Source organism: SAR86 cluster bacterium (genome assembly GCA_023703535.1).
GTDB lineage: Bacteria > Pseudomonadota > Gammaproteobacteria > Magnimaribacterales > TMED112 > TMED112.
The window spans coordinates 921,722-979,392 of record CP097967.1; the positions used below are offsets into that span (position 1 = coordinate 921,722).

Below are 57,671 nucleotides of genomic sequence, written 5' to 3' on the forward strand. Positions count from 1 at the left end.
ATAATTTTTTTATTAAGAAAATTTTTGAAATAGGTCTTAAAAAAAGAAGAAAAATTATTTCCGCAAATATTAACCACTGTTTCAGCGATAAAGACTCTAAATGGAGAGATAAATTAGTAAAGGATACTTGCGATGAGTCTATTGGTGCTATTTTTGATAATAATCTTGCATGGAATGCTACAACTAAGAAAATTAAATCTCTCGATTATAAAATCAGAGGAATTGAGCTCTTGGATGAAGCCAAAAAAAATAATATGGGTGTATTGCTTTTATTTAGACACAATCTTTATATCGAACTATCAGCAAGAATCTTGAGCCTGCATCATGAACTTCATGCAATGGAAAGACCTAATAATTCAAAAATAATTCAAAAGGTACAAGAAAAGGGACGATTAAAATCTGTGGAGAATTTAATACCAAATTCTGATATTAATAATTTAATAGAACTCCTTAGAAACGGAAAAATAATTCTTTACGGACCAGACCAAGATTACAGGAATAAAAGATCCATAGTATCTACTTTTTTTGGTCAGAAGTGCTTAACCACAACTGTCCCCTTCTCTATTACAAAGATAACTAATTGTAATTTGTTTTATTTTGATTTTTTTAGAAATGAAGGCTGCTATGAATTAATAATTAGTGATATTTCATCTACTCTTGATTCAAAAGAATTTTTTGCAAAGAAATTAAATGAAAAAATTGAAGAAAGTATTCTGAAAAAACCTCAACAATACCTTTGGCATCACAGAAGATTTAAATCACAGAAACCAGAAATATATGATTAAAAAATTTGATTCAATAAAAGGGTTTCTTGACCTTAATGAAGGAATTGCACTTTACGAGGAGGTAAAAAGAATATCTGAGAATAACTTTTGTGTAGAAATAGGTTCATATTGTGGAAAATCTACCTGCTTTATAGGTCAAGCATGTAAAGAGAATAAATCGAAATTAATAACTATCGATCATCATAAAGGCTCTGAGGAACAACAATTAGGTGAGTTATATTTTGATGCTGAGGTTTATGATGAAAAATTAGGAAGAGTTAATACTCTTCCGTTGTTAGAGAAGAATCTTGCTAAGTTTGATTTAGAGGATGTTGTAAAGCCACTTGTAATGGATTCAATTTCTGCTTCAAAAATTGTCGAAAACAATGCGGATTTAATATTTATCGACGGAAGTCATACTTTTGAATCTGCAGAATCAGATTATGAATTATGGAAAAATAAAATTAAAAAAGGTGGCACATTAGCTATTCATGATGTTTATGATTCTGAGGATGAGGGCGGCCAAGCTCCTAATAAAATTTTTAAACAATCTTTAAATGAAGGTTTTAATTTTATGAAACGTGTAAAAAGTCTTGTCCTTTTGCAGAAATCAAACTAGTAAGGCCTTCTTTTTTTTGGTCACATCATATAAACAATCTTTAGCAATAATATAAGCTGCATTTGTCCAAGTTGACCTTTCATCTGGCCAAAATATTTTTTCTGAGTATTGGTAACCAGTTGGGAAAATTCCGTCTTCATTTTTGAAGTTTTCTATTTCACTCATTATTTTTCTTGCAAATTTAATTTCACCGACCCTAATTAAGGAAATTATTGCTTCCGAGGACTCGGCGAAAGTAACCCAAGGCTCCTCTTTAACACATTTTATTCCCATTCCTGGAACGTAAAAATCTGATAGCAAATCGAGAAGTTTTGAACTATCTAAATTTATACCAGCTAAATATGGATAATAAGCATCCATGGAGAAACGAGAACGTTCTATCCCATCCCTATTAAATCTAGACATGTCACCAATAAACTGCTGCTCTATACTTTTTGTTATAACTTCAAGGTTTTTAGTATCTTCATTAAGAAATTTATAGATTTCTATTGCAGCTTTTAGTGAGAGATATATTGATGAGGTTGCAGAGATTAGAGAATTATCTTGAAACTCACCATTTTTTTCCGCCCAGTAAAAAAAACCATAGTCATCTCTAGAGTTAATTGTTTTTTCCACAATTTTTTTGAGAGTTTCAAAGTTTTTCTTTAAGAGATCTATTTCTTCAAAAATATAAAAGCCTTGAAGTAAAGGAACTGAAAAATATATTGCATGATGAATTTCATAATATTTTTGAGTTATCTTTTCACCCTTATACAAAGAGAAGATTTGGCTATCTTTTGATAAATTATCTACAAACCAATCTAAACCCTTAAGAAAACTTTTTTTTCTTCCCAGAATTGCTAAAGCAGTTAAACACTCAAAATGATCCCAAGCATCAAATTTTTTCTTATCATCCCAGAAGATCATTCCACCAGAAGATTGATTGCTCTCAATCCAATCAATCATTGGTTGAAATTCTTTTATTTTCGGAGATAAAAACATTTTGATTTTCCAAAGATAGGATCAAGCAATTTTTCAATAAATGCTGAAATTTTTGCTTGGCCAAACATCTGTTTCACCAACAAAGAGTGAAACTTTTTTAAAAATGGTGTCTCTTCCATGTCATTTCTCGCTCGAAGAATCCAATATAAAGAATGAAAAGAATGCATTCTATTTTTTTTAAATATTTTTAGATTAAGTTTTTCAAAATTTTCTATAAGAAGTTTATTTGAGAAAATTCTTATATGGCCACCAGGTGTTTGTTTATATTTTTTTGAGTACTTCCAGCAAAGCATCTCAGGAATAAATGATGGCACGCTTATGAGTAAGACTCCTCCAGGTTTTAAAATTCTGTAACACTCTTTAATTACTTTTTCAAAATTTGGAACATGTTCTAGAACTTCAGAACAAATAACCATATCAAAAGAATTGTCCTCAAAACTTATGGCTCTTATATCTTGCACACTAAAAGAATAACTATTTCCATTTTTGCAAACATGTTTATCAAATTCATTATTTAGTTTATGGATCTCATGTTCAAGCTGATCAACACCAAATATCTCTGCTTTCTTTAACCTAAAACCAAGAGATTTTAAATGTCTTCCATTACCACAACCTATATCAATAGCTTTTTTTACTTTTTTAAGATTTAAAGATTCGAAATTAAAAGTGTCCACTTAAGATTTTTTGATATAAGGGTTCAAGTTTCATAGCATACTCGTCCCAATCAAAAAAATCATCCATTCTATTAAGACTATTTAATGCAAACTTTTCTCTAAGTTTTGTATTTTCTAACATCTGTTTAATCTTGACTGTTAACTCATCCTTGTCAAAAGGATTGAATGTAAGACCAGCATCAGATAATAGTTCTGGCAATGAGCCTCTGTTAGAAGCTATTACAGGAAGACCCCTTGACATCATTTCTACAAGTGGAAATCCAAATCCCTCATATATTGAAGGGCATATACCTATATCTGCATCATCTAAATTTTGAATTAATTGATCCTTTGAAAGCTTTGGAAGAAATTCAATTTTATCTGCTATTTCAAGCTGTTTAATGAGATTATTATTTTTCTCTCGAAGATCTCCAATTATTTTTAATTTGATATTGATACCCTGATCGCTAAGATCTTTTAAAGATTTAAGAACTATCTCTAAATTTTTCATTGGCACATCAGAGCTTATTATTGATACAAGTCTTGAGGTAAATTTTTTGGGTTTAAAAGGTTCAACTTTTTTTATATTAATTCCGTTCCATATAACTTCTATTCTCTTTTTTTCAAATGAAAATAAATTAGCGATATCATTTTTTGAAGACTGGGTTGGTGTAATTAAAATTTTTGATTTTTTAAGACTATTTTTTTGGTTTGTTAAAAATGAATACCATCTCTTTATTGAAATTTTTTTCAAAAATTTTCTTTCAAATTGAATGTCGATATCTCGGTCGATATGTACTGGATGGTGAACAGTGGTGATCAGCCGATTTGAAATTAGATTTGAAAAGTTGCTTATAGATTGATTGTCATGAAAAATGTCAAAAGAATTTGCTCTTTTAATAAATTCTTTATTGTTCTCCAGTCTTTTCGCAAAATAAATTGGCTCTGAAAAAACTCCAGTGATTGAATCAAAAAAGTCTTGGTAATCAAATATTTTCTTTTCAGGATATTTTTTGAAAAGATCTATTCTTTTTTTAAATTCAAAAGTTTCAAAAAAACCAGGTGTCTTTATTTCAATTAAATCAACATTCTTATTTACGTCAGGTAAAGGATTGCCTGAAAAAATTGTTATTTTATGACCGCGTCTAATTAGAGCATCGGATAAATTTTTTAGATATATGCCTTGCCCACCAGAAAAAGGATCACTTCTATAACTAAGTAAGGCTATTTTTAGTTTTAGCATTAAACTCTAGAGAGCCAGCTATTATATTTTTCTATTTTTCCTTTAACACAGTCAAAGTACGTAGATTGAATTAGGTTAGTAACTTCTCCCCTAGTTCCTTTACCTATTGAAGTTTTATCAACTGACTTAACTGGAGCAATTTCAACTGCAGTCCCACATAAAAATATCTCATCTGCAGTATAAAGTTCGTCTCTTGTAATTAATCTTTCTTTTATCTCAATATCATTATCTTTAGCAATTTGCATTACAGTCTTTCTAGTTATCCCATTTAGACAACAAGTCAATTCAGGGGTAAGTAAAACACCATCTTTGACCAGGAATATATTTTGACCACTACCCTCAGCAACAAATCCAGTAGTATCCATAAGAATTGCTTCTTGATAACCATTTTTCTTTGCTTGATCGTGAGCTAATATTCCGTTTACATAACCTCCACAAATTTTAGATTTGGTCATTAAACTATTCGGGTGTGCTCTTGTATATGATGAAACCATTACATCAATACCTTTTTCAATTGCATCTTTTCCAAAATATGATGGCCATTCTTGACATACCACCATTACATGAACATCCATCCCAACTATGTCTAGACCAAGCCTATCACTCCCAAGAAAAACGATTGGTCTAAGATATGCATTTTTCAAGTTTGATTTTTTTATGACTTGTTTTTGAACCTCAACCAATTCATCAAAGGAATAACTTACCTCTAAACCTAAAATTTTAACTGACTCAAGAAGCCTATTAGTGTGATCTTGCAGTCTAAATATATTTACCTCACCTTCATCTGAGCAGTAACACCTTACTCCCTCAAAAGCACCTAAACCATAGTGAAGTGTATGCGTTAAAGCACTTATATTTGACTGTTCTTTCTTGATATACTCTCCATCAAGCCAATATGTATTCGACATAGGGGTTAGTATAATTAATTGAGAATTTAATTAAAACAAATGATTAATGAAAATATTTTTCGTGCTTACGATATAAGAGGTAAAGCAGATGAAGATTTAAATGATGAAATCATTAGAAAAATTGGAATAGTGCTTAGTGAGAAAATTCTTAAAACTGGTCAAAATAAAGTATACCTAGGGACTGATTGTAGATTGTCTGCAAATAGAATAAAAAAATCACTTATATCTGGCCTATGTTCAAATGATTTAGAGGTTCTTGACCTTGGCATGGTACCTACGCCTTTAGTTTATTTTGCAACAAAAATTGGAAAAACCAATTGTGGAATAATGATAACTGGCAGCCACAATCCTAAAGAAGATAATGGTTTAAAAATGGTAATTAATGATGGTGCAGTTTCTGGTTTTGAAATTAAAAATGATGTGATTAATTTAAAAAATAAAACGACAAATATAGTTAATATTTCAGATGCGAGAGATTTAATTAAACAATATGAAAATGAAATTTTTTCTAATTGTAAATTAGCGAAAAAAATAAAAGTTGTTTTGGATTCTGGTAATGGAGCTGCTGGACCGTATGCAAAAAAAGTATTTGAAAAAATTGGTGCTGAAGTTATTTCATTGAATACTGAACCAGATGGAAATTTTCCAAATCATCACCCCGACCCAAGCAAAGAAAAGAATTTAAAAGATTTAATTGAGTCTGTCTCAGTAAATAAGGCTGATCTAGGTTTCGCATTTGATGGTGATGGAGATAGAGTTGGCATGGTGGATAACAACTCAAATATAGTTTCGCCTGATCACATCATAATGCTCTTATCCGAATATTTTTTGCAAAAAAAGAAGGGGCCTGTGATCTATGATGTTAAATGCTCTAATCAGGTATCAAAAATAATTGAAGACAATGGAGGTGATCCCGTAATAGAAAAGACTGGCCACTTCAACATAAAAAACAAAATTAGAGAGACAAATGCAATTCTAGGTGCAGAAATGTCTGGTCATATTTTCATAAATTATGATTGGTATGGTTTTGATGATGGTATTTATTCTGCAGTTATTCTTGCAAAAATAATTTCTGAACTTGAAATAGATTTATCAACAAAAATTTCAGATTTTCCGAAAGTTTTTTCTACTCCAGAATTAACTTTAGATGTAGAGGATTCTCAGAAATTTGAAATGGTTGATAAATTTAAAAATGAAGTAGACTTTTCAGGATATGAGATTCTTGATATTGATGGTGTTAGATTTTCTAGTTCCAAAGCATGGGGTCTGCTAAGAGCATCAAATACTTCACCAAAACTTGTCATGAGATTTGAGGGTGATACAGATCAAGAATTACTAAACATAATGGCTTTTTTTAAAGATAACTTTAAAAAAATATATCCAAATTTAAATTTTGAAGATCATAGCTAATTTAGAATATCTTTAAGATCATCATCTAAAAAATATTCGAAAATAGCATTATCAAAAGTGCTTGCAACTTTTCCTGTGTTCTTGTCAATTCTTACAAGAGTAATATCTTCTGGAATTACAAAAGTTGTTTCATCTAATAAATCAATTGAATCATTCATGAAATCCAACCATATAGGCAAAGCATTTGAACTTCCAAATTGTTCATCTCCCAATGTACTTCCATCATCTTTACCAACCCAAGAAGAAGCTATGATATTTTCAGCATAACCAACAAACCAAGTGTCTCTTGCATCATTCGTTGTGCCTGTTTTACCTCCAGCATTTTCAATAACAAGATTTAGATTTCTAAATTTAAGAAACCTATCTAATCCCTCTTTTAAAATTTCTCTGGTAATAAATGCTATTTCTTTACCTAATCTTTCCTTATTTCCTTTCGAGGTATTTTGAAAATATACTTCACCTTTCCTATTAGTAATTTTTTCAATCATGAAAAAATCAACTGATGTGCCGCTATTTGGGAATATTGAAAAAGTCTGTGCTAATTCATAAGGTGAAATTAATCCATTTCCTAATGCTCCAGATAGGTCTTTAATGTCCATTGAACTACTAAAGCCATATCTATCAAAACAGCTGTTCATTTTTTCAAATCCAAGCATGTCGGTCAGTTTTATAGATACAGAATTTAGAGATTCAATTAAAGATTCTCTCAATCTTACTGGTCCATGAAAATTACCAGAATTATTCTTTGGTCTCCAATAGTCCTCTAATAATTCATCTTTAACAATGATTGGCCCATCTACCACAACTGTTGCTGGCCTTAAGCCATTTTCAAATGCACAAGAATAGATGAATGGCTTGATTGTTGAGCCAGGCATCAGCTTAGCTGTTACCCTATCAAACTTTGAATCTTGAAAATTATTACCTCCTACATAGGCCTTTATTTCTCCAGATGTGTAATCCATAGCGATGAAAGCTGCCTCTACAGGGGTACCATTTTCATTTAAGTTATTTTCTTTAGCATTTTTCTGATATCTAAAAAGATTTTCGTTCACAGAATTTATTGCATTTATCTGCATTTCTGAATCTAAAGTTGTGTATACATTTAAACCTAATTTGAATGCATCACTCCCATAAATTTGTAAGACTTTTTTTCTAATACTCTCAGAAAAATGTGGGGCTTCTAACTCCAAGATGGGAGGGTAAGTTTTTGAGTCTATATTTTCTAAAATTGATTGTTGATATTGATTTGAAGATATTAGGTCTTCTTCAAACATTCTCTTTAAAATTAAATTTCTTCTCTTCTTTGTCTTTGCTGGATCTTTTTTGGGATTTATAGCTGATGGCCTCTGTAAAATTGCAGCAAGTGTCGCTGAGTCAGCTATAGATATTTCATTAAAATTTTTACCGAAATAATAATCATAGGCTGCCTTAAACCCATAATTTCTATTTCCTAAAAATGTCTTGTTGAAGTAAAGCTGAAGAATTTCTTCCTTGGACATAAATTCTTCTAATCTCCAAGCTAAATAAATTTCTTTTAATTTTCTTTCATAAGTTCTCTCTGTAGACAGCAAATAACTCCTCACTACTTGCATTGATATGGTGCCTCCACCTCCAGATGGTGAGCCTGTTAATTCTCCTAACAGAGCCCTCACTAAGCTTGAGATTTTTACACCTGAATGATTGAAATAATCTTTATCCTCTGCTGCTAATACAGCATTCTTAAGATTTTCTGGAATTTGTTCAAAACTTATTAATTCTCTTCTTTCAATGCCAAAAAATCCAATTAACTTTCCGTCTTTAGAATAAATTCTAATGGGTTGTTGAAGTTCACTTTCAGAAATTAAGTCTAGGTTTGGAGTATTTTTATCAACATATAAAAAAATACAACCAATGAATATAAACATTATTTGAAAAAATAAAGCTAATGATTTTATGACTGTAAGCATTTATATATTATTATTCACATTCACAAAATAATGTAAAAATGAGAATTTTTTTAGTAGGCATGATGGGATCTGGTAAAAGCACAGTTGGTAAAAAACTAGCTGAAAGTCTTTTAGTTGATTTCTACGATTTAGATAAAATTATTGAAGCTAAATTAAAGAAAAATATTAAAGATATCTTTGAAGAAGATGGTGAAGGCTTTTTTAGAGATATTGAAAATAAATCTTTAATTGATTTTCAAAATAAAACAAAATTTGTTCTAGCTACAGGGGGTGGCATCATTACTAATGAAGGCTCTAGAAATTTCTTATCTAAAGAAAGAACTTATTTTCTAGATGGTGGTGAAGAAATTCTCTATGAACGGTCTACAAGAAGAAGAGAGTTTCGTCCATTAATGAAAGATATGGACATTAAAGGGTTTAGTCAATTACTCAAAAAAAGAAGGCAATATTATATTGAGTCATCTATTGCTACTATTGATATTGATAAAAAAAATATTGATGAAGTTGTAGACTGGATAAAAAATAATGAAAAAAATCATTTTTAAGAATCAAGAACAAGAGGTAGAAATTCTTTATCAGAAAGAAATTTCTAAAATTTCAGAAAGTTTCCCTGAGCACGGAAAGATGTTTTTTGTATGTGATGAAAGAGTTTTGGAAAAGAATCCACAAATGAATAAATTGTTAAACGAAAATGTTTATCTTGTTAAAAGTCCTGAAAAAGAGAAAGATTTACAGTCAACTATTAGAATTCTTAAATTCCTGAAAGACAATGGGTGCAACAGAAATGATCATCTTATTGCAATAGGTGGTGGAGCTACGACAGATTTAGGTGGATTTGCCTCATCAATATATATGAGAGGAATAAATTTAATAATAATTCCAACATCGTTACTAGGACAGGTTGATGCTTCGGTAGGAGGGAAAACAGGAGTAAATTTTGAAAGTTATAAAAATTTAGTTGGCTCTTTTTTTAATCCCAAAAAAATTATTGTCTGTACAAATTTTTTAGAATCACTAGACGAGCAAGAGTATCTCAATGGGCTTGCTGAGATATTAAAACACGCGATTATAACTTCAGATAACGATGTCGATACTTTATTAAAGAATATTGAAAAAATTACTAGCCGTGATAATGATTTTCTAGAAGAACAAACAAAAAGATCTATAGAGATAAAAACAAAAATTGTCACAGAAGACTTTCTGGAAGCTGGGCAAAGAAAATTCTTAAATTTTGGACATACATTTGCCCATGGAATCGAATCTATAAATCAAAATAATCCAATACTTCATGGTCATGCGGTAATAATTGGAATGAAAATGGCTTTAGAATTTTCCTATCAAGAGAAATTTTTAGATGAAGAAAGTTTTACAAAATCTAAAAATCTTCTAAATAGTTTTAAATATAATCTAAGTGATATAGAGCTAGATGCAGATAAAATTCTAAGTGCAATGGAATTAGACAAGAAAAATGATGGAAACGGAATAAATTTAGTTTTGCTAAAAAAAATTGGCGTTCCTTTTTTAAGCAAATCAAATGAACCAAATAAAATTCTAAAATTTTTAATTAACTTTATAGATAACTTTGAATATAGATAACTTTGAATAATTATTTTTTAAAAGCACTCAACCAAGAAAATGAAGCTCCATATATTCCTGTATGGCTCTTGAGACAGGCCGGCAGATATATGCCAGAGTACAGAGAGGTAAGATCTCAATATAAAGATTTTTTTGAGATGATTAAAAAACCTGAAATTTGTAAAGAGCTTACTTTGCAGCCTTTAAATGCATTTGATCTTGATGCGGCAATAACTTTTACAGATATTCTTACAATTCCGGATGCTTTAGGTTTAAAAGTAAATTTTGTAAAAGGGAAGGGTCCAATATTTGAGAAGTCACTTTCATCAATGGACAAATTAGATTTAAATACCAATGAATTTCATGACAAAATCCAATATGTTTACAGTGCAACTTCTCTAATAAAAGAAAATGTAAATGTTCCTCTTATAGGATTTACCGGAAGTCCTTGGACACTATTTGTTTATATGTTTTATGGACAATCGCCAAAAGATTTTAAAAGCATTCAATCATATATATCTGAAAACTCTAGAGATGCGGAAAGATATTTACAAATACTTACAGATTGCTGTATTGAATATGCAAAAAGACAAGTGCAACATGGCGCAGACTGTATTCAAATTTTTGATTCTTGGGCAGGGATTCTTGAAAATAATTATGTAGATTTTTCTCTGAAGTATGTAAATCAAATTTATGAAGCTCTAAATGGGGAAGTTCCCTTAATTCTTTATAACCGCGGCAAGCTTCTTTCTACTTTTATTCATGAATCGTCTTTCAAAGCATATAGCATAAATTCTTCTGATCAAATCGAAAATTATATAGATGAAGATATAACAATACAGGGAAACCTTAATCCAGATTTTTTCAAAAAAAATGAGGAAGAAATCAAATTAAAGGTACATGAAATTTTTACAAAATTTAAAGATAGGAAAAATTATATTTTTAATGTTGGTGAGGGACTTACTCCTGATTTAGATCCAGAAAAGATTAAAATTTTCCTTAAAACATTAAGAGGTCTTAATTCTCAATAAACCTTCTTGAGTTACAGAAGAAACAACATCTCCTTCTCTAGTAAAAAAAGTGCCTCTGCCCAGCCCTCGTGCATTACCAGTATATGGGCTATCTGTTGAGTAGAGAATCCAATCATCCCATCTAAAGTTTTGTTTATGAAACCACATTGTATGGTCTAGGCTAGCCATCATTAAATTAGGTGACATATAACTTAATCCATGTGGATACAAACAAGGAGCAAGTAAACCCGAGTCAGAAACATATGATAAAAATGCATGATGTATCTCATTTTTATCAGGTAATTTTCCATTTGGCTTCATCCAAAGATTTCTTACCGGAGGTAGTTTTTGAGGGTCAAAAACATCATTCCATTCAACAATTTTTAATGATATCTCTCTCTCCTTTAAGAAAAATGGTCTTAAATCTTCAGGGATTAAATCTATGTTTTCCTCTCGCATTTCAATTTCTGTTTTTAACTCGTCAGGTCCAGGTATATCTGGCATATCTATGCTATGTGAAAAACCTTCTTCGTGTTTATGAAATGAGACTGACATTGTAAAAATAACTTCATTATTTTGTATTGCTTTTACTGTTCGAGTAAAAAAACTTCTACCATCTCTTATAGGGTCGACACTAAATAATACTGGTTGTTTAATAACACCTGGACGAAGAAAATAGGCATGCAGTGAATGGAGATGAACATCTTCATCAAGTGTTGAGTTAGCAGCTATGTATGCTTGCGCTATGACTTGGCCACCATATATTCTTTGTATACCAGCATTTTTACCTTTGAATCTGTATAAATAGGTATCAAGTTTTTCAAGAGAGAGTCTATCAAGAACGCTTTGGAATCGATTGTCTATTTTCTTTAATTTTTCTTGATCCATTATTGAGCTGATAAACCTCCGTCGATAACAAGCTCTGTACCTGTAATCATCTTTGATTCATCAGATGCCAGAAATAAAATTCCATTAGCAACATCTATTGATTCTGCAAATTTTCTTATAGGAATTTGTTTTTCTAACTTTCCCAATAACTCTTCGCTAGCATTTTCAAAAAAAGCTTGCATCATTTCTGTTTTAGCAAATACAGGGTGTATGCTGTTACACCTCACTAGATCAGTTGTTCTTGCGCAATGCAAAGCCACGGACTTTGATAAATGTCTTACACCTGCTTTAGCACTGTTATAAGCAGCAAAATTATGTCCGGCAACTATACCAGATATAGAAGAAATATTTATGATCGAGCCATTTCCTGATTTTCTCATTAATGGCAAGGCATATTTACATCCTAAAAATACTGAATCTAAGTCTACTTTATGAACAAGCTCCCAATCTTCTTCAGTAGTTGACTCAACATCAGATATAAAACCTATACCGGCATTATTTACTAAAATATTTAAACTACCAGCTTTAGCTTCAATTTCATTTATGACCTCCTCCCACCTTTTCGAATCAGTTACATCATGCTCAAAAAAATCTATATCTAATTCCTTAGCTACAGTCTTTCCACGTTCAGAATTTATATCACTTATAAAAACAGTTGCGCCTTGCTCTTTAAATAAACGAGCTGTTTCTTTACCAAATCCAGAGGCTCCTCCCGTGATAAGTGCTACTTTATCTTTTAATCTCATTTCCATTATTCAACTATTGAAGCTTTTAAAATTAAGATAGGCTCTACTGGCACATCTGTGTGTGGTGGAAAAACTCCTGTCTCAGTCATTGCTATTTTATCAACAACATCCATTCCCTCTGAAACTTTTCCAAAAACTGCATACCCCCATCCCCTAGATGTTTCAGAAGTATGATTTAAAGTGAAATTATTTTGTAAGTTTATGAAAAATTGTGATGAAGCTGAATGAGGTTCTGCAGTTCTAGCCATTGCAATAGAACCTCTTTCATTTTTTAAGCCATTATTTGCTTCATTTTGAATAGGCTCAAGATCTCTATCTTTCATTGACATATCCTCATTATGTCCACCGCCTTGAATTACAAAATTTTCTATTACTCTGTGAAAAATAGTTTGATCGTAAAAACCAGATTCAACATATTTAACAAAATTTTGAGTTGTAATAGGTGCTAACTCTTTGTTTAGTTCTATTTTTATTTCTCCAAGAGAAGTAGTTAAAAGAACCGTAACAATTCCCTCTTTAATCATCTTTGTTGCTCCTTCGTTTTTTTAAATAAATATAAATTGCTTCTGGAATTCCAAGAAGATTCACCAGTATAAAAAATACAAACCAAAATTTTTCGCCTCTCCTAGCTGATATCCACAGTGCAAAAGCTTTTAATATTCCAGCTACAATTATTATTGGAATATAGAAGTATAAAAAATTTGGCATCTCAAATAATGTCTCTAGATTTTGTATTGGACTATATCCCATCATTTGTACATTTTACCATTTATTGTTTTTTTATAACTAAAAATAAATCTCGCCTTGTAAATAAAGTTTTGCCTTACCAGTAATTTCTACATTATTTTCTAGAACTTCGCAGACTAACTCGCCGCCTCTTTTAGATGCTTGTCTCGCTTTCATTTTTTGTAAATTTAGAACATCGCCCCAATAAGTTGCCAGTAAAGCATGTGCTGATCCAGTAACTGGGTCTTCATCAACACCTACATTTGGACCAAATACTCTTGAGGTAAAATCAGTAGTTTCTCCTTTAGCAGAAACAATTAGGCCTCTCGAATCTAATTCTGCAATTTTTTCTATATTCGGATCAATCGTTTCAACAATGCTTTCATCTTTTACAATCGCAAGAAAATCATCAATACCTCTAAAAACTTCAATAACCTGACAATTTAGTGCATCCGAAATTTTCTCTATATCATCTATCTTTCTTGGATAATCTTTAGGAAGTGACATTACTAATGAATCCTCTTTTTTGGTAACTTTTAGTTCGCCTCTATTCGATTTAAAAATGGTGTCTGTTGCTTTTTTATCTATGAAGTTGAAAAAAATAAATGCTGAAGCTAACGTTGCATGTCCACATAAATCCACTTCTATTGTCGGACTATAAAATTTAATTTCATTTTCTTTGGCAGTATTTATAAAAGCTGTTTCTGAAAGATTATTTTCAAACGCTATATTTTGCATTGTGTTTCCATCTATTTCGCCTTTATGGAAAACAACACCAGCAGCATTCCCTGAAAAAGTTTTTTCAGTAAATGTATCAACAAAATATATTTTTTGATTCATTTTAAATTGGTGGAGCTGAGGAGAATCGAACTCCTGACCCCCTGCGTGCAAAGCAGGTGCTCTCCCAGCTGAGCTACAGCCCCACAAGAACACAAATAATATATAGCATTCTTGTTAATTACAACATCCTAGAGTTAAAATGCTTTATCTGTTATGTCTAAATTACTTGAAATAAAAAACTTATCTGTAGATTTTAAGTTAAGAGAAAATATCTTTAGAGCAGTAGATAATATTTCGTTTGAGATTGATAAGAATCAAACTTTAGCGTTAGTTGGTGAATCAGGTTCTGGAAAATCTGTAACAGCAATGTCGATTCTAAAACTTCTTCCTTATCCAAAGGCAATGCATCCAAAGAATTCAAAAATAATATTTGAGGGAGAAAATATTTTAGAATTCGATAACAAAAGCTTGAGGCAAGTAAGGGGAAATATTGTATCAATGATTTTTCAAGAGCCTATGACATCATTGAATCCATTTCATCGAGTTGGTGATCAAATTATTGAAGCTATTATTACTCATAGCAAAACCTCTAAAAAAGAAGCAAAGAATAAAGCATTTGAATTATTAGATCTTGTTGAAATACCTGATCTCTCAAGAAGGTTTAAATCTTTTCCTCATGAACTTTCAGGAGGTCAAAGACAAAGAGTTATGATTGCTATGGCTTTAGTAAATAATCCAAAACTACTTATTGCAGATGAGCCTACAACTGCTTTAGATGTAACAATTCAAGCACAAATACTAGATTTAATGTCTAAACTTCAAAAAGAGCTTGGTATGTCTATTCTTTTCATTACTCATGACCTTGGTCTTGTCGATAAATTTTCTGACAAAGTAGCAGTAATGAAAGAGGGAAAAATTGTTGAAATTGGTGAAACAAAAAAAGTCTTTACTAATCCTAAAGAGGAATACACTAAACTTCTACTTGCATCAATTCCAAAAGAAAAAACTAAAATTAAATCAGAACCCAAACCTCTGGTTGAAATAAGTGATCTTGATGTTTTTTATAGAATCGAGTCTCAAAATATTTTTAAAGAAAATTATTTTCATGCAGTGAAAAATGTAAATCTAAAAATAAATAAAAAAACCACTATTGGTCTTGTTGGGGAGTCAGGTTCGGGTAAATCTACCCTTGGAAGAGCTATTGCCAATTTACTTCCTTATAAGGGTTCAGTTATTTTTGATGGAAAGGAAATTTCATCTATTAAAGACCGCAGCGTCAGGAAAGATATCCAAATTATTTTTCAAGATCCTTATGGATCACTTTCCCCAAGACTTACTGTGGGAGATATTATCGGAGAAGGTTTAGATATTCATATGAATCTGGGTAAAAAAGAACGAAATGATTTGATAGAACAAACTATGAGAGAGGTTGAGCTTGATCCAAAGTATAGATTCAAATATCCACATGAGTTTTCAGGAGGTCAAAGACAAAGAATAGCTATAGCTAGATCAATAATACTTAAACCTAAATTTATTATTTTAGATGAACCAACTTCTGCTCTGGATAGGTCTATTCAGATTCAAATTATTGATTTACTTAAATCGCTTCAAGAAAAATACAGTTTGACTTATTTATTTATAAGTCATGATTTGAAAGTAATTAGAGCAATGTCTGACAGAATTCTTGTAATGCAAAATGGCGAAATGGTTGAAGAAGGTAATGCCAAATCAATTTTTGAAAAACCCAAAGAAGAATATACAAGAGAGCTTTTATCTGCAGCAATAAAATATTCTTAATTTTAATCTGAAGAAGTTTTTGGATCTAAAGCGTCTCTAAGGCCATCACCAAAAAAGTTTAGAGAAAATAATGTGATGGTAAAAGTAATTCCAGGAAAAACTAATAACCACCAGTATTCTTCCATAGATTCAACGCCATATCTTATTAGCGTTCCCCAGCTGCTCATTGGAGGTTGAATCCCCAACCCTAAGAAACTTAAAAAAGCCTCTAGAAGCATAACTTGTGGAATAGTTAAAGTAGCATAGACTGCAATTGGTCCTAGAACATTTGGGAAAATATGTCTTCTAAACATATAAAAATTTGATACTCCCATTGCTTTTGCTGAGAGGACATATTCTTGGTTTTTTATACTTAGCACCTGTCCCCTTATTATTCTTGCCATTGTTAACCATTCAACTGCTCCAATAGCACCAAAAAGAAGCCAGATGTTTCTCCCAAATACAACCATTAATAAAATGATGAAAATTATGAAAGGTAAGCCATATAAAATATCAACTATTCTCATCATTACAGCATCTACTTTCCCTCCGTAGTAGCCTGAAACAATCCCCCAAGTAACACCTATAACTAAAGCTACAGCTGTTGCGACAAAACCAACCATTAGAGATACTCTAGAACCATAAAGAAGCCTACTAAGAAGATCTCTTCCTAAAGTATCAGTGCCCAATAAATGTGCGCTTGAAGGAGCCGATGCTCCAAGTTCTAAATTTTGGTAATCGTATGGGTAAGGAGATATAACTGGAGCTAAAATAGCTAAAATGATTAGAGATACAAGAATTAATACACCAAACATTGCTGCCCTATTTTTCAAAAGCTTTCTTAGAGCATCAGACCACAAAGAAGAATTACTCATGAATCTCTTGCCCTAGGGTTCAAAATTAAAACTAATATATCTGAAACTAAATTGAAAAAAATAATCATTGCGGAAAAAAATATTGTTGTGCCCAGTATCATTGTGTAATCACGATTGAAAGCCGCTTCTACATAAAATTTTCCCAAACCAGGAATTTGGAAAATTGTCTCTACCACAAAAGAACCAGCTAAAAGACCTGCAATAGCTGGTCCTAAAAAAGATACTACCGGCAGGATGCCACCTTGCAAAGCGTGATTAATCACAACCTTTCTCTCAGTAAGTCCTTTAGCTCTTGCTGTTCTAATAAAGTCTTGACCTAATATTTCTATCATTCCTCCCCTTCCTAATCTGGCAATATATGCAGCGTAAGCAGCTCCTAGAGTAATAGAGGGAAGAATCTTATCACCAGGAAGTGTATCCCAACCTGATACTGGCAGAAGCTCAAAATTAATTCCAAAAATAAGAACTAAGAAAGGCCCTAATAGGAATGTGGGTACACATATTCCAAGCATGGCAATAGCCATTGGAAAATAATCAAGAAAGGTATTTCTTTTTAAAGCAGCAATTGTTCCAGATAAAAGACCTATAAAAAGTGCAAATAATATTGCATAAAAGGCCAACTCAAAAGTTACAGGCAGTCCTGTAGATATCATTTCAGTTACAGTTCGTCCTGGATATCTAAAAGAAGGACCAAAATCACCAACTATTACATTAGAAAAGTAATCAAAAAATTGTTCATATATTGGTGCATTGAGATTATAGACCTCATTAAGGTTATCAATTACTTCTTGAGGGAGTTTTTTTTCTGCATCGAATGGTCCTCCTGGAGCCAACCTTGTAAGAAAAAAAGTTATGCTCGCAACAATTATTAATACTGGAATTGCAATTAGAATTCTTCTAAGAATTATTCCAATCATTAAACTAGTCTCTCTCTAGATAAACAAACTTTGGATGATGATGATCAAGAATATTTGCGTCCCAACCTTTCACATCAGGGTGAATTTGAAATTGCTTCACATAGGTATAAATTGGAATAAGTGGCATTTCATCTATTAATATTCGCTCTGCCTCCATCAACTTTTTATATCTTTCTTCCTGATCAGAAGTTTTATTAGCCTCTGCAACCAATCTCTCATATTCATAGTTAACCCAGCCTGTTTGATTATTACCCCTTCCTGGTCTCATTATTTCAAGAAAAGTATTTGGATCTTGGTAATCTCCTATCCATCCAGCTCTTGAAATTTGATAGTCTAAATTATCCTGTCTACTTAAATAAACTTTCCAATCAGTATTATAGATTTCAACATTTATACCCAAATTTACTTTCCACATTTGTTGGATTGCCTCAGCAATCTTTCTGTGGCCCTCCTGAGTATTGAAAAGAATTTCAATTGTTGGAAATCCATCTCCATCTGGATATCCTGCTTCTGTTAACAATTCTTTAGCCTTTTCTGGATTAAATTCAACTACTGTATCAGGGTAATATTCAGAAGTTCCTGGAGGAGTAAATGAATAAGCAGTTTTTTGTCCACATTTAGATACTTTTTCAACAATTAATTTCCTATTAATTCCCATCGCCAATGCTTTTCTTACCCTTGAATCTGATAAATGAGGCAAAGTGGTATTCACTCTGTAGTAATAAGTACCCATGTAAGGGTCAATTCTCAAAGATGGGTTTTTATTCTCAAGGTAAACAGGACATTTTTCTTGTGGCACTACATTTGTGACGTGTAGAGCGCCTGCTCTAAACATTCTATCTTCTGTAGATTCATTTTGAATTGGGTAATAATGAATTTCATTTAATTTTACTCTATCCGCATCCCAGTAAAATTCATTTTTCTCCACAACAATCTTTTTATTTAGCTCCCAACTTTTTAACTTCATTGGACCATTACAGACATGATTACCAGGTCTTGTCCATTTCATACTCCTATCATCCATTTCACCAAATTTCAAAACCGTTTCTTTATGTACGGGCCATGTAGAATAATGAGCAAGTAGGCCTACAAAAAATGGTGTTTGGTTTTCCAGTTCAACTTCAAGTTCGTAATCTGAAATTGCCTTCACACCAACTTCAGAAAAGTCATTAATTTCACCGTCATAAAACTTTTTTGCATTTTTCACATAAAAAAGCATTTCTGAATACTGTGAACCGAGTGTTGGGGTTAATGCTCTTTGCCAAGACCAAACAAAGTCTTCAGGTGTGACACGATCACCATTAGACCATCTTGCATTTGGATTGAAATTGAAAACATACGTTTTTTGATCCTCTTTTAGAGTCCAGCTTTCTGCAACTCCGGGGAGGTTTTCTCTCCCACCTTTTGGATCAGTTATTGTAAGACCTTCACAAACACCAATTAAAATATGATGTTCTGGAACACCTGTGACAATATGTGGGTCAATACCTTGTGGTTCGCTACCGTTTCCCCAATGCAAGATTTGACTTTCAAGCCCCTCTTCAACTGGAGTTTTCCCGCTTGAGCAACTGACAATAATGAATATGGATAGAATAGAAATGAAATTTTTCATAAACAAAGGTTAAACCCTTATTGTATAAGTATCAATCTGCGAAATGCTTTTCTTTTTCTTCGTTTATTGATTTTACTTCTGCACAAAATTCTGCAGTTGGTCTAGAAATAAGCCTCTCTAAACCAATAGGATCACCAGTTTCTAAACAGTACCCGTAGTCACCAGCTTTTATTCTTAGCAGAGCCTTATCAATTTTTGGCAGAAGTTTAGATTCACGCTCAACTATTCTAAGAAAAAGCATAGAATCAATCTCATGTTGAGCACGGTCTACTTCATCACTGCAGGCAGGTGGATTGCTTAGTCTATCTTTAGCATCTTTAATATGCTTCAACGTCTCTTTCTTAAGTTCGTTAAGTTGAGTTTTGAAAAAGGACAGTTGATCTTTGTCCATATAATTTTTCTTAGGTGCTCTTAAAATTTTTTCTTTAGTAAGCATAATATGAAGTGGATATTTTATGTTTGAATTTAAAAAATTCAACTAATTCTTTAGATTAATTACTTAGATTTCACAACACTGACACTTTTAGAAATTCCAAGACCTAGATACATTAGATAAATTGCAAGAGGGATAATTGCAAGTGGAGCTATATAGGCAACCAAACCTAAAGAAAACAACATATTAAAAAGTAGACCTCCTGAAGCATCGCCAAATCTATTAGTGAATGTATCGATGAAAACTGTAGATTTATATTTTTCTTTTGAATTGAGTGTGGTGTAAACAGCTTCACGAGCTGGTTTATTTAACCCATACTCAAATGGTCGCATCACTCCTTGTAAGATTAGAAAAATTAGTACCGCTGAAGATGCCAATAAGTAATCAGAGAAATATCCTGAAACTGCTAGGAAAGCCAAAGAGAATATCAAACCATAGACTGTAAGGACAAACTTTATCCCAAGAACTTTGGATCTTAGAATTGAAGCAGTAAGAAATATTTGGATAAATAAAGTGATTAAAGGAACAATTGAGTCTGCTCTTCCAAATATCCTAGTCTTTTCAGCTGAATCGTTTGTGTAGTTGTTGATAATTTCAAGTTGAAAGAACCAAAGTGCTGTTGATAGACATGTCCAAACGAATGCATAAAGAACGAATTGTCTAATCAAAGAATTTGTTCTTATTTGTGAAAACTGCTCAAGAGTGCTCGATAGTGTGTTATCTCCTGATGTGTTTAAAACAACCTCTTCTCTTTGAACGCGAGAGGAAAAGAAAATTGCCAATAATAAGGATGATACTGCTATCAAGAGAGAAAGATTCTCTTTGTCATAAAGGAAGCCGTCAACAAAAGCACCTCCACATGAAGCACCTAAAGAACCAAATCCACTAATAATTCCAAAGAATTTTTTTCCATCCTCAATATCGAAAGAGTTAACTGTCATTGCCCAAAAGATAGCTACTACAAAAAAATTAAATATGTTGTACCAAACATAGAAAAATGTTTTTACAGCAAGAACTTCTGGAAAATAGTTATAAGTGAAGTAGAAACCACATAAACATAAAATAAAAAAACCATAAATAGATGGCACAAGTTTTGAAAGACGAACTTTAGAAACTATCAATGAATAAATTGGATTTACTAGCAGCATAACAATAACAATTATTAATAGATAAAAGGGAAGATCGCCAGTTCCAATATTAGCTGCTATTGTGTTTCTAAATGGCCTCAGCACAAATAATGAAAAAAGAACGAAGAAGAAAAATAAGCCTGAGAAAATAGTATTCTTGGAAAAATATGAAGTCATTATAAAATGCCTAGTTGCACTGATAATCCTCTAAATTTTCTATTCCTAATGCTTCTTTCATTGCAAAAAATACATCGGTATTATCCATTACACCAGAGAAATTTTCTGCTCCAGGTCCTTGAGCAAATACTGGAATCATAATTCCAGTATGAGTGCCTCTCCCAATGGCTGTATTCCATGAAATTTTCATTTTTCCTGTCTCCCTGTAACGTGCATCATCTTGCTCAATAAGAAGTCCTCCAGTTTCATGATCTGCTGTAACTATTACAAGAGTATCATTATTTTCTTGCGCATAATTGAGAGCTTTCTCAACTGTTTTTTCAAATTCCTGCATTTCTTTTAAATAATATTCGTAATCATTATCATGTGATGCCCAATCTATCTTTGAACCCTCTGCCATAATAAAAAATCCTTTACATCCATCTGCAATCATCCTTTTAGATTCTTGGATAGAAAAATCTAACATTTCTAACAGGTTTGGTTCAAATTCTGTTCTTTCTAAATCATCTTCAGCAAAAAAACCAAATATTCTTTTTCTGTCAATGTAATTAAAATTATCTATGTCTTTTTTTGTTTCAAGATAATGGAAATTCTTTTTTATTTTTTTTACAAAATTTACCCCGTCTTCTCTTATCCCTCCTTCCTCAATTGGGAGAAAATAGTCAGTCCCACCGCCAAGCACTATGTGATTTTTTGAATTGTAAATATGTTCAGCTATCTTTTCTTTTTCATATCTTGAACTTACATGAGAGGCAAAGGCTGCTGGTGTAGCATGAGTAATTTCTGAAGTAGAGATTATTGTATTTACAAAGCCCTTTTCAAAGAGCATTTCAGTTATATTTTTAGTAGGTTTATTATTGTGATCCACACCTACATATCTATTTATAGTTTTGACGCCTGAACTGAATGCTGTTGCAGACGCAGCTGAGTCTGTAACTAAAGAATTATAAGCATGAGTTTTTACATATCCTGAAAAATCGAATTCATCAAAAGATAACTTATGATTAGGTCCTCCCTGAACATTTCTATAGACTGAAATATGTGTTGGCCCCATTCCATCACCTATAAGCAAGATTATATTTCTAGCTTTAACATCAACCTGTTTCAGTTCTTTAGGATTAACATCTTTTTTAAAATCTATAGGAAGAATTTTTTGATCTTTTTCAGGCACCTCAATCAATAGAGGCGCATATTGGTTGATTATCAAAAAAGTAACTATGGATGAAATAATAGCCACTAAAAGATACTTAAAAAAATTATTCATTTTTTAAGTCTAAAGCATTGAGCTTTTTCTTTATTTGATCATTTTCAGATTGTTCATAATCATAATCAATCACTGAACCTTCCCAGTCGCCATACGTTGGATTTGCAATCATGAACCAAACAAAACCCCAGAAAGAGTCTGTTTGCTCTACTATAGATTTTCGGAAATTAGATGATTTCTTATTTTGTTGGCCATCGATAAAATCTCCAAGATTATCTCCAATAATTTGTATGATTCTGTAATTTTCTGCAATAAGAGCTATTCGGGAGGTTTTATTTCTATCCCATGATGGTTTCTCATATCTAGTTAAGATTTGATCTATATCATCAGATAAATCAAACCCTTCTTTAACAAGATTATTTCTTGTAGCTGGTTCTAATTCATGGAGTCTATTTGTTACAAAAAAGATTTCAACGCCAAGTTCTTTTGCAGTTTTCATATAGGATAAGGCTCCTGGTAAAAAAGTGGCTTTCTCTTCTTTTACCCACTCTATCCACCCATCTGGATAATTAGTATTATTTACTATTAAACGAGCTTGATATGCGCTGTTATTAAAGACTGTTTCATCAACATCCAGAATGATCGCAGGTGGCTTATCAAAAAAATTCTTCTCTCCATTCATTTGATCAACTGAAGCTGAAATTTCCTTTTGTTTTAGAAGAAATGGAATTGTAGCTTCGGCAGTTTTAAAAGTTGTTCTAATGTGAGCTTTATACTCTGCAGATTCTTGAACATAAAGGGTCGCCATTAGAGATTCATGTCCCTTATCATCAGCCAGAGTAATAAAACTTAAAAGCAGAAGAGCTAATAAATTTTTCATTGGTAAATAATATACTATTTTGTTGTTACAAAAATGTGAAAATTAATTATTGAATATTAGTTGAAAATTTACCCTTATCATTCTTCCTCTAGGATCATGTAAGCGCGAATCCCAACTAAAGTCAGGTGCATTGTATAGTCTTGGAGCCTTTTCATCGAAAAGATTTATTATTCCAATAGAAGTCTTTAAATCATAATCACCAGAATTATTGTTAATTTGTAGGTATTGTGAAATTGGCAGTTCTAAAGAAATATCAAAAATTAAACTTGAATCAACTTTATTTTTATAGCCAAGTGATAAAGCTTTAGATGAAATTGTTCGGTTATTTATGTATCCATCCAGGTATCTTGCAATTAGTGAATATTTTGATTTATTTTTTTTGTAATTTATAAAAGTATTTATTCTATTTTTTGGCAATGAATGAGTGTGTGCATCAAAATTATGTTTACCAACACGATTAATCATAATTGTGCCATTTTCACTCTGCTCTGGTGTTAAAAATTCAATCAAGTTTGTTCCTTGTAGAATTAATTCAACCTCACTATTAAAAAAGCTCTTAACTGTACTTAATCCATAATCAATGCCGCTAAGAACTGTTGATTCTTCATTAAAATAAGTTGTTGTGACACCTATTAGATCTCCTAATTCATTTCTTGTAATTGATGGGCCGAAAGGATCTTCACTTAGTAAAGCTTGGGCACTTTGTCCTTCAATCCTATTTTCAAAGTCTATTTCCCAATAATCAAAACTAAGTCTGTTTCCATTATTACCATAAATTAAACCAAAATTAGTATTTGTTGATTCTGCTGGTTTAAGATCTGCATTACCTATTTGTGCTTGTCTTACAAACACTGAACTTTCAATATCTCTTACGCTGCCCAATTTAATATCACTTGAAAACATTTGTCCCATAGAAGGCATAGTAAAAGAAGTGCCAGATGAAATTCTGAAAGATAAATTTTCAAAAAATTTATATTTAAAAGACAGCTTAGGGTCAAAGGATGAAAAATTCTCAGATTTTTCAAACCTTCCAGAAAAACGATAATCAAAATTAGGAAGAAACGAGCTGTCTAATTCAAAATATAAAGAATATTTATTGCGGCTCTCATTTACATTTTTTCCTCCACCAAGGAAAAATAGATCTGCTGTTTTAATAATCTTGCCATCTGAATCAAATTCAGCTCGTGAGATTTCATTGAAGTTTATGTCTAAGTTTTCCATACTAGCTTGTGTTCCAAAAGCTAGATTTATATTTCGGTATGAAGTTTGGGCAAGAATATCAAAAGTTGTGAGATCGCCGATTTTTTTTGATATCTCTGCACCTTTGATGTGCTCTACAAGTTCAATTGAGTTTTGAGATGGATCAAAAATATTCCATTGCATATCTCCTGATTCACCTCCATTTCCATAGAGTGCTGATAAAAATCTAGAATCTACAATATCAGGTCTATTGTGAAAGTTTTCGTGCTGACTATGAGTGAAGGAAGTTTCTAAACTTAAATTCTCAAAATCTTTAAGAAAACTGTAATTAAAATGATATTGAGAAATATCTTTTGGAGATTCTCTCCAAGGATACCTGCCCCCTAATGGCCTACCATACCATCTTACAGGAACATTAAAGGGACTACCGCCTACTCCTGGCTCAATATCTCTAGCAAGAAATGGAAGTGCTGGATATGATGGGGATTGAGGATTATCGTTTACCTTTACATTTGAAAAAATGAGTGAAATATCGTGATTTCTATTAATTAAACTTGTGTAGAACTTCTCATGTGACTCATCATTTACAATATTAAATCCTCTTCCATAAGCAAAACGGCAACGTCCGTCTAATATTCCTCCATTTTCGATGCAATTTGGATCAGGAATTGTTTGACCGTTTGAATATTCACCAGCATATAACCCACTTTCAATTACATCATCACCTAAAATTTTAAAAGAGTTGCCTAAACCACTTACACTCAATTCTGAAATTTGATCGATTTCATAGGCTTTAAGTGGAGTTCTTTCCATTCTTTCAAAACCAAATACCAAATCAAAATTCTCAAAATCTTTTCCATAAAGAAAACCAAAACCAATGTCATTTTGGTTGTAATTAGTAGAGTATTGGCTGTCTAAATCTAACTTATATCCACTAAATTTTTTTACAGTTATAAAATTTATGACTCCTGCTACAGCATCAGAACCATATACGGAAGTTGCTCCTTCTTTAAGAACTTCCATTTTTGTAAGAGCAATTTTTGGAATAATATTTGCGTCGACATAACCCTCTCCGTTGTATGAAGGCGTGCCAGTAAATGTTTGTCTTTTTGAATTTATTAGAAGCAATGTAGAAGCATGATCAAGACCTCTAAGTGTAATAGCAGACATTCCCTGATCTACTCCATCCATTGTATTGGTTTGAAAATGTGAACCAGAGGATGCAGATAAATATTTACTTATTTCAGCAATAGTTGAAACACCAATTTCATCGAATTTTTCTGCTGTAATTATTTCTACAGGGGAAAACTTTGATTCAGATTCTTTAAGAAGAGTGCCAGTAGTGATAACCTCCTCTATTTCCTCAATTGAGAAAATAGAAAAGGATATCAATATTAGCAGGAATAATTTGATCATTAATTTCTAATATATGGACGAGTTTTAATAACCCATCAATATATTAAAAATTTAATTTCAATCTAACTCCTACGTTCCTTCCTGGTAAAGGAACTTCGTTTTTAACAAAAGACGTATGATTTCTTGCTACCTCATCAAGAATGTTATTAGCAAAAACAGAAACTGATAGTTCTGAACCAGCTGCGAAATCAAATGTTTTCATTGCTTTTAAATCTAACATTCGAAATCCACTTGTTACTGTTTCGTCTTCACCTATGTCATCTTGTTTCGCCACATCTTTGAGAGTAACTTTCAATTCATAAGCATCATTATTTGCATACTTTACAGAATAGATATTTCTAGCCGGCACTACTCTTGATACTTTCGTACCATCTGAAAATTTTCCATTTACTGCATCTCTTCCAAAACTTAAATCTAAATAACCATTTGCAAGATCAATTTTTCTTCCAAATTGGAATTCATATCCGTTAAATTTTGCATCTTTCTGCATATACTCAGCTCTCTGAAGACCACCATGATCATCATGTTCATCTTCGTCATGACCCTCTTCATCATGATCATCTTCATCATGATGTTCTTCCACATCTTGAAGATATAGGAATTTATTTACATCATTCCTAAAGACTGCGAGTGATCCATAATAATCACCATTTCTATAATCAAAAGTAACATCGATATTATTTGAATTTTCAACATCTAAATCTGGGTCACCAACTTCAAATCTACCTCGTGCTAAATGTGGGCCATTCATGAATAACTCCATGCCGCCAGGCGCTCTAGCTACAGACGCAAAATTTATACTTGCTCCAAGATTATCAGAGAATTCTCTGCCTAGACTGAAAGAATAACTATACTCATTAAAGTCAAGATCATAGTAGTCAATCTCTTCTTCATGCTCTTCTTCTTCACCATGATCATCTTCCTCATGATGTTCTTCCTCATGATGAATGATGCCGCCTTGTCTATTTATTTTGTCAAATCTAAATCCAAATTTAACGTCATAAACATCGAAGTTTGTACCAGTGTAATAACCTAGCATAAACATTTCAGATGTCACTGGAGCCATATGTGCTTCTGATCCAACAACAGCCATGTCGCTATTAATTGAAGACATCATTAGCTTTCTTGAAACTACATCATTCCCAAAATCGAAAACTGTAGAAAACTCAGTTGCATCATTTAGAAAACTTGTAGGTCCTCCATGGCCACCATGTTCATCATGCTCTTCCTCATCCTCATGTTCATCATGGTCTTCTTCCATCTCCATATGTTGCTCAGTATGGATATAATCAGTATCTCTAAAATTGAACATAATTTTTTTCAAGACTTCACCTTTAACCATGTAGGCACCCTGAATATCAAAAGCTTCTGAATTTGTTGATGAAAAAATTCGTTCTTCTCCATGCTCATCATGATCATCTTCATCACCGTGCTCATCACCATGTTCATCACCGTGCGCTCCGGGTGGTTCAACATGGTATGGAAGACCAAAAACGCTTTCTTGATCTCTGAAACCAACACCAAAGTATCCCCAGTCTCCTGTTTTGGAGATGCCAATCCTTTGAGCAGTTTTTGCAGCATCAGAATTTGCTAGAAAACTTGTTTCCTCATCTTCATGATGTTCTTCCTCATGGTCCTCATCATGATCTTCATCTTCATGATGTTCTTCCTCCATATGAATTACAGCTCCATCAGGAATGTCATAATTGCCAAAACTTGAATCTTTAAAAGCAAGGCTCACATTAAAACCGGCAATGTTATTTTTGTATGAAAAGCTTTGGGAATCGCCTTCACTTACGCTTTGTGTTTCAAGTCCAAGATTAATTTCCTGTTCATTAAAACCCTTTTTAGCTATTAAATCATCAACAATATTAATAATTCCTCCAACAGTACCTTTTGCATAAAGCAAAGATGAAGGTCCTCTTACTATCTCAACTTGTTTAATATCATTAAAGTCAATTTCGTTAGTATGGTCACCGCCCATTCCAGATACATCCTGAACTACAAAACCATTGTTTAGAATCTTTACCCTTGTACCTGTCATACCTCTTATTACAGGTCTGCCGACAGCAGCTCCGTAATCTTGAGATGAGACTCCCAGAAGATCATCTAAGGTTTCACCAAGACTTTGTGTAGCAGAACTGTCGATATCATCACCTTCAACAACGTGTAAAGGATCTTCTATATCTGCTAAAGCTGAAGATGTAAGTGATGAAGTAACAACTACTTCCTCTACGTCTTCCTGCGCATGTAAGTTATTTAGTATAAAAACACTTAATAAAAGTGTTAAAAAATAATTTTTCATTTTACCTCCTTTAAAAAATTAAAATTTAAATAATTGGGATCTTTATCTTTGTGGAGGGGCTCTTGTAAGGAAGTAATCGAAATTGATAGCTAGAAGATATTCATCAAGATCAAGTTCAATAAAATAAAGTTTAGTGGTTATCTTTTCTACTTCAACAGAAGCGGTAGCCTCAATTTCAGTATGACAAACATAACACTCAACTTCTTGATGATTATCAACATAATCATCTGCATGGCTAAGTGAGTCAAATGTAATGGTTGCTACAAAAATCAATGCAGCTAAAGATATGAATGAAAAACTCTTCTTAGACATATCGAAATATTACTCTATTGTTTGAATTAAACAAAGACGCTTTAAAAAAAATTTAGAATTAAACTCCTTCGTTCTATTTCAAATTCTCTCTCTTCCATTCAATGATTCCATCAAGTTCTTCATGCATTTCATATAAAACTTTACCTATCTCTGAATATCTTGATTCAATTTGAATATACAAAATTTTCATTGGTCTTGTTAAGGGAATCATAAGCCAATTTATCATTTGTTTTTTTAAAAGTTCATTTGACTTCGATTTACTAGATAATTCAAAAATATCCCCCAATTCACCAATTACATGGTTATATATTTTTCCCCAGAAATGCTCAAAGTCTAGACATACTACGGACCAGCCTTCAAGTCCTCTAGATGACATATATTGAACCACTCTTACCTCATCTGCCTCAGGTATATGTTCCTCTCTAATTTCCTTTAAAGTTCCATCCCAGACGGGGATTTGTTGTTCCTTGCAATAATCTTTTAAATCTTCATATCTTCCTTTCTGCGATTGAACACAAAAAAGAATATCTGAATTTGAACAGCCTTCTTCGTAAGCATTATTAAAAATTTCTGAAGTAGTTTTTTTATCTTGCATTAAATTTCCCTCATAAACTATAACTTTTCCTCCAAGAAATTGATCTGAGGGCCGTACATCTAAATCTTCAATACCTAACTTATCATTCAGTAGCTCGACAAAAGCATTTAAATTTTCACTCAACCTCATCACTGTTCTTAAAGTATGTCTTGCTACAAGGTTTTCTGGAAAATTACCCTTCTTACGAATGCTCCAATCAAAATCTAATTCCTCATAATCTATGTTAAAAAAATCTCTTGTATATTGATTAATGCCATAAGAAACAACTATTTTGTTCAGACCAAAAATCAGCTGTATTATTGAGGCCTCCGCTGGCTTTACATCCTGTCCTTCATCCACAAAAACATAATCTACAGATAGTAATGAAGCTAACTCATCATCAATTTTATTTTCAAGAATGTCTAACCAAAATTCACTATAACTAACATCTTCAATAGGACTTAAGGGATCTTCAGCTATTTCGTTATAAATATCCAAAAGATCACTTGCATACTTTTTACGCTCTTCATCAAATCTAAGTTCAAAATCTATAAGATTTGCTATCTTAGTCATTAATGCTTGAATTGTTATAATTTCTACTCCTGATCCACCTTTATTTTTATCCATAGCATCAATGAGTATTCTTATATTTCCAGCTAAAGCATGATTATAAGTAATGAATAAGCTTTTTTTATTATTCTCAATATATTCCTCATAAGCCCAGCTGAGCATTTGATATGTTTTTCCTGTTCCACCCCTTCCTCGGAGAATAATTTGTTTCTTCCCGAGATTTTTCATCCAATCTTTTCGGTTTGGAAGTCTAGATGTTAATTTTGTAATCTGGTCAACTTTTTGTTTAGTAAGTTTTGAAACTTCAATGGTTTTAAACATATCAGAATCAAGTGCATTTTTTATTGATAACTCTTTGCCTGATTCAAATATTGCTGTTCTGCCATTATTTTTTAATAAAGGTGCTTTTTGAGTCATTGCTATTTGAATAATATCCTCAAAATTGGAATCTCTCATACAAGCACAAAACTGAGGTTTTATATTTTTTGGAAAATTATTTTCTCTGGCACTCATTAAGTAAATAAGCCTTGTTACAAAGGGTGAATCTTTTCCAAAACTACTTTGAAGAGAAAATTTTTGTTTTTCACTTTGTTCTTTTACGTTTTTTTTATGGCCATTATATTCAACAAAAATATTACCATCGATTATTTTGATATCTTTAGGATCTTGTGGTTTAACCTCAACCGCCATACACAAATTCTTTACTTGGATTTCTTTAAGAAAGCTGTAATTTGTACCAACATTTTTTATCCAAGTAGGTTTTAAAATTTTAGGTTCTGAAAAATTTAGAATTATAGTGAGATCTATATCTCTAGTCTTTCCAGCTGGTGTTTGTGTAGAGCAATGAAACTGGACATTAGAATTTTTATCATCCTCAAGATCAGGCCATAATTTCAACATCATATTTTTTATTTGCTCTGCTGCTCTTTTGTCTGTCTTATTCTCTGAATTGAGGATTTTAATCATCTTTAGATTTTATCAAAAAAAATGGTGGGTCTGGCTGGATTTGAACCGGCGACCTCACCCTTATCAGGGGTGCGCTCTAACCAACTGAGCTACAGACCCGAAGAGAGACAATTATATGACCTTTGATAGTATAAAAATAGCTTTATAATTTAAAAATGAAAGAAAAAGTACAAGAATTTTTTTCGAAACAATCAAAAAAAGTTAAGCAAAAAATCAGAGACAAGGCAATTGAAAATGCCAAAGAAACATCAATTAGGTATGGCAAAAAAGTAGAAGATTTTTCTCATGAAGAATGGAGAAAAATTGTTAAAGAGGAGGAGGAAAAGTTAGTTGAAAGAATGTGGAAAACAGGAGGTTTGGGTATGGTTCTTATGGGCTTCATGCCTTGGTGGTGATGTTTAAGGCGATAAGAGATATAGGAATTATGACTTTCATCATAGCTAATGGACGAATTTTAATTAGAATTCTTCTTGCTATTGTTCTTTTTTTTACTTTTGAATTAATACACTCGAAATGGGCAGCTCCCGAGCTTTTGTTGACACCTAAAACACTACGTATAATCACAGCAATCTATACCTTTGCACAGCTTATTTTGGTTTTTTGGATTGTATTTTCTTTAAAAGATTTTGTGTGGGGGCAAAAAGCTGAAAAAATAGTGGAGGCAAGAAAATCATTTAATAAACTTCCCTCAAAATTAGAAGATATTTCAGATATAGATAAATTTCCCAAACTTTAAAATCATGAGTCTAAGAACAGGATTTACAATTCTTCTTGTATGCTCCTTTCTTGCATCACTTATACAGTTTAACTTTGGCAAAACAGAAATAACGCTAGAAAAACTTGATACAGGGGATGGCCAGTATATTTATTATGATTTATATAAACCTAAGATTGCCTCAGAAACAAATAGGGTTCCTTTTATAGCAATTATTCCTGGCTTTCAGAGATCAAAAGAGGCGCTTTCTAATATTGCTATAGAGCTTTCACGAAGAGGTTATGTTGTGGGTTTAATAGATCCATATGCGCAAGGACTATCAAGCTCCTCAAGAAGCAGGATTGCAGCAACAACACAAGGCTATGGTATGTTCGCTTTAATAGAATATGTTAATGAAAGCTCTGACTTTAATTTCATTAATAAAGAACTTTTAGGCTCAACTGGACACTCTATGGGAGGGAATGCAGCAATTAGAGGTGCAAATTATTTTGGAAAGAAAGCAGACGAACAAAATAAGAAGAGTCTTCTGCATTCTGTTTACGTTTCCGGCTATGTTTTAACACTTCGAGATGATGTCCTAAAAGATGTTAGATCTAATGTTGGGGTAAGTTACGCATTGTACGATGAGGGCTCATTTAGGAATGATTTAAAAAATTGGGATGCGGCAAATATGAAAATCGCTCCAGAATCTTTACGTACAGTTAACAGCGGTTTAAAGAAAGAAGAGCATATTTCTGAAGTTGAATTAGGGAAATATTATGGTGACTTGGAGTCAAATACACTCAGAGTAATTTTTAATGAAGAATTACTTCATCCATTTCAACCCTACAATGCAGAAGCAACTGCTAACCAATTAGCCTATTTTGAAACTGTATTTGGTGCTCCAATAAAACTTGATACCTATGATCAAATCTGGCAATGGAAAGAGTTCTTTACTTTATTAAATATGATCATCTCCTTTTGGCTTTTAATTCCCTTAACAAGAACACTACTGAAAATTAATTTCTTTAAGACACTTGTTAAACCTATACCTGAAGCTTTGCCAGTTCAAAATAGAGTAGGAAAAACTATATTTTGGTCAGTCTTTTTTGTAAGTGCTGGAATAGCATGTGTTACTTTTATTCCTCTTGTTGAGGTTGCAAAAACACTTTTTCCGGAAGCTGCCACAAGACAACTTACTTGGTTTTTTCCACAAAGAATGAATAACTCAGTTATGCTCTGGGCACTTTTGAATGGCTCAATTGGAATATTGCTTTTCTTAGTTACGTATTATTTTTTTGGAAAGAAACACGGAGTAAAAATTAATTCTTGGGGCTTAGAGCTCTCTTTCAAGGACATATACAAAACCATCTTACTGGGCTTAATAATTTTTATTGTGTATTTCTCTTTACTCTTTTTAATTTACTTCTTATTTCACATTGATTATAGATTTTGGTTTATGGGTGTAAGGATTTTTCAACCTGAAATGCTTTTAGTCTTAGCAATGTACTTCCCTTTCTTTTTTGTCTTTTTCTTTTCAAATTCTTTAAGAGTAAATGGTGGTATGAGATTTAAAAATCAGCCCGAATGGCTATCAAGGTTAATTGCAGGATTTGCTAATTCTGCCGGATTAATTTTAATAATAGTCATTCAATATATTACTTATGGTTTTACAGGCGAAGTTTTTTGGACTACAAATTGGCTAAGTGTAAATTTATTATTTGGTATTGTTCCGATAATGTTTATTTTGCCTTATTTCAATAGGATCTTTTTTTACATGACTGGTAGATCTTTGCTTGGCCCTATAGTGACATGTCTAATTTTTATAATGATTCTCTCAACAAATACTGTAGTGTATTTACCAATTTAAGGGCTTTAATTATTATTTTTTAATAATATCTAATTGTTATGAAAAAATTAATTTTAATTACTGCATCTCTATTTTCTTTATGCATTGCATCAGATGATTTAAATGAAAAAAAAATAAGTGATATTACCGTCGAACAGCTTACAGACATTGTGAGACAAATTGTTCAGGAAACAATTGAGAAATGTGTTGTGACTGGAGATATGGAAGGAAGAGCTAAATTTAATTTAGCTGTTGAGGGTGAAGTTGTTGCACAAATGATATGCAAATTTGATGAAGAAGCTAATCTTGTTGAGGAAAAATAATTTTATAAATTCCTAGTCCAGCTAAGCAACCAACAAATTGCATTAAAACAAACATTGGAAAGTCGTATGGGCTTATTCCTGCAAAAGAGTCTGAAAAAATTCTTCCGAAAGTAACTGCTGGATTTGCAAAAGATGTCGAAGAGGTAAACCAATAAGCTGCACCAATAAATGAGGCAACCATAATTGCAACTTTATCTTTTGGAGAAGCTAATATTACAATCAACAAACCTGCAGTTGCTACAATTTCAGAAAGCCAAATATTTAAACCTGTCCGAGGCTTCTCTGAGAATTCTATATATTCAAATCCAAACATTACATTGGCTAAAATAGCTCCCAGCATTGCACCTAACGACTGAGCAAATACAAAAAATAGGAATGTTAAAAATTTAATTTCTCCCCTAATATGCATTACAAGTGATACAGCAGGGTTAAAGTGCGAGCTATTAACTGAAAAAATTGTTATTAAAAAATATAATCCCCAAAAAGTAGCTAGAGAATTTGCTAATAGTGATATTGCATCATTTCCTGATGATAAATTTTCACCCATAATCCCAGAACCAACAACTATACAAACTAATAGAAGTGTTCCTAAGAATTCAGAAAGTATATTTTTAATCATCTTTACTAAATTGATCTAAAATATTTCTTAAAATCATATCCCTTACCTCGTCAAATTCTTTTTCATTCATATTTTTTGGGTCAGGTATATTCCAGTCTATATTTATTGCACCAGGAAAATATGGGCAGTCATCCCCACAACCCATTGTTATAACAAAATCAAAATCCTCACCAATAAAATCACCTACAGATTTTGGTTTTAAATTGCTTACTTCTATTCCATATCTTTTAAGAGAAGCAATAGCTTTTGGATTCACCTGATCTGCTGGATGTGAACCAGCCGAGAATGCTTGCAGTTGGGTGCGAAATGACATGTCAGTCAAAGCCTGAGCTATTTGACTTCTACAAGCATTCTCGATACAGACAAATAAAACTTTATCTTTCAATCTTTAATAACTGTATTTAAAACTAATTGAAGCAGACGAAGCAGTTGAATAAGATTCAAAGACTTGATTGCCCTGAAGTGCCTCATATGGCTCTTCTAGTAGATTTCGAAGCTTTACAGTGACATCTAAATCTCCATTCCATGCTTGAAATGATTTTTTATAAACAATATCAAGTAATGGGGGTAGATCTTCAAGAACATTTGGAATGACATCCGATCCTAACTCTCTAATTCTCTCCCCTACATCGTTGTATATAATACTAAATCTAGAATCATCGGCTGCATAATAACCTAACTGAATATTTAAAATATCCTCTGGTTGACCTACAAGCGGTCTATCATCGTAAGATGACAAAACAACAAACTCTGGATTTGTTACAGCATTTGATTCTGTATAAGTGAAATTTATTTTTCCAAAAAAATCATATCCCTGTATTAACTCACCGAATTGTTTTTGATATTCAAATTCAGCTCCATCGAGTTCAGCTGTACTCGCATTTCTATAACTTACGTAACTAGTTGTAGCTGCAGCCTCTAAAACCTGTTCTATAGGGTTTATAAATTCTTTCTTAAAATACGAAAGAGTAAGAAATTCATCAAAACCAAAATACCACTCATAACGCAGATCATAATTCGTAATTTCTGAGGATTTTAAACCTAAAAATCCTCTTTCTAATCTGTCTGTTTCGAAGTTGCTAAATAAAACTGGAGACATTTCCCTAAATTGTGGTCTTGATACTGTCTCACTATAACCGAACCTAAATTGCATATTGTTTTCAATTTCATAAGTTAATGTTATAGCTGGTAGTAATTTATCTAAATCATCATTAGCAGTAGAAAAGTCTTGCCCTCCAAAAAAACTTTCAGTTATAACTTCCATTTCTGAGTTTTCCTGCCTTGCTCCTGCACTCATGCTCAAGTTATCGTTAACCATTGTTTCAAAAGAGAAGTAAAAGGCATCAATTTCTAAATTACCTTCATAATTATCAGTATTCAAAGTCTCTTCGAGAAGAATCAATCCTGATCTATCAAGACGGAAGTTCTCAGGAGCCATTATTTTATTAATGGGTTGTAATCTAAACTCTCGTGAAGCAAATAGGGAGCCGTTTACAAAATCTGGTAAAAATCTGTATCTTTTTACATCAGTAATTCTAGACTTTTCGAGTCGTTTTAAACCAAACTTAAAATCTATTGTTCTCTCAGTTGTTTCGAAAGGATAAACAAAATCGATAGCAACCTCATCAGCATCATCATCTAACCATGAAAACTGTGTTGAATTACTGTCTGATCTTCTTGAAAATTCTAAGACACCTCCACAATCTCGAATAAATGCAGCATCACACTCATAGAAATATTCTCTTTCGAAAGGCGACCATCTCTTGCCGTCTGCATGGCTCAAGCGCCAATCAATAGCAAGACCAGAACTAAGGTCATGTTTTCCTGAGATAGTATTAGAATTAATTTGCCTCTCTACCCATTCAATTTTTGTATTAAAACCGTAAAAGTCAGCTTCAATATTTTTTCCATTACTTTCAGTGAGGCGATCGTCAGTTTTCCTTACTAATAAACTTGTAAATTGAATATAGTTGAGACCATCTATGTCCCAACCAAAAGTTGTAAGTAAGTTCGAATCCAATTGATTATTAGTTTTTTTAACGTCATACGTATCTCTGCCTACTAATTCTTCACCAGAACCCCTAGCATAGTTTGTTCTTTTGATATCAGGTATGTATGAATTTGAATTATCATAACCAGCACTGATAACAACACCAAATCTTCCATAATCATTATCAAATGAATTCCCATATGAAAAATCAAAACCAAAGTTCGGAGACAAACTCTTAATCTGTGGGGCCCATTGACCTCCAAAATTTTGACCTGCAGTTACAAGTTCAGCATATGAAGCAGATGCAAGAGAAATAAAATCTCCATTTGCATATATAGGAGAAAGAGAAGAAGGTAGGTTTCTTGATCCAGTATCAAAACCCGTCCAGTCGTCATTATATCCTTCCATTGTAGGAGCATCCTTTCCTGTAGCCAATGAGTCATATCCTGTAGAAAAGCCATATTCAAAAAACTCTTCATCAGGGAGGACTTTTGTTCTCATATCTATAACTCCTCCACCAAATTCTCCAGGATATTGTGGCGAGTAAGTTTTTTGAACCAACACACTTTCTAATACAGATGTTGGGAAAATATCGAAAGGCACGACACGTTTTAGAGGTTCAGGACTAGGTAATAAAACTCCATTCAACAAAGCTGAAGAATACCTTTCACCTAACCCTCTTACAAAAACATACTTTCCTTTAACAAGACTTAAACCAGTAACTCTTTTTAAAGCATCTGATGCTTCACTGTCTCCTGCAATACTAATAGCCTCAGCAGTAATGACACTTGAAATTTCGCTTGTATCCCTTTTTTCGTCTGGAATAAAGCTTACGGAAACTTTCACCTCTTCAATTTGCTCCTGGTTTTCTTGAGCGGAAATCAAAGGTATTAAAAGCAATAATAATAAAACTCTATACATATTTAGCACCCTAAAAAAGCTACCCCAATTACTTGGGGTAGCAAAATAAATTAATTAAAATTAATTTGATGGATCAACAGCCCAATTTGCAGTCCAATCTGCACTTGATCCCGAACATGCACCAATGTGCGAAGTAGCATCAAAGAAACTATCAGCAGATAGATCGTCAGCTACAACTGCGTTCTCATTCGCGCCATTACAATAACCTGTCAAAGAATTAGTACCTGCTGCAGATCCATTCTTTGTCATCATTGTTTCGGTTTGAGCTATTGTTGGTCCACTTCCATCTTCAGTTGTAAGTGTTAAAGATGAACACGACCAGAATGCTTTCTTAAAGCTGAGATAGTCTTCACCTGTACCATCGCCATTAAAGTCATATGTTGTGTCATCATCAACATCCAAACAACCATGCGGATCTAAAGCAACAACCATGTTGTTACCATCAAAACCAGTTCCCTCTCTAAGGAGAATAGCGGTCCCTGTTTTGTCATTAGTTGCCAAGGTATCGCCAACAATGGTTAAGTTTGCAAATTTTGGATATGAAAACAACAATGGTGCTCCAAAAGAGTTTGTTGCACCTCTATCCATATCACTTCCATAGTTATCTGCTTCTATAGACCTGTCGATAGAATAGGTCTGATTAGTAGAGTCATATCTCTGCCAAATAATAGCATGTTGAACTTTTCCTCTCCAACCATCTGTCCAGTCAATAGAATCATCAGAAGCTCCAACTACAAATAAATGTTTTGCGTTTACTGAGCCACCAAAGAACTCAATACCATCGTCAGATGTATTCATAGTCTGGATATAATCAAGTTCAGTCTTGTTGCCAACTGCTTGAAAAGCAATACCATTTAATTCATCCTCGGCATTGAATTTTCTTCCAGCATATTTAACAACTGTATAGAACATATTGCCGCTGTTATCAGCATCATTTGTACCACCATATGTTCCTGAAGCACCTTCTCCAGAAGCAGTGCACGCAGCAGAACCTAAGTCAGCAAAATTACATTTATTTTGATAAGCAAGTCCATTAAAGACTAACCCACCCCAATCAGCAGTAATGTTATCGTTTAAAGTTGAGCTATCACTTGAACCAGAAGTTCTTACCTCTCTGCTTGTAGTAAATGTTACAGGAGCACCTGGAGCACCATTTGCAAGCATTTTTGAATATACAGGCACAATGACATAATCAAGATCTGTAGATGCACCTTCACCAGCAACAGAATCACTGTAAATTGTTACACCTGGATCTATTTGTAGATACTGTGCGCCAGCATCTGTTCCGTCACCAACAACTAGCTTACCTTTCATAACATACGGCAAACCACCACCGATAAGCCTAATATTTTTATCAGCAAGATTAGAAGCAACAAGTTCACAGGCTGCTCCGCCGCCGTCTTTCATAGTTGTTAAGGCAGTGCCATACGGACAGTAACTGTTCATGTTTTTAATATGAAGACCAAAAGTCCAACCTTTAGTCCAGTCGTCTGCATCGCTTTTTACACCACCAATAAAATCTGTGCTTTCCAAATTAGCATCATAGTTATTAGCATTTCTTATGGAGTCAGCATAATAAGAATTAACTAACGGATGTGATAGGTAAGCAGCATTTCTTGCGGAACCATGTAACCCTGTAGCCGCGAATTGAACTACGGGCTGTGCCAGTAACACTGCTCCTGCATCAAAAACATCAGCACCGGTATCGTTGCTTGAAGGATCAAAGAATCCAGGTGATGCAGCCATATCACCACATTTCACTGAATCAAAGATAGAACCTTCAAATCTGATTCCATTCATAGATGATTCTGCATGCTTATAAGTTTCATTATCATCAATATCTAGACAATAGCTTGAATCATCAGGATTTCCCGCAATTATTGAGTTAAGAATATATGCTCCTGTACCTTCTCTAAGGAGCAATGTATCTCCACCATAATCTTGAACAAAAGTTACATTAGACATTTTAGGGAAAGATCTTGGAGCTCTGTCCATATCACTTCCAAGATTATCAGCCTCAATTACATTATCTTTTGACCTTGCAGCATCTGTTGCTGGGAAAAGTGTTTGAACTACAACTCCATATTGTGCAAAACCTCTCCAACCATCTGTCCAGTCTACAGAGTCATCAGAGGCACCTGTTACAACGAAGTGTTTTATACCTACTGTTCCACCAAAGAACTCAATACCATCATCGGAACCATTATGGACTTGTATATAATCAACTTCTGTTCCTGAACCTACTGCTTGGAAAGCAACTCCATTCAATTCATCTTCATTAGTAAACTTATAACCAGCATACTTAACTTGGAAGTACTTCATACTACCTGAGTTATCTGCATCATCAGTGCCACCGTAATAACCAGATGCACCTTCACCAGAAGCTGTACAAGCTGCTGTTCCTAAATCTGCAACATTACAATTATTTTGAGTAGCTAATCCAGAAATAACTAAACCACCCCATTGTGCTTCAGCACCATCAGTGACTTCTCCGGTAAGGTCACTTGCTCCTGTCATGACTACAGGCGCGTTAGCTGAACCAGAAACATTTAATTTGGATCCAGGTTTAACTACAAGATAATCTACATCAGAATCTGATACAGAACTGCCCAACGAAGCAACCCATGCAGTTGCATTTGTATAACCTGCACCAGCAGTACCAACAATTGTTGTACCAGCTGAGATATTTAATACTCCATCCGCACCAGCATCTGTACCATCTGCATTTATACCATTACCAACAAAAACTGCACCGTTCAAAGCGTATATTGCTGAGTTATCCAAACTAACATCACCCGTGATAGGTGCTGTTTCAGGGAAAGTTAAAAGACATACTGATTTCGATGCACCATCTAAATCAACAGTATCTACTCCACTATCTTCACCAACTGGACAATCAGGAGCAGGCGTAGGAGCCGGCGTAGGAGCAGGCGTAGGAGCAGGCGTAGGAGCTGGCGTAGGAGCAGGCGTAGGAGCAGGAGCTGGGCTATCTGATCCACCACCACCACAGGCAGCAACGAATAATGTTGTCAAAATAATGACAATAGGATTAAGAAATCTTTTCATAAAATCTCCAAAAAGTTACTTCTTGAATTTATTTATTTTGTGTTGCAAAAAAGTTAAAAAATGAAACAATTTTGAAAAATTTGATATGTGAATGTGAACAATGTGACAGGCTGGTAAAAATTAATTCACACAAGAAAAATGCATGACATTATTTTGTTCTAATCTTTTTATTAGTTTAAATCCAAATGCTGGAGCAGTCGTATATATTCCTCCCTCAAGATTTGAACAATCATTTAATAAACAAAGTGCTGATTCTGTTATCATTTTTGAAGTAGAAGAATAACCAGGATCGCCCTGACCTTTGACTGATACTTTTAATTTAATTTCATTATCTTTAAGGCCTAGAAATAACATCTCATAATATCCTGCATCTCTTACTTCTTTTGAAGGTCCCTCTCCAGGCTTTGGCGCATTACCAAGAGGGTTATGTGAGGCTATAGCTTTAGCAACTTTTTCACCTTCATCACCCTTGCCTGCTGGAATCATTTCTTCATAAATAAACTCTTCGCCATATGGGAAATTCAACATTAAATTTGATCTATGCACATTTTTAGTATTTATGGGAGCCATAAAAAAAGGAGCGACCCATTCTTTTGTAATCTCATCAAAGTAAGGTTTATTTCCATGTGGTTGATCAGCACCTTTAAATCCCTCACATAATGCAAAAGGGTTTATCAATACTTGAAATAAATCAGGATTTGTCTTCAATTTAGACATTGTTGCTTTTAAAGAAGCTAATGTACCTCCTGAAAATTCTCCTTTGAGAGATACGACTCTACATTTGATCTCTTTCAAGCTTTCACCAAACTTTTCTTGAGCTAGATTTTGCATGTAAAAAACGCCTAAATCCGATGGAATGGAATCATAGCCGCAGCTGTGTACTATTCTTGAGCCACTTTTTTTAGTTTCAGGAATAAATTTCTGCATTTCATACATCCATCCAGGCTCACCGCATAGATCGACATAATCCACGCCGAGTTTAGCGCACATTTCAATTAATAAATTTCCATACAACTGGTAGGGTCCAACAGTTGTAATAACTAATTTAGTTTTAGACAAAGCATTTTGAATATCATTTTGTGATTCTGAATCAATAATTAATATTGGTGCATCGCAAGATAACTGTTCTTTAACTGCTTCAAGTTTTTCTTTATTTCTCCCTGCTAAAGCCCAGCTTATAGTACCCTTATAATTATTATCTAAATATTCCACAACTAGCTTTCCTGTAAAACTGGTTGCGCCAAAAACAATTAAGTCAAAATCTTTGCTACTCATATCAATGGTTTTTTAAAGTTAAATATATAAATTTTTTCTTTCCTATTTGAACTAATTTTTTTTCATCTAAACCAAAATCATAATCTTTCGATTCAACTTTCTGCTGATCAATTTTTACTGCTCCTTGATTTATTAATCTTAAAGCCTCAGATGTGCTTGATACCATATCAATATCTTTGAGAATATTTGCTAGTGGAATAGCCTCTTTAGTCTTAAGAATTTTCTCTGGAATATTATCTGGTATTTCATTTTTTGAAAATTTCTTAAAAAAGTTTTCCTTTGCATTCTGGGCACTCTCTTCACTTGAAAATCTCTCTGTGAGTTCAAGAGCAAGAAGAATTTTTATGTCTCTTGGATTATCGCCTTTAGAGATTGCTTTTTTTAGAGCAGATATTTCATCTAAAGGTTTTAAGCTAAGGAGATCAAACCACTTAAACATTATCTCATCTGGAATTGACATTGTTTTGCCAAAAATTTCATCAGGATCTTCAGTAATACCAATGTAATTATCTTCACTTTTTGACATTTTCTTTACTCCATCTAAGCCCTCAAGTAACGGTAAGGTAATTACAGTTTGAGGCTCTTGTTGTGCATTTTTTTGTAAGTCTCTTCCTACTAAAAGATTAAATTTTTGATCAGTTCCACCTAGTTCTACATCAGTTTTTAAAAAAACAGAATCATATCCTTGCATTAGAGGATACAGAAATTCATGTATTGATATTGGCTGATTATTTTTATAACGTTTTGAAAAGTCATCTCTTTCAATCATCCTTGCAACAGTTGACTGTGCTGCGAGAGTTATCATCTCAGTAGCAGTGAGTTTATTACCCCAACGTGAATTAAAATCAACAATTGTTTTTTTGTCATCTAAAACTTTAAATACCTGAGATTTATAAGTTTCTGCATTATTTTTTATTTCTTTTTCTGATAATGGGGGTCTAGTTTTATTCTTACCACTTGGATCGCCAATTTTTCCAGTAAAATCACCAATTAAAAAAACTACATTATGACCGAGGTCTTGAAATTGCCTCATTTTTCTAAGAATTACAGTATGTCCCAAATGCAAATCAGGTGCAGTGGGATCAAAACCAACTTTAATATTAAGTTTTTTTCCTTTCTTTAATTTTGCTATTAATTCTTTTTCACCAATAATCTCATCGATGCCTTGTTTAATAATTTGAAGTTGTTCTTTGTAATTATTCATAGTGCTTTATATATAATATCAACATCATGAATATTGATTATCGCTTAAAGTTTGCTTTGTTTCTAATTTTGGCAGCAATTGTTTTTTTTATGTTCAAAGCAAACAACATTTTTGAAAACAAAATTGTTACCCACCAAAGCAAGAGTATAACTTTCAATGATGATACAAAGCCGATTCAAATAGGTTCTACTGACGAGACAACTTATATAATTAAAAAGGGAGATACTTTTTACTCACTCTTAAAACAATTAAAAATTAATCCCTTGCTAATAAATAAAATCGTAAACGATGAGAACTTAAATTCTTTTAAAACTCTTTTGCCAGGCAATGAAATAATATTTTCAAATATCGGTAAAAAAATATTCTTGAAAAAATTTGATGGAAAATCCGCAGTAGATCTAATGGAGATTTCTGGAGATAGATTTAAATTAAAAAAATTAACAAACCTCAATTCTTACGTTGCTTTTAAAGAATACAAAATTGAACGATCATTGTATGAATCTGCTTTAAAGGCTGAGGTTCCAAATAATATTATTGATGAATTAATGATAGTTTTTGGATGGGATATAGATTTTGTATTCGATGTAAGGGTTGGTGACAAAGTTAAGGTTTTATATACAGAATTTTATCTTGAGGGAAGACTTCTTGGGAATTCAGATATTTTAGCTGCGACATTTATAAATAATGGAAAAGAATTCTCTGTTTTTAGATTTTCCCAACAAGGGGTAAAGGACTACTTCTCTGCGGATGGTAAAAGTGTAAAGAAATCTTTCTTGAAAACTCCTATTGAATTTGCCGCTATTACATCGCCTTACAATTTAAAAAGGAAACATCCAATCTTGAATACTATAAGACCACACACTGGAACAGATTACAGAGGAAAAACTGGGACTCCAGTAAAAGTTACAGGAGATGGGATTGTAGTCAGAGCAAACTTTTCAAACTCGTATGGAAATATTATCGATGTAAAACACTTCAATAAATATTTAACAAGATATGCACATTTAAATAATTTTGAAAGAAGTATTAAAGTTGGATCGAGAGTGAAACAGGGACAAGTAATTGGTTATGTAGGTTCTACTGGATTAGCAACTGGACCACATTTACATTATGAATTTCGAATTAATGGGAAACATACTAATCCAGTAAATGTATCTATGCCCGATGCTCAACCTATAAACCAATATAATAAAGCTGCATTTAATAAAGTAACTAAGGAGAGAGTAGGTTTAATAAATAATCTTTCATCAATCTAATGGGAAATAATTCAGCCTTCATTGGAATAATGTCTGGCACAAGCAAGGATGCTTTAGATGGTGGGCTCTATGTTTTTGAAGAAAGTAAAAAATCGTTCAAATTTCATCAATTGCAAACCATAAATTTTTCAAAACAGTACAAAAATTTTCAAAGTACTGAATTAATAAATGAGGAAATAACAAATAAATCGATTGAACTTGTTAAGAAAATACTTGAACAAGTTAAAGATACCCCAAGTGGGATTGCTTTCAGTGGACAAACAATTAAACATACAGATTCAGAAAGTATACAAGCTGGAAACCCACAATTAATTGCAGACTCTACTGGAATAAAAGTTTATTCAGATTTTAGGAATTGGGATATCAAAAATGGTGGAAAAGGAGCACCATTAATACCTGCTTTTCATGAGTTTTTATTTTCAGAAGGTTCTGAGACAAAGCTTATTATCAATATTGGTGGAATTGCAAATGGCACACATCTTTCAGATACAGGTATTAATATTGCTTCAGATATAGGGCCGGGAAATTGTTTATTAGATTATGCAGCATCTAAAATTGTAAATATTGATTTCGATAAAGACGGTAAAATTGCATCAAGAGGAAAAATTAACAAAAAATTATTTGAGGAATTGATCAATAATTTTCCTGAAAATATCTATCCCAGGGCAGATGATCTAAAGGTCTACACAGAATATTTTTTTAAAAATTTTGAAAGTTTTAAGAAATTACCTTTAAACGATCTCTTTAGAACACTTACAGAAGTAACTGCTGAAATGATATTTAAATTCTTTGTATTTTGTGAAAGGCCAGAAAAAGTAATCTTTCATGGTGGAGGAACTTCAAACAGTTTTCTTATGGAAAGAATAGAAAAGAAAATTGAAAAGAAGTTGCATACAACTGATGATTTTGGAGTGCCTTCAAAATATGTTGAATCGGCTGGTTTTGCCTACTTAGCTTATAAGAAAAGATCTGAAATTTTTTTTCCTAAATAGAGAAAGACGCCCCACATCCACAGGTTGACTTAGCGTTTGGATTTTCCACGGTAAATTTCGCACCCATTAAGTCTTCTTTATAATCAACTACAGAGCCAGCAATATATGGATATGAAAGCTCATCAAGAAGAATTGAAAGCTCATTATCAAATTTTAAGATGTGATCTTCATCCTTATCTAAATCATCAAATTTAAAACCGTATTGAAATCCCGAACAACCTCCCCCAGTAACATACACTCTGAAGAGTCTCTTATCTTCATTTGATTGAAGACTTAAGATTTTCTTCTTAGCACTGTCCGATAGTGCAAATGGTGTTGCTTTATTTGATTTTACTTCCATAAATTAATATTAACTCAGCACAATTCTAACAAAAAATGTTAATGAACTATAATTCAGGAAGACATGTCAAAAAAAATACTTTTAATACACTCTAGTGTTGATGGTCATACAGTCAAAATTCTTGACAAAATATCCTCTCTGATTGGAGAAAAAAGAAGTGTAACCAAAAAATGCATTTCAGAAGTGAGTAAAGACTTAATTAAACAAAGTGATTCTATAGTTATAGGAGCTAGCATAAGGTATGGAGACCATCGAAAAAATCTTTACGAGTTTGTCGATCAAAATAAGGACCTGCTTGATGAAAAAGATAATGCATTTTTCAGTGTGAATGCAGTCGCGAGAAAGGAAGATAAGAATACCGCAAACACAAATCCTTACATTACAAAATTTTTACGTAAATCTAAGTGGAGACCAAAAAAAATTGAGGTATTTGCAGGCAAAATTGATTATCCAAAATACAACGCCTTCGATAAGTACATGATTAGATTTATTATGTGGATTACGAGTGGCCCTACAAATATGAATGAAAGTTATGAGTTTACAAACTGGAATCAGGTTAAAAAATTTGCACAAGAGATTAGTTGAAAATGTTAAAAAATATTCAATCTGGTATATACGCAATAACCCCTACATCGCTTAGAGCCGATGAGCTTTTAAATGCTGTAGAAGACACGCTGTCATCTGGCATTGAAATTATACAATACCGCTTTGATGATTGTATAAATTTTGATGAGCGATTAAAAACTGCCACAAAATTAAAAAAAATATGCTTAGATAATAATGCCTGCTTCATTATCAATAATGACTACTTGCTTGCAGAATATTTAGGTACAGGATTACATATAGGACCAGATCTTGAAGATTTAAGTTTTCTGCTTACCAGCGAAAATATCGAATTCACCGGCCTTAGCTGTAAGTCAAATATTTCAGCTCAAAAAAACGATTCAAATAATATCTTCTCTTATTATTCTTTTGGTCCTGCTTTTTTCTCACAAACAAAAAAGAGTGAAAGAGGTGAGATTGATTTAAAATATGTATCAGAAAATATGGATGAAAACTCAATAAATGTTGCTATTGGAGGAATCAATAATACAAATCTCTCTCAAATTAAGAAAGGTGGTTTTCAAATGGCTGCAATTTGTGAAGGCATTTACTCAGATAAATCAGATATTAAGGAAAGAAGTAAACAATTATTAGAAATTTGGAATGAAAACTAAAAACTCCAAGGAGCTATTCAAAAAATCTAAAGAACATATTGCGGGAGGTGTAAACTCTCCTGTAAGAGCTTTTAAAAGTGTGGGTGGTACGCCTATTTTTTTTAAAAAATCGAGAGGTTGCTATCTTTATGATGAAGATGGCAACAAATATTTAGACTTTGTAGGCTCTTGGGGGCCAATGGTCCTAGGACATTCAAATAAAGCAATTGTAAATGCTATAAAAAAACAAGCTTCCAAAGCAATTAGTTTTGGCGCTCCAACAAAAAATGAATTAGAAATTGCAAAAATAATAAAGAGTTATATCCCCAGCATAGAAAAACTTCGTATGGTTAATTCGGGTACGGAAGCTACTATGAGCTGTATAAGATTAGCGAGAGGCACAACTGGTAGAAAAAAAATAATTAAATTCATTGGTTGTTACCATGGGCACGTGGATTCCTTATTAGTAAAAGCTGGATCAGGTGCTGCAACACTTGGTGTGCCAGACTCGCCAGGAATTCCGGATGAACTCTCTAAATTAACAATTACACTTGAATACAATAATGCTTCTGAACTCAAGAAGGCTTTTACAAAATTTGGAGAAGATATTGCAGCAGTGATAGTTGAACCAATTGCTGGAAACATGGGATTTATTGAACCAGATGAAAATTTTCTTAAAACTTTAAGAAGTCTATGCACCAAAAATAAATCAATTTTAATCTTTGATGAAGTAATGACAGGTTTTAGAGTCGCTAGAGGTGGAGTTCAGGAGCTTTTTAATATAAAACCAGATTTAACTGCACTTGGAAAAATAGTTGGAGGAGGATTACCAGTTGGAGTATATGGAGGAAAAGCCAAAATAATGAATAATATTTCTCCCGATGGACCTGTCTATCAAGCAGGTACATTATCTGGTAACCCAGTTGCAGTAAGTGCTGGATCAGCTCTGCTAAAACAACTAAAAAATAAAAAAATGTTTAGTGAATTAGAAAGAAAAGGTGAGATCTTCTTAAAAGGTCTTAAAGAAGAGGCAGAAAAAAATGGTATTCCATTTTGCTATAACATTAGAGGAGGTATGTTTGGCTTCTTCTTTTCAAACAAACTACCAAAAAATTTCCAAGAAGTATCTGATACAAATATAAGTATGTTTAATAAATTTTTCCGACTTATGTTAGAACAAAATGTATATTTGCCCCCTTCAGCTTTTGAAAGTTGTTTTTTATCTACTGAACATACACAAGAACAATTAATGAAAACTGTTAAGCTATCCTCTAATGTTTTCAAAAATCTGAATAATGGATAATTTAGATATTCTTGGTGTAGGTAATGCTCTTGTTGATGAAACTTTTTATATCGAAGAGGATTTAGTTAGAAAAACAAATTTAAATTTTAATCAGTTCAAACAAATAAGCTACTCCGAACAACAAGAAATAAAGTCATTTTTAGGAAATCAGGATCCTGAAATTGTTTGCGGCGGATCAACTACAAATAGCCTTGTTGCAGCTTCTAATTTTGGCTCAAAATGTGGACATATATGTCAGTTAGGAAGAGATTCATTAGGTGATTTGTACGAAGATAACTTAAAGGAAAATAATATTGAGGTTATTAATTCCTTGAGACTAGATGAAATAAATACAGGTAGATGTTTAGTTTTAATTTCACCAAATAGTGAAAGAACAATGGGAACTTATTTAGGCGCATCTGAAAATTTACAATTTAGTAAGGATTTTTTAGTAGCTCTAACAAAATCAAAAATTTTATTTTCTGAGGGATATCAATTTACCTCGAATCAAAACTATGATGTTTTTTTACAGATTTTAAAAATGGCAAATCATAAGATTGATTTTGCTCTAAGCCTTTCTGATCCCAATGTAGTAAATATTTTTAAAGATCGTTTTTTAGAGGTCCTAAAAATCAAACAAGCTAAGTATTTATTTTGCAATAAGGATGAAGCAATTGCTCTTACTGGTGAGAATTTTAAGAATGAATTGCCAGAGTACGCTCAGAATTTTGTTGTAACTGATGGTGCAAATGAGTCCTTTATATTTGAAGATGGCAAATCATCAAATTTAAAGGCATATAAAGTAGATGCTATTGATTCGAACGGTGCAGGTGATATCTTTGCTGGTGGTTGTTTACATGCAATTATATCTGGTGAAGATTTTCATGAATCCTGTAATTTTGGGAATTATGCCTCATCTCAAATAGTTCAAGAAAGAAGTCCAAGACTTACCCAAGACGGATACATAAAGCTTAAGGAAAATTATCTAGAATTGTGAAGCCTGAAGTTGTTAATCATAAAAACTTTAATTTGAATACAAATTTAATTTCAAAAAACTGCTTATCAATTATTTCAAAATTACACAGAAAGGGTTTCCAAGCATATATTGTTGGTGGCGGTGTTAGAGACTTAATTCAAAAACTTGACCCGAAAGATTTTGATATTGTTACAAATTGTGAGCCTGGACAAATAAGAAAAATTTTTAAAAACTCAAGAATTATTGGACGTCGGTTTAAATTAGTTCACATCACATTTCCAGATGAAATCGTGGAGACTACTACTTTTAGGTCTGACTCTAAAGATAATGAAGGATCAATTGAAGTAAATGAAAAAGGGAGAATCCTCAGAGATAATAGTTGGGGAACGCAAGAAGAAGATGTCAAAAGAAGAGATTTTAAGATTAACTCACTTTACTATGACCCTTTTAAAGGTGAGATTATTGATTATTTTGGAGGAATTAAAGATCTTGGTAATAAGAATGTAACATTCATTGGTGATCCTGAAAAAAGAATTTTAGAAGATCCTGTAAGAATACTCAGAGCAATAAGGTTTGCAGCAAAATTAAACTTCAGTATCGAAAAAAGTGCAAAAAAAATCATTCTTGAACAAAAACATCATCTTTATGAAATCTCACCTGCAAGAATTTACGAAGAAGTTCTGAAATTATTTTTATCTGGGCATGCTGAGATGTCCTATAAAATTCTTAATGAATATAAAGTGTTTGAAATTCTTTTTCCTCACGTCTCAGATGTTAACGAAGAGTTTGAGAACTTTTTTTTAACTGCTTTTAAAGAAACAGATAGGAGGTACAAAGTTGGGAAGAAACTTAATCCAGGCTTTATTTTTGCCCTTTTGCTGTGGCCGAAAATTTTTAAAAAATCGAATATATCTAAAAACATAAATTTTAGAAATTTTTATCAATCAATTTCAGAGGTCACAAGAAAACAACAAGTTATAACTTCAGTGCCAAAAAGATTTACTAGTTTCATAAAGGATGTATGGATGCATCAACCAAGGTTTCAAAGGACTGGAAGAAAGACATTAAGATTCTCAAATAATTTAAGATTTAGAGCCGCATTTGATTTTTTTCTTCTAAGACATTCAATTGAACCGAATCTCAAAAATGATATTGAGTGGTGGACAGAGTTTAGAACTGCAAATTATGATAAGAAAATAAAGCTTTTAAATTCAAGAGGAAGAAAATTTGCCAAAAATTAAATTACCAAACTATATTGCAATAGAGGGGCCTATAGGTGTTGGAAAAACTTCGCTAGCAAAAAAAATTGCTAAAGAATATGATTATGATCTTTGTCTTGAAAAACCGGATGAAAATCCTTTTTTAGGATCTTTCTATAATGACCAACAGAAGTATGCCTTTTCTACTCAAATGTATTTTGTTATGCAAAGATCACAACAAATTAACCAATTCTTTTCTGAAGATTTATTAAAAAGAAATATTATTTCTGATTTTATCTTTCAGAAAGAGTCACTTTTTGCTGAAGTAAATCTTTCTGATGAAGAGCTAAAAATTTTTGAAGAAGTTAAATCAAAATTTTATGAAAAATATCCTAAACCAGATCTTTTAATATATTTGCAAGCATCTCCTAAAAGAATTTTTGACCAAGTAAAAATGAGAGGAAAAGAATATGAAGAAAAAATTAATTTAGAGTATTTAGAAAAGATATGTTCAGCATACTCTGAGTTCTTTTTCAGTTACTCTGAGTCTCCTTTATTGGTTTTAAATGTTGATGATGTTGATTTTGTCTCAAATCAAATGGATTTCAATCAAATAATAGACTGTGTCAAAAAAAATATTATAGGTCGTGAATTCATAAACTTATCCCCAAGTTTCTTCTAGTGTTAATAGATATAACTGAAATAGAAAAGACAAAAAAAATTGCATTCAACTTTGCAAATCTTATTCAGAATAATAAGACTTTCTATGCTTTTTATTTAAACGGCAATTTAGGTGCTGGTAAAACTACATTTGTAAGATTTTGCTTAGAAGCTTTAGGCTGGGAAGGCAAAGTAAAAAGTCCAACCTTTGGTTTGATTGAAGAGTATCATTTGCAATCAATTAAATTAATTCATACAGACCTCTATAGGTTGAATTCTTCAGATGAATTTGATTATTTTGGGGTGGATTTAGATTTTCAATCGCATGGAGCTATATTTATTGAGTGGCCGGAAAAAATAGAAAAGTTTAATTGCCCAAATGAAATAGATTTAAGATTTGAAAACTCAAAGTCTAAAAGAGTTGTTAAAATTGCTTCAAATAATTCTGAAATTTCAGGTTACATTAATAGGATCGACGTCTAACACCCAATTTGAGATAGTTCTTTTTTCTTTATCTAATGCATTAATTAATCCTGAAGCAGAATTGTGTAAATCTTTAACATTATTTGATTGGATAATACAAAACATGCGATATTTGTATCCTACTTTACTAACCGGTCCTTCAAATGGCCCATAGACTTCTACGTTTTTTTTCGAAAGCTTTTCTTTTGCCCTAACTAAAAATTCATTAATCTTTTTCAAGTTACTGTCTTCAGCTTTAAGATATATAAGTTTAGTAAAAGGAAATAAATTTAATTTTTCTCTTTCACTGAGGATATCTTGAGAAATAAGTTCATAGCTACCACTTTTAACTTTTTTAAAAAGAGGATGATGTGAGATTCTCGACTGTAAAATAACTTCACTCTTGATTCCTGATCTACCTGCTCTGCCAGCTGCTTGAATCAGTAGTTGGATAGTTTGTTCCTGTAAATGTACATCTGCACCAAAAAGGCCAAAATCTAAATTGAGAATTATTATTAGCGAAATTTTTTGAAAGTCATGCCCTTTGGCTAAAAGTTGAGTTCCAATTAAAATTTTTGGATTTTTATCTTCGATTTTTTCAAGAGTACTTTCTCTACGCAATTTACCAGAAACTGAATCACTATCTATTCGCAAAATATCAATATTTGGGAATGTATGTTTAAGGTTCGACTCTACTTGTTGAGTTCCAACGCCCTTAACCTCAAAATCATTTTTATTACATTCAGGACAATTCTCTGGTAATCCCCATGAGCTCTGACACCTATGGCATTTAAGTCGTTTTTCTTCCCTGTGATAGACTAAGGAAGACTCACAGCAATTACTTTTTGCTATCCACCCGCAAGAATTACACAAGTATACCGGGGCATAGCCTCTCCTATTTATTAAAATTAGAGTTTGGTTCCCAGCTTTATAATTTAAATTTATTTTATTTATTAATGTCTCAGAAATTCCACCTACTAATTTAGTTTTATTAATTGATTCAATAGAAATATCAGGTGTTGGAATTTCTCCTATTCTTTTAAACAGTTTTGAGACATCAATCTCCCCATCTTTTACTTTTCGCAATAATTTAAATGAGGGTGTTGCAGAGGAATATATTATTTTTGAATTCTGATAAAGTTCTTTAGCGAGTGATTTTGCGTCATACCTAAGCTTATCTTGCTGCTTAAATGATTGATCATGCTCCTCATCAAAGACAATAATATTTGTATTTTTTGGCATTAGGAAGAGTGCTGATCGTGTCCCAACAATGATTTTTGGTGATTTTTTTTGGCAGTTAAGCCAAATTTTATATCTTTGTAATTCTGTAAGATTTGAATGGTACAAAAATACATTTTCACCAAAACTTTCTTTGAATTCCTCATAAATTTTTGGAGCCAAGAAAATTTCTGGAACCAGAATAATTGCTGAATTATTTTTCTTAAATTCATCATAAATAAGATGTTTATATACTTCTGTTTTACCTGAAGAAGTTACTCCAAAAATTAGATGTTCTTGTTTTTTAGAATTTTGAATATTTTTAACAGCTAATTTCTGCTCATCGGTAAGCTTTTTGAAAAAATTATTGGTAATTTCAAACTTTGTGTCATCAATTTTATATTTTTGTAATTCATCTGAATGCTTAGGTTTTCTCATAAGGTTTGGTGTAAATAGAGAAAGTAGCTCTCCCATCGGAAAAAAGAATTTTTGTGAAATATCCTCAATTTTTTTTAAAAAATTGCTCTCAAATAGGGGAGTTTCATCTAATACAGAAATTATTTGTTTGATTTCGAATTCTTTGTCCACATTGCTACACATTTGAACAACTACACCAACAACTTTTTTTCTGTGGAATTCTATGAAAACTCTCTTTCCAACAATATTTTCGTTAGGAACTAAGTTTTTGTATGTAAAAGTTTTTCTGATTGGGCGTGCAACTGCAACTTTTACAAATTTCATCAATTTATTGTAATAGAAAATTTATTTGATATTATTTCCTTCACAATTTTAGTTATATGAAAAAAAATATACATCCAGAATATAGAGAAGTGTTATTTCACGATACCAGCGTGGATAAGTATTTTCTTATTCGCTCAACACTTAAAACAAAAGAAACTAAAGAATGGGAAGATGGAAAAACATATCCTTACTATGTTGTTGAAACATCTTCAGCTTCTCATCCATTTTATACCGGACAACAGAAAATCCTTGATACAGGCGGCAGAGTTCAAAGATTTGAGAAGAAATTCGGTAAAAAGACTAGCTAATACCTGTACTACCAAAACCCTTATCACCTCGATCTGAAAGATTAAATTCCTCAACTTGCTCAAGTTGTACTTGATTGACTCTTATAACAACTAGCTGAGCTACACGATCCCCAGGAGTTATCTCAATATTTTCATTAGATCTATTCCACAAAGAAATTCCAAGAGGCCCTTGGTAATCAGAATCAATTAAACCCGTGAGATTTCCACAAACTAATCCTTTTTTTGCCCCAAGTCCTGATCTTGGTATGATTATGCCAGCAAATTCTGGATCCTCTATATAAATTGAAATACCAGACTGGATAACAGTTGACTCATTTGGTTTAAGTACAAGCTTTTCCTCAATGCAAGCAATTAAATCCATACCAGCTGAACCAGAAGTTTGATATTTTGGCATATCAAATTCAGTTCCAATTCTTTTGTCTAAAATCTTAAATTTGAGCTTCATCGATAAAAGTAAATTATTGCATAAAATAGATTACTATTTTATCATTTGCGTTCTTATGAGTAAGGTTTGTCAAGTTACAGGGAAAAAAGCAATGGTGGGTAATCATGTTTCCCATGCAAAAAACCGTGTGAAAAGATTATTTAAACCAAATCTACATAAACATAAATTCTGGGTCGAGTCAGAAAAAAAATTTATTACCTTAACTGTTTCAGCAAAAGGAATGAGAATAATTGATAAAAATGGTATTGATACTGTTCTCAAGGACCTAAGAACTAAAGGTCTTAAAATCTAATAGTGCTACTACTTGCTTCTGCGTCAGCTAGGAGAACAGACCTTCTTGATTTGATTAATATTAAACATAAAGTTGTCAAACAAGACTTTGATGAATCTTCAATAGTTGAAAGTGATCCAATTGAATGCTCTAAATTAATCGTAAAGGGTAAGAACCAAAGTGCTAGAACTCTACTAAATGATAATGATTTAGAGTATCCAGTTTTAACAGCAGATACACTTGTATTTTCCCCTGATAAAAAAATTTATGGGAAACCAAAAAAGCATGAAACGAATATAGCAATGCTTAAGGAATTTTCAGGAAAGGAACATAGTGTTTTTACATCTGTGATGATTTCAACTAAGGAGAAATCAGTTATGAGGACTTGTGAAACAAAGGTGACTTTCTGTGAAATGTCTGAAAAAGAGATCAAAGATTATGTTTATTCTGATGAAGGCTTAGAAAAAGCTGGAGGTTATGGAATACATGGACCTGCAGGAAAATTTATAGCCATAATAAATGGAAGTTATACCAATGTAGTAGGACTTCCAGTTCATGAAACTTATGAACTAATTAAAGAAATACAAAGAAATTAATTTTTATTAGCAAATTCAATAATTTTATTTTTAATTTTTGGAGTACTATCTAGAAATTTCATTCCACCATCAAGTAAGATTTTCATAAAACCTCTGGAATTTGAAAACATTGCATATAATGATTGAATAATCCATGTCATCTGGATATTTTTTTGAGATCTAATATTTGAGTAAGCTGCTATAGCATCATCTTCTAAATCTATGATTTCTTTAAGATTTTTCTCAATCTCAATAATGTCTCCAATACCGAGGTTCAATCCTTGTCCTGCCATGGGATGAAATGAATTCGCAGCATCGCCGCATAGAAAAACTCCATCTTTAAATAATTTTTTTGCCCTTGAATGGCTTAATTCTGCTGAATTTGTTAGCGAAATATTATTGGTATCGATTTTAATTTGAAAATTCTTAAAAATTTGTTTTAGTTCAGTTTCAGGATTTTCTTTTGTATTAGTACAAAAAATTACTGAATAATATTTTTTTTTATCGAGGTTGATTGGTAAGAAAGCCAATGTGCCTGTTTCTAGAAAATATTGTTTAGCCTCAGAATTATGGTTTGCCTCTACTAAGAAAGTATATGCCTTTTGATCATAGAACCATTTTTCAATTTCAAAATTTATTAACTCACGAATTTTTGAATTACTGCCATCAGTTGCAAAAACAACGTCAGCAATAATATTTTTTGTCCCAGTTAGTTCAATTTTATTATCCTTAAAATCTATTTTTTGAATTTCATTGTTCCAAACAATATAGTCTTTAAGTTCATCAATTAAATTTTTATTTAGCCAGTCAAGAAGACATATGCTTGTGACCTTATCTATCTCATCAGATTTTAATATAAGGTTCTTTTTTGACTCATGAAATAAAGACATCTTGTTTACAGGGGTTGAATATTTATTTATATCTATATCAGGAAATAATTTATTTAAAAGGATTATTGATTGTTTAGTTAATGCTACAGTTCGATCTCCTTTTTTTTGATATTGAGGAGACCTTTCAAGAATTTTAAATGGGATATTATTATTTTTTAATATTTTCCCTAATAAACATCCGATTACTCCAGCACCTACTATTACTACCTGCTTATGCATTTTTAAGCCATTAATTTTTCTATTTCATCAGAATGTGATGGCACTTCATTAGTTAAATTAATAGACCCTTTATTTGTTGCTAGAATATCATCTTCAATTCGGATTCCAATGCCTTTCCACTTTGAATCTACAGGCGCTGACTCATTAATATATATGCCTGGCTCAATAGTCATAATCATATTTTCTTTAAATTTAATTTCTTCATCTTTGTATGTATAAGGACTGTCATCATGAACATCTAGTCCAATCCAATGACCGATTTTATGATAATAAAATTCCCTAAATAATTTCTTTTCAAGAATTTCTTCTAGTGGCTCTTTTAAAAAACCAAGGTCCTTTAATCCTTGTGAAATTACTTCTTCTGAGGTTTTTTGAGGATTCATGCATGAATTTCCTACAACAATAGCTTCAGTAGATTTCTTATGTGCTTCTAGAACAACTTCATAAATTGCTTTTTGCTCTGCTGAAAATTTTCCGCTTATAGGAAATGTTCTTGTTATGTCAGAGGCGTAGTAATTATATTCACAACCAGCATCTACTAAAACTAGATCAGATTCCTTAATAGTTTTATTGTTTTCAATATAATGAAGAATGCATGCATTACTTCCACCCGCAACAATTGGGGTGTAAGAAGGAAAATTTGAGCCCCCTTCCCTAAAATAATTTAAATATAAACTCTCTATATCAAATTCAGACATTCCTTTCTTTATATTCATCAAAGCTTTTTTATGTGCTTTTGCAGCAATTTCACAAGATTTTCTCATCAAACTTAACTCATGTTCATCCTTTATAAGTCTCATCATCCCCAGTTCATTTGAGAAATTTTTTATATCAATATTTGCTTGATGTCTCTCAAGATTATTTGCCTTATTTACCCATGAGCTAACAGATGCATCAAAGTTTTTATCTTTACCAATTAAGCAGTAAAGATTTGTTTTTCCCTTGATCATTTCCGGTATTAAATTTTCTTTTTCTGTAATATCAAAACATTCGTCAAATCCAAAGGTTCCTTTTGCGCCATCAACTCCATGCATGAACCCATCCCATTTTTCTAATTCAAGATTTCTTTCTCTACAAAAGAGAGTTGATTTGCCATTATTTTCTATCATTATTAAAGAATCAGGTTCAACAAAGCCAGATAAATAATAAAAGTTGCTATCTTGTCGGAAAAAATAACTTGAATCATTGTTTCTAAATTTGAGATTTGCAGAGTTAATTAAAAAGCATGAGTTGCTTTCCATAAGTTTTGAAATCTCTTTTCTTCTTTTTACGTATGTTTTATTGTTAAAATCATCCATGAACACGTAATATTATGCATGAAAAAATCAAAAATTTATCAGAACTTGTAGATAAACTCATAGAGCTCAACTTCAAGGTAAAAACAGAAAATAAATCGCTCAAAGGGAAAATAATAGAACTAGAACAAAAAATTTCTAATTTAGTTAAAGAAAATCAACTATTAGTGATGGATTCAAAAGATAAGAATGAGTGATCAATTTTCCGGAACTAAAGAAGTATCAGAAAAGCTGGCATTTAATCTTGAAGATTTAAATATTTATTTAGAAAAAAAAGATATTAATATCGGAAACATTTTAAATTATGAACAATTTAAGGGTGGTCAATCTAACCCAACATATCTTTTAACCTCAGAAAATAACAAATATGTTTTAAGAAGAAAGCCACCAGGTAAGCTGCTTAAATCTGCACATGCTGTTGATAGAGAATATAAAGTCTTAACATCACTTCAAAACACTGAAGTACCAACCCCAAAAACAATTCATCTTTGTGAAGATGAATCTGTAATAGGAACAATTTTTTACATAATGGAATTTTGTGATGGAAATATTTTCTGGGATCCATTTGCTTCTGAAATTGATAAGGGAAGAAGGTCACTTGTGTTTGATCAACTTAATCAAGGAATATCTCTTTTACACATCCAAGATATTAAAACTTTAGAGCTTGAAGATTTTGGAAAAGCTGGAAATTATATTGAACGTCAAGTCTCTAGATGGACAAAACAATATTTTGATTCAGAGACAGAGAAAATTGATTCAATGCATAAACTAATTGAATGGCTACCTAAAAGAATTCCTAAACAAAAATATGT

Annotated in this window: 57 protein-coding genes and 2 tRNA genes (2 of these 59 running past the window's edge); 25 read left to right on the forward strand and 34 right to left on the reverse strand. The window is 32.3% G+C overall.

Going from position 1 to position 57,671, the window contains the following annotated elements; genetic code table 11:
• Positions 1 to 785, forward strand: the 3' portion of a protein-coding gene (locus M9B42_04755) for a hypothetical protein (GenBank protein URQ64080.1). 76 nt of this gene lie to the left of the window's left edge; the window shows 785 of its 861 coding nt (coding positions 77–861); its start codon lies beyond the left edge, outside the window; its stop codon occupies positions 783 to 785.
• Positions 778 to 1,383, forward strand: a complete 606-nt coding sequence (locus M9B42_04760) for a class I SAM-dependent methyltransferase (GenBank protein ID URQ64081.1) — start codon at positions 778 to 780, stop codon at positions 1,381 to 1,383. The genes M9B42_04755 and M9B42_04760 overlap by 8 nt, the downstream gene beginning before the upstream one ends.
• Here the strand turns inward: M9B42_04760 and M9B42_04765 are convergent.
• Genes M9B42_04765 through M9B42_04780 form a run of 4 tightly spaced genes read right to left on the reverse strand, consistent with a single transcriptional unit; the run spans position 1,375 to position 5,168 of the window.
• Complete coding sequence (locus M9B42_04765; protein ID URQ64082.1) at positions 1,375 to 2,328, reverse strand: hypothetical protein; 954 nt, start codon at positions 2,326 to 2,328, stop codon at positions 1,375 to 1,377. The two genes, M9B42_04760 and M9B42_04765, sit on opposite strands and share 9 nt — an antisense overlap.
• A 14-nt stretch (positions 2,329 to 2,342) precedes the next feature.
• Complete coding sequence (locus M9B42_04770) at positions 2,343 to 3,038, reverse strand: methyltransferase domain-containing protein (GenBank protein ID URQ64083.1); 696 nt, start codon at positions 3,036 to 3,038, stop codon at positions 2,343 to 2,345.
• Positions 3,025 to 4,260, reverse strand: coding sequence for a glycosyltransferase family 4 protein (locus tag M9B42_04775; GenBank protein ID URQ64084.1), 1,236 nt, complete (start codon positions 4,258 to 4,260; stop codon positions 3,025 to 3,027). Before M9B42_04775 ends, M9B42_04770 begins: the two co-directional genes overlap by 14 nt.
• Positions 4,260 to 5,168 carry a branched-chain amino acid transaminase gene (locus tag M9B42_04780; protein URQ64085.1) on the reverse strand — a complete coding sequence of 303 codons (909 nt, stop codon included), beginning with the start codon at positions 5,166 to 5,168 and terminating at the stop codon, positions 4,260 to 4,262. Before M9B42_04780 ends, M9B42_04775 begins: the two co-directional genes overlap by 1 nt.
• A gap of 39 nt (positions 5,169 to 5,207) precedes the next feature.
• Here M9B42_04780 and M9B42_04785 point away from each other — a divergent pair, with 39 nt between their 5' ends.
• Entirely contained in the window at positions 5,208 to 6,578 is a 1,371-nt protein-coding gene (locus tag M9B42_04785; GenBank protein ID URQ64086.1) for a phosphomannomutase/phosphoglucomutase, read from the forward strand.
• Here the strand turns inward: M9B42_04785 and M9B42_04790 are convergent.
• Positions 6,575 to 8,524, reverse strand: coding sequence for a transglycosylase domain-containing protein (locus M9B42_04790; GenBank protein ID URQ64087.1), 1,950 nt, complete (start codon positions 8,522 to 8,524; stop codon positions 6,575 to 6,577). The genes M9B42_04785 and M9B42_04790 overlap by 4 nt on opposite strands.
• Positions 8,525 to 8,562: 38 nt before the next feature.
• Here M9B42_04790 and M9B42_04795 point away from each other — a divergent pair, with 38 nt between their 5' ends.
• From M9B42_04795 to hemE, 3 genes are read left to right on the forward strand one after another with little or no spacing between them, the layout of a single operon-like run.
• On the forward strand, positions 8,563 to 9,069 hold the full coding sequence (locus M9B42_04795) for an AAA family ATPase (protein ID URQ64088.1): 507 nt from the start codon (positions 8,563 to 8,565) through the stop codon (positions 9,067 to 9,069).
• Positions 9,050 to 10,120: a 3-dehydroquinate synthase gene (gene aroB / locus M9B42_04800; GenBank protein ID URQ64089.1), complete on the forward strand. Its 1,071-nt coding sequence runs from the start codon at positions 9,050 to 9,052 to the stop codon at positions 10,118 to 10,120. The genes M9B42_04795 and aroB overlap by 20 nt, the downstream gene beginning before the upstream one ends.
• A 2-nt stretch (positions 10,121 to 10,122) precedes the next feature.
• Complete coding sequence (gene hemE, locus M9B42_04805) at positions 10,123 to 11,130, forward strand: uroporphyrinogen decarboxylase (GenBank protein ID URQ64090.1); 1,008 nt, start codon at positions 10,123 to 10,125, stop codon at positions 11,128 to 11,130.
• Here hemE and M9B42_04810 read toward each other — a convergent pair.
• The 6 genes from M9B42_04810 to M9B42_04835 all read right to left on the reverse strand — a co-directional run bounded on the left by M9B42_04810 (position 11,107) and on the right by M9B42_04835 (position 14,392).
• The gene (locus M9B42_04810; protein URQ64091.1) at positions 11,107 to 11,997 is read right to left on the reverse strand and encodes an acyl-CoA thioesterase II; all 891 of its coding nucleotides are present in this window, start codon (positions 11,995 to 11,997) and stop codon (positions 11,107 to 11,109) included. The two genes, hemE and M9B42_04810, sit on opposite strands and share 24 nt — an antisense overlap.
• A complete protein-coding gene (locus M9B42_04815) occupies positions 11,997 to 12,749 on the reverse strand; it encodes a glucose 1-dehydrogenase (protein ID URQ64092.1) in 753 nt (250 codons plus the stop codon). The genes M9B42_04810 and M9B42_04815 overlap by 1 nt, the downstream gene beginning before the upstream one ends.
• A complete protein-coding gene (locus M9B42_04820) occupies positions 12,749 to 13,267 on the reverse strand; it encodes a peptidylprolyl isomerase (GenBank protein URQ64093.1) in 519 nt (172 codons plus the stop codon). Before M9B42_04820 ends, M9B42_04815 begins: the two co-directional genes overlap by 1 nt.
• On the reverse strand, positions 13,260 to 13,496 hold the full coding sequence (locus tag M9B42_04825; protein URQ64094.1) for a DUF5652 family protein: 237 nt from the start codon (positions 13,494 to 13,496) through the stop codon (positions 13,260 to 13,262). Before M9B42_04825 ends, M9B42_04820 begins: the two co-directional genes overlap by 8 nt.
• Before the next feature lie 33 nt (positions 13,497 to 13,529).
• Positions 13,530 to 14,309: a PhzF family phenazine biosynthesis protein gene (locus M9B42_04830; GenBank protein ID URQ64095.1), complete on the reverse strand. Its 780-nt coding sequence runs from the start codon at positions 14,307 to 14,309 to the stop codon at positions 13,530 to 13,532.
• A gap of 7 nt (positions 14,310 to 14,316) precedes the next feature.
• A tRNA-Ala gene (locus M9B42_04835) sits at positions 14,317 to 14,392 on the reverse strand.
• A gap of 70 nt (positions 14,393 to 14,462) precedes the next feature.
• Between M9B42_04835 and M9B42_04840 the strand changes: the two genes are divergently transcribed.
• Positions 14,463 to 16,046 (forward strand): dipeptide ABC transporter ATP-binding protein, encoded by a 1,584-nt coding sequence (locus M9B42_04840; GenBank protein ID URQ64096.1) that lies wholly within the window; start codon positions 14,463 to 14,465, stop codon positions 16,044 to 16,046.
• A gap of 2 nt (positions 16,047 to 16,048) precedes the next feature.
• On the opposite strand, the gene M9B42_04845 is transcribed toward M9B42_04840, so the two are convergent.
• The 12 genes from M9B42_04845 to M9B42_04900 all read right to left on the reverse strand — a co-directional run bounded on the left by M9B42_04845 (position 16,049) and on the right by M9B42_04900 (position 30,692).
• Positions 16,049 to 16,900, reverse strand: a complete 852-nt coding sequence (locus M9B42_04845) for an ABC transporter permease (GenBank protein ID URQ64097.1) — start codon at positions 16,898 to 16,900, stop codon at positions 16,049 to 16,051.
• Positions 16,897 to 17,817 (reverse strand): ABC transporter permease subunit, encoded by a 921-nt coding sequence (locus M9B42_04850; GenBank protein ID URQ64098.1) that lies wholly within the window; start codon positions 17,815 to 17,817, stop codon positions 16,897 to 16,899. Before M9B42_04850 ends, M9B42_04845 begins: the two co-directional genes overlap by 4 nt.
• A gap of 4 nt (positions 17,818 to 17,821) precedes the next feature.
• Entirely contained in the window at positions 17,822 to 19,429 is a 1,608-nt protein-coding gene (locus M9B42_04855) for a peptide ABC transporter substrate-binding protein (GenBank protein URQ64099.1), read from the reverse strand.
• A 31-nt stretch (positions 19,430 to 19,460) separates the two neighbouring features.
• Positions 19,461 to 19,865 (reverse strand): TraR/DksA C4-type zinc finger protein, encoded by a 405-nt coding sequence (locus M9B42_04860; protein URQ64100.1) that lies wholly within the window; start codon positions 19,863 to 19,865, stop codon positions 19,461 to 19,463.
• A 59-nt stretch (positions 19,866 to 19,924) separates the two neighbouring features.
• Complete coding sequence (locus M9B42_04865) at positions 19,925 to 21,166, reverse strand: hypothetical protein (GenBank protein ID URQ64101.1); 1,242 nt, start codon at positions 21,164 to 21,166, stop codon at positions 19,925 to 19,927.
• A 10-nt stretch (positions 21,167 to 21,176) separates the two neighbouring features.
• Entirely contained in the window at positions 21,177 to 22,430 is a 1,254-nt protein-coding gene (locus M9B42_04870) for an alkaline phosphatase (GenBank protein URQ64102.1), read from the reverse strand.
• On the reverse strand, positions 22,423 to 23,250 hold the full coding sequence (locus tag M9B42_04875) for a hypothetical protein (GenBank protein ID URQ64103.1): 828 nt from the start codon (positions 23,248 to 23,250) through the stop codon (positions 22,423 to 22,425). The genes M9B42_04870 and M9B42_04875 overlap by 8 nt, the downstream gene beginning before the upstream one ends.
• 42 nt (positions 23,251 to 23,292) lie before the next feature.
• Positions 23,293 to 25,866, reverse strand: coding sequence for a TonB-dependent receptor (locus tag M9B42_04880; protein ID URQ64104.1), 2,574 nt, complete (start codon positions 25,864 to 25,866; stop codon positions 23,293 to 23,295).
• Positions 25,867 to 25,909: 43 nt separating this feature from the next.
• Positions 25,910 to 28,171, reverse strand: coding sequence for a TonB-dependent receptor (locus M9B42_04885; protein ID URQ64105.1), 2,262 nt, complete (start codon positions 28,169 to 28,171; stop codon positions 25,910 to 25,912).
• A 42-nt stretch (positions 28,172 to 28,213) separates the two neighbouring features.
• The gene (locus tag M9B42_04890; protein URQ64106.1) at positions 28,214 to 28,483 is read right to left on the reverse strand and encodes a hypothetical protein; all 270 of its coding nucleotides are present in this window, start codon (positions 28,481 to 28,483) and stop codon (positions 28,214 to 28,216) included.
• Between the two features lie 73 nt (positions 28,484 to 28,556).
• Positions 28,557 to 30,593: a hypothetical protein gene (locus tag M9B42_04895; protein ID URQ64107.1), complete on the reverse strand. Its 2,037-nt coding sequence runs from the start codon at positions 30,591 to 30,593 to the stop codon at positions 28,557 to 28,559.
• A gap of 22 nt (positions 30,594 to 30,615) precedes the next feature.
• Positions 30,616 to 30,692, reverse strand: a tRNA-Ile gene (locus M9B42_04900).
• Between the two features lie 56 nt (positions 30,693 to 30,748).
• Between M9B42_04900 and M9B42_04905 the strand changes: the two genes are divergently transcribed.
• The 4 genes from M9B42_04905 to M9B42_04920 are packed head-to-tail and all read left to right on the forward strand — an operon-like array spanning position 30,749 to position 33,459.
• Entirely contained in the window at positions 30,749 to 30,988 is a 240-nt protein-coding gene (locus M9B42_04905) for a hypothetical protein (protein URQ64108.1), read from the forward strand.
• Complete coding sequence (locus tag M9B42_04910; protein ID URQ64109.1) at positions 30,988 to 31,329, forward strand: hypothetical protein; 342 nt, start codon at positions 30,988 to 30,990, stop codon at positions 31,327 to 31,329. Before M9B42_04905 ends, M9B42_04910 begins: the two co-directional genes overlap by 1 nt.
• Before the next feature lie 4 nt (positions 31,330 to 31,333).
• Positions 31,334 to 33,157: an alpha/beta hydrolase gene (locus M9B42_04915; GenBank protein ID URQ64110.1), complete on the forward strand. Its 1,824-nt coding sequence runs from the start codon at positions 31,334 to 31,336 to the stop codon at positions 33,155 to 33,157.
• A gap of 38 nt (positions 33,158 to 33,195) precedes the next feature.
• Positions 33,196 to 33,459, forward strand: a complete 264-nt coding sequence (locus M9B42_04920) for a hypothetical protein (protein URQ64111.1) — start codon at positions 33,196 to 33,198, stop codon at positions 33,457 to 33,459.
• Here M9B42_04920 and M9B42_04925 read toward each other — a convergent pair.
• The 6 genes from M9B42_04925 to tyrS all read right to left on the reverse strand — a co-directional run bounded on the left by M9B42_04925 (position 33,437) and on the right by tyrS (position 42,534).
• Entirely contained in the window at positions 33,437 to 34,078 is a 642-nt protein-coding gene (locus M9B42_04925) for an aquaporin family protein (GenBank protein ID URQ64112.1), read from the reverse strand. The genes M9B42_04920 and M9B42_04925 overlap by 23 nt on opposite strands.
• On the reverse strand, positions 34,071 to 34,463 hold the full coding sequence (locus M9B42_04930) for an arsenate reductase ArsC (protein URQ64113.1): 393 nt from the start codon (positions 34,461 to 34,463) through the stop codon (positions 34,071 to 34,073). Before M9B42_04930 ends, M9B42_04925 begins: the two co-directional genes overlap by 8 nt.
• A gap of 3 nt (positions 34,464 to 34,466) precedes the next feature.
• Positions 34,467 to 36,989, reverse strand: a complete 2,523-nt coding sequence (locus tag M9B42_04935; protein URQ64114.1) for a TonB-dependent receptor — start codon at positions 36,987 to 36,989, stop codon at positions 34,467 to 34,469.
• A 60-nt stretch (positions 36,990 to 37,049) separates the two neighbouring features.
• Entirely contained in the window at positions 37,050 to 40,055 is a 3,006-nt protein-coding gene (locus M9B42_04940) for a hypothetical protein (GenBank protein URQ64115.1), read from the reverse strand.
• Positions 40,056 to 40,175: 120 nt separating this feature from the next.
• Positions 40,176 to 41,330: a saccharopine dehydrogenase NADP-binding domain-containing protein gene (locus M9B42_04945; protein ID URQ64116.1), complete on the reverse strand. Its 1,155-nt coding sequence runs from the start codon at positions 41,328 to 41,330 to the stop codon at positions 40,176 to 40,178.
• 1 nt (position 41,331) lies between these two features.
• Entirely contained in the window at positions 41,332 to 42,534 is a 1,203-nt protein-coding gene (gene tyrS / locus M9B42_04950; protein URQ64117.1) for a tyrosine--tRNA ligase, read from the reverse strand.
• Between the two features lie 26 nt (positions 42,535 to 42,560).
• Between tyrS and M9B42_04955 the strand changes: the two genes are divergently transcribed.
• On the forward strand, positions 42,561 to 43,790 hold the full coding sequence (locus M9B42_04955; GenBank protein URQ64118.1) for a M23 family metallopeptidase: 1,230 nt from the start codon (positions 42,561 to 42,563) through the stop codon (positions 43,788 to 43,790).
• Positions 43,790 to 44,782 (forward strand): anhydro-N-acetylmuramic acid kinase, encoded by a 993-nt coding sequence (locus M9B42_04960; GenBank protein URQ64119.1) that lies wholly within the window; start codon positions 43,790 to 43,792, stop codon positions 44,780 to 44,782. Before M9B42_04955 ends, M9B42_04960 begins: the two co-directional genes overlap by 1 nt.
• Here M9B42_04960 and erpA read toward each other — a convergent pair.
• Positions 44,775 to 45,122 (reverse strand): iron-sulfur cluster insertion protein ErpA, encoded by a 348-nt coding sequence (gene erpA / locus M9B42_04965; protein URQ64120.1) that lies wholly within the window; start codon positions 45,120 to 45,122, stop codon positions 44,775 to 44,777. The genes M9B42_04960 and erpA overlap by 8 nt on opposite strands.
• Before the next feature lie 63 nt (positions 45,123 to 45,185).
• On the opposite strand from erpA, the gene hemG reads away from it, so the two are divergent.
• From hemG to tsaE, 7 genes are read left to right on the forward strand one after another with little or no spacing between them, the layout of a single operon-like run.
• Positions 45,186 to 45,707, forward strand: a complete 522-nt coding sequence (hemG, locus tag M9B42_04970) for a menaquinone-dependent protoporphyrinogen IX dehydrogenase (protein ID URQ64121.1) — start codon at positions 45,186 to 45,188, stop codon at positions 45,705 to 45,707.
• 2 nt (positions 45,708 to 45,709) lie between these two features.
• Positions 45,710 to 46,339, forward strand: a complete 630-nt coding sequence (locus tag M9B42_04975) for a thiamine phosphate synthase (protein ID URQ64122.1) — start codon at positions 45,710 to 45,712, stop codon at positions 46,337 to 46,339.
• The gene (gene hemL, locus M9B42_04980; protein URQ64123.1) at positions 46,329 to 47,621 is read left to right on the forward strand and encodes a glutamate-1-semialdehyde 2,1-aminomutase; all 1,293 of its coding nucleotides are present in this window, start codon (positions 46,329 to 46,331) and stop codon (positions 47,619 to 47,621) included. Before M9B42_04975 ends, hemL begins: the two co-directional genes overlap by 11 nt.
• A complete protein-coding gene (locus M9B42_04985) occupies positions 47,614 to 48,597 on the forward strand; it encodes an adenosine kinase (protein ID URQ64124.1) in 984 nt (327 codons plus the stop codon). Before hemL ends, M9B42_04985 begins: the two co-directional genes overlap by 8 nt.
• Positions 48,594 to 49,817, forward strand: coding sequence for a polynucleotide adenylyltransferase PcnB (pcnB, locus tag M9B42_04990; GenBank protein URQ64125.1), 1,224 nt, complete (start codon positions 48,594 to 48,596; stop codon positions 49,815 to 49,817). Before M9B42_04985 ends, pcnB begins: the two co-directional genes overlap by 4 nt.
• Entirely contained in the window at positions 49,804 to 50,457 is a 654-nt protein-coding gene (locus tag M9B42_04995; GenBank protein ID URQ64126.1) for a deoxynucleoside kinase, read from the forward strand. The genes pcnB and M9B42_04995 overlap by 14 nt, the downstream gene beginning before the upstream one ends.
• Positions 50,457 to 50,918 carry a tRNA (adenosine(37)-N6)-threonylcarbamoyltransferase complex ATPase subunit type 1 TsaE gene (gene tsaE / locus M9B42_05000; GenBank protein ID URQ64127.1) on the forward strand — a complete coding sequence of 154 codons (462 nt, stop codon included), beginning with the start codon at positions 50,457 to 50,459 and terminating at the stop codon, positions 50,916 to 50,918. Before M9B42_04995 ends, tsaE begins: the two co-directional genes overlap by 1 nt.
• Here tsaE and priA read toward each other — a convergent pair.
• Positions 50,889 to 52,856: a primosomal protein N' gene (priA, locus tag M9B42_05005; protein ID URQ64128.1), complete on the reverse strand. Its 1,968-nt coding sequence runs from the start codon at positions 52,854 to 52,856 to the stop codon at positions 50,889 to 50,891. The two genes, tsaE and priA, sit on opposite strands and share 30 nt — an antisense overlap.
• 56 nt (positions 52,857 to 52,912) lie before the next feature.
• Between priA and M9B42_05010 the strand changes: the two genes are divergently transcribed.
• A complete protein-coding gene (locus tag M9B42_05010) occupies positions 52,913 to 53,164 on the forward strand; it encodes a type B 50S ribosomal protein L31 (GenBank protein ID URQ64129.1) in 252 nt (83 codons plus the stop codon).
• On the opposite strand, the gene dut is transcribed toward M9B42_05010, so the two are convergent.
• The gene (dut, locus tag M9B42_05015; GenBank protein URQ64130.1) at positions 53,157 to 53,609 is read right to left on the reverse strand and encodes a dUTP diphosphatase; all 453 of its coding nucleotides are present in this window, start codon (positions 53,607 to 53,609) and stop codon (positions 53,157 to 53,159) included. The genes M9B42_05010 and dut overlap by 8 nt on opposite strands.
• A 55-nt stretch (positions 53,610 to 53,664) precedes the next feature.
• Between dut and rpmB the strand changes: the two genes are divergently transcribed.
• A complete protein-coding gene (rpmB, locus tag M9B42_05020) occupies positions 53,665 to 53,901 on the forward strand; it encodes a 50S ribosomal protein L28 (protein ID URQ64131.1) in 237 nt (78 codons plus the stop codon).
• Positions 53,902 to 53,903: 2 nt separating this feature from the next.
• Positions 53,904 to 54,476, forward strand: coding sequence for a Maf family protein (locus M9B42_05025; GenBank protein ID URQ64132.1), 573 nt, complete (start codon positions 53,904 to 53,906; stop codon positions 54,474 to 54,476).
• Here the strand turns inward: M9B42_05025 and M9B42_05030 are convergent.
• Together M9B42_05030 and M9B42_05035 are read right to left on the reverse strand one after the other, a co-directional pair.
• Positions 54,473 to 55,564: an FAD-dependent monooxygenase gene (locus M9B42_05030; protein URQ64133.1), complete on the reverse strand. Its 1,092-nt coding sequence runs from the start codon at positions 55,562 to 55,564 to the stop codon at positions 54,473 to 54,475. The genes M9B42_05025 and M9B42_05030 overlap by 4 nt on opposite strands.
• 2 nt (positions 55,565 to 55,566) lie before the next feature.
• On the reverse strand, positions 55,567 to 56,862 hold the full coding sequence (locus M9B42_05035) for an aminopeptidase P N-terminal domain-containing protein (GenBank protein ID URQ64134.1): 1,296 nt from the start codon (positions 56,860 to 56,862) through the stop codon (positions 55,567 to 55,569).
• Positions 56,863 to 56,876: 14 nt separating this feature from the next.
• Between M9B42_05035 and M9B42_05040 the strand changes: the two genes are divergently transcribed.
• Positions 56,877 to 57,056, forward strand: coding sequence for a hypothetical protein (locus tag M9B42_05040; GenBank protein URQ64135.1), 180 nt, complete (start codon positions 56,877 to 56,879; stop codon positions 57,054 to 57,056).
• Positions 57,049 to 57,671 carry the 5' portion of a phosphotransferase family protein gene (locus M9B42_05045; GenBank protein ID URQ64136.1) on the forward strand. 235 nt of this gene lie beyond the right edge of the window, so only the first 623 of its 858 coding nucleotides appear in the window; it begins with the start codon at positions 57,049 to 57,051; its stop codon lies beyond the right edge, outside the window. The genes M9B42_05040 and M9B42_05045 overlap by 8 nt, the downstream gene beginning before the upstream one ends.

Excerpts from the sequence above, each read along its gene's own strand:
- M9B42_04840 (URQ64096.1), top strand. The coding sequence starts at position 14,463 with ATGTCTAAATTACTTGAAATAAAAAACTTATCTGTAGATTTTAAGTTA.
- M9B42_05040 (URQ64135.1), top strand. The coding sequence starts at position 56,877 with ATGCATGAAAAAATCAAAAATTTATCAGAACTTGTAGATAAACTCATA.
- M9B42_04915 (URQ64110.1), top strand. The coding sequence starts at position 31,334 with ATGAGTCTAAGAACAGGATTTACAATTCTTCTTGTATGCTCCTTTCTT.
- M9B42_05010 (URQ64129.1), top strand. The coding sequence starts at position 52,913 with ATGAAAAAAAATATACATCCAGAATATAGAGAAGTGTTATTTCACGAT.
- M9B42_04945 (URQ64116.1), bottom strand. The coding sequence starts at position 41,330 with ATGAGTAGCAAAGATTTTGACTTAATTGTTTTTGGCGCAACCAGTTTT.
- M9B42_04960 (URQ64119.1), top strand. The coding sequence starts at position 43,790 with ATGGGAAATAATTCAGCCTTCATTGGAATAATGTCTGGCACAAGCAAG.
- M9B42_04790 (URQ64087.1), bottom strand. The coding sequence starts at position 8,524 with ATGCTTACAGTCATAAAATCATTAGCTTTATTTTTTCAAATAATGTTT.
- M9B42_04760 (URQ64081.1), top strand. The coding sequence starts at position 778 with ATGATTAAAAAATTTGATTCAATAAAAGGGTTTCTTGACCTTAATGAA.
- M9B42_04920 (URQ64111.1), top strand. The coding sequence starts at position 33,196 with ATGAAAAAATTAATTTTAATTACTGCATCTCTATTTTCTTTATGCATT.
- M9B42_04890 (URQ64106.1), bottom strand. The coding sequence starts at position 28,483 with ATGTCTAAGAAGAGTTTTTCATTCATATCTTTAGCTGCATTGATTTTT.
- M9B42_04830 (URQ64095.1), bottom strand. The coding sequence starts at position 14,309 with ATGAATCAAAAAATATATTTTGTTGATACATTTACTGAAAAAACTTTT.
- M9B42_04940 (URQ64115.1), bottom strand. The coding sequence starts at position 40,055 with ATGAAAAGATTTCTTAATCCTATTGTCATTATTTTGACAACATTATTC.
- hemG (URQ64121.1), top strand. The coding sequence starts at position 45,186 with ATGTCAAAAAAAATACTTTTAATACACTCTAGTGTTGATGGTCATACA.
- M9B42_04795 (URQ64088.1), top strand. The coding sequence starts at position 8,563 with ATGAGAATTTTTTTAGTAGGCATGATGGGATCTGGTAAAAGCACAGTT.
- M9B42_04785 (URQ64086.1), top strand. The coding sequence starts at position 5,208 with ATGATTAATGAAAATATTTTTCGTGCTTACGATATAAGAGGTAAAGCA.
- M9B42_04910 (URQ64109.1), top strand. The coding sequence starts at position 30,988 with ATGTTTAAGGCGATAAGAGATATAGGAATTATGACTTTCATCATAGCT.
- M9B42_04870 (URQ64102.1), bottom strand. The coding sequence starts at position 22,430 with ATGAATAATTTTTTTAAGTATCTTTTAGTGGCTATTATTTCATCCATA.
- M9B42_04815 (URQ64092.1), bottom strand. The coding sequence starts at position 12,749 with ATGGAAATGAGATTAAAAGATAAAGTAGCACTTATCACGGGAGGAGCC.
- M9B42_04850 (URQ64098.1), bottom strand. The coding sequence starts at position 17,817 with ATGATTGGAATAATTCTTAGAAGAATTCTAATTGCAATTCCAGTATTA.
- tyrS (URQ64117.1), bottom strand. The coding sequence starts at position 42,534 with ATGAATAATTACAAAGAACAACTTCAAATTATTAAACAAGGCATCGAT.
- erpA (URQ64120.1), bottom strand. The coding sequence starts at position 45,122 with ATGGAAGTAAAATCAAATAAAGCAACACCATTTGCACTATCGGACAGT.
- M9B42_04820 (URQ64093.1), bottom strand. The coding sequence starts at position 13,267 with ATGATTAAAGAGGGAATTGTTACGGTTCTTTTAACTACTTCTCTTGGA.
- rpmB (URQ64131.1), top strand. The coding sequence starts at position 53,665 with ATGAGTAAGGTTTGTCAAGTTACAGGGAAAAAAGCAATGGTGGGTAAT.
- aroB (URQ64089.1), top strand. The coding sequence starts at position 9,050 with ATGAAAAAAATCATTTTTAAGAATCAAGAACAAGAGGTAGAAATTCTT.
- priA (URQ64128.1), bottom strand. The coding sequence starts at position 52,856 with ATGAAATTTGTAAAAGTTGCAGTTGCACGCCCAATCAGAAAAACTTTT.
- M9B42_05035 (URQ64134.1), bottom strand. The coding sequence starts at position 56,862 with ATGGATGATTTTAACAATAAAACATACGTAAAAAGAAGAAAAGAGATT.
- M9B42_04955 (URQ64118.1), top strand. The coding sequence starts at position 42,561 with ATGAATATTGATTATCGCTTAAAGTTTGCTTTGTTTCTAATTTTGGCA.
- M9B42_04775 (URQ64084.1), bottom strand. The coding sequence starts at position 4,260 with ATGCTAAAACTAAAAATAGCCTTACTTAGTTATAGAAGTGATCCTTTT.
- M9B42_04985 (URQ64124.1), top strand. The coding sequence starts at position 47,614 with ATGGATAATTTAGATATTCTTGGTGTAGGTAATGCTCTTGTTGATGAA.
- hemL (URQ64123.1), top strand. The coding sequence starts at position 46,329 with ATGAAAACTAAAAACTCCAAGGAGCTATTCAAAAAATCTAAAGAACAT.
- M9B42_04845 (URQ64097.1), bottom strand. The coding sequence starts at position 16,900 with ATGAGTAATTCTTCTTTGTGGTCTGATGCTCTAAGAAAGCTTTTGAAA.
- M9B42_05030 (URQ64133.1), bottom strand. The coding sequence starts at position 55,564 with ATGCATAAGCAGGTAGTAATAGTAGGTGCTGGAGTAATCGGATGTTTA.
- M9B42_04810 (URQ64091.1), bottom strand. The coding sequence starts at position 11,997 with ATGGATCAAGAAAAATTAAAGAAAATAGACAATCGATTCCAAAGCGTT.
- M9B42_04860 (URQ64100.1), bottom strand. The coding sequence starts at position 19,865 with ATGCTTACTAAAGAAAAAATTTTAAGAGCACCTAAGAAAAATTATATG.
- M9B42_04925 (URQ64112.1), bottom strand. The coding sequence starts at position 34,078 with ATGATTAAAAATATACTTTCTGAATTCTTAGGAACACTTCTATTAGTT.
- M9B42_04905 (URQ64108.1), top strand. The coding sequence starts at position 30,749 with ATGAAAGAAAAAGTACAAGAATTTTTTTCGAAACAATCAAAAAAAGTT.
- M9B42_04855 (URQ64099.1), bottom strand. The coding sequence starts at position 19,429 with ATGAAAAATTTCATTTCTATTCTATCCATATTCATTATTGTCAGTTGC.
- M9B42_04765 (URQ64082.1), bottom strand. The coding sequence starts at position 2,328 with ATGATTGATTGGATTGAGAGCAATCAATCTTCTGGTGGAATGATCTTC.
- dut (URQ64130.1), bottom strand. The coding sequence starts at position 53,609 with ATGAAGCTCAAATTTAAGATTTTAGACAAAAGAATTGGAACTGAATTT.
- M9B42_04895 (URQ64107.1), bottom strand. The coding sequence starts at position 30,593 with ATGATTAAAATCCTCAATTCAGAGAATAAGACAGACAAAAGAGCAGCA.
- M9B42_04880 (URQ64104.1), bottom strand. The coding sequence starts at position 25,866 with ATGATCAAATTATTCCTGCTAATATTGATATCCTTTTCTATTTTCTCA.
- M9B42_04935 (URQ64114.1), bottom strand. The coding sequence starts at position 36,989 with ATGTATAGAGTTTTATTATTATTGCTTTTAATACCTTTGATTTCCGCT.
- M9B42_04885 (URQ64105.1), bottom strand. The coding sequence starts at position 28,171 with ATGAAAAATTATTTTTTAACACTTTTATTAAGTGTTTTTATACTAAAT.
- M9B42_04825 (URQ64094.1), bottom strand. The coding sequence starts at position 13,496 with ATGATGGGATATAGTCCAATACAAAATCTAGAGACATTATTTGAGATG.
- M9B42_04780 (URQ64085.1), bottom strand. The coding sequence starts at position 5,168 with ATGTCGAATACATATTGGCTTGATGGAGAGTATATCAAGAAAGAACAG.
- M9B42_04975 (URQ64122.1), top strand. The coding sequence starts at position 45,710 with ATGTTAAAAAATATTCAATCTGGTATATACGCAATAACCCCTACATCG.
- M9B42_04865 (URQ64101.1), bottom strand. The coding sequence starts at position 21,166 with ATGACTTCATATTTTTCCAAGAATACTATTTTCTCAGGCTTATTTTTC.
- M9B42_04875 (URQ64103.1), bottom strand. The coding sequence starts at position 23,250 with ATGAAAAATTTATTAGCTCTTCTGCTTTTAAGTTTTATTACTCTGGCT.